This window comes from Nocardia sp. NPDC052001, from assembly GCF_040680615.1.
Classification (GTDB): Bacteria; Actinomycetota; Actinomycetes; order Mycobacteriales; family Mycobacteriaceae; genus Nocardia.
Genome location: NZ_JBFAXC010000002.1, coordinates 689,199 through 746,403, shown reverse-complemented (window position 1 = coordinate 746,403; position 57,205 = coordinate 689,199). Strand labels below are relative to the sequence as shown.

54 protein-coding genes (2 of these 54 only partly in view) are annotated in these 57,205 nt (G+C 67.1%); 23 read left to right on the top strand and 31 right to left on the bottom strand.

Translation table 11 applies throughout. The features are described 5' to 3' along the window. From AB0L82_RS11710 to AB0L82_RS11700, 3 genes are all read left to right on the top strand, one after another. A protein-coding gene (locus tag AB0L82_RS11710; RefSeq protein WP_364634063.1) for an enoyl-CoA hydratase/isomerase family protein crosses the window boundary here: on the top strand, window positions 1–455 show its 3' portion. It extends 265 nt beyond the left edge of the window; 455 of the gene's 720 nt are visible here — the last part of the coding sequence; its start codon lies beyond the left edge, outside the window; it ends in the stop codon at window positions 453–455. Between the two features lie 257 nt (window positions 456–712). Continuing rightward, window positions 713–943, top strand: coding sequence for a hypothetical protein (locus AB0L82_RS11705; RefSeq protein WP_364634061.1), 231 nt, complete (start codon window positions 713–715; stop codon window positions 941–943). A 96-nt stretch (window positions 944–1,039) separates the two neighbouring features. After that, on the top strand, window positions 1,040–1,423 hold the full coding sequence (locus tag AB0L82_RS11700; protein ID WP_364634060.1) for a PPOX class F420-dependent oxidoreductase: 384 nt from the start codon (window positions 1,040–1,042) through the stop codon (window positions 1,421–1,423). 92 nt (window positions 1,424–1,515) lie between these two features. Here the strand turns inward: AB0L82_RS11700 and AB0L82_RS11695 are convergent, their stop codons facing one another. Continuing rightward, window positions 1,516–2,055 (bottom strand): hypothetical protein, encoded by a 540-nt coding sequence (locus AB0L82_RS11695; RefSeq protein WP_364634058.1) that lies wholly within the window; start codon window positions 2,053–2,055, stop codon window positions 1,516–1,518. 260 nt (window positions 2,056–2,315) lie between these two features. Then, a complete protein-coding gene (gene cobN, locus AB0L82_RS11690; protein WP_364634057.1) occupies window positions 2,316–5,978 on the bottom strand; it encodes a cobaltochelatase subunit CobN in 3,663 nt (1,220 codons plus the stop codon). 300 nt (window positions 5,979–6,278) lie between these two features. On the opposite strand from cobN, the gene AB0L82_RS11685 reads away from it, so the two are divergent. The 3 genes from AB0L82_RS11685 (at window position 6,279) to AB0L82_RS11675 (ending at window position 8,600) form a co-directional block, all read left to right on the top strand. Beyond that, window positions 6,279–6,509, top strand: coding sequence for a hypothetical protein (locus AB0L82_RS11685; protein ID WP_364634055.1), 231 nt, complete (start codon window positions 6,279–6,281; stop codon window positions 6,507–6,509). 156 nt (window positions 6,510–6,665) lie between these two features. Further along, window positions 6,666–7,865, top strand: a complete 1,200-nt coding sequence (cobG, locus tag AB0L82_RS11680) for a precorrin-3B synthase (RefSeq protein ID WP_364634053.1) — start codon at window positions 6,666–6,668, stop codon at window positions 7,863–7,865. Between the two features lie 186 nt (window positions 7,866–8,051). Further along, window positions 8,052–8,600, top strand: coding sequence for a hypothetical protein (locus tag AB0L82_RS11675; RefSeq protein WP_364634051.1), 549 nt, complete (start codon window positions 8,052–8,054; stop codon window positions 8,598–8,600). Here the strand turns inward: AB0L82_RS11675 and ddaH are convergent. Beyond that, a complete protein-coding gene (ddaH, locus tag AB0L82_RS11670; protein ID WP_364634049.1) occupies window positions 8,569–9,444 on the bottom strand; it encodes a dimethylargininase in 876 nt (291 codons plus the stop codon). The genes AB0L82_RS11675 and ddaH overlap by 32 nt on opposite strands. A gap of 137 nt (window positions 9,445–9,581) precedes the next feature. Between ddaH and AB0L82_RS11665 the strand changes: the two genes are divergently transcribed. Genes AB0L82_RS11665 through AB0L82_RS11650 form a run of 4 tightly spaced genes read left to right on the top strand, consistent with a single transcriptional unit; the run spans window position 9,582 to window position 12,950 of the window. Continuing rightward, window positions 9,582–10,019, top strand: coding sequence for an Lrp/AsnC family transcriptional regulator (locus tag AB0L82_RS11665; RefSeq protein ID WP_364634048.1), 438 nt, complete (start codon window positions 9,582–9,584; stop codon window positions 10,017–10,019). A gap of 50 nt (window positions 10,020–10,069) precedes the next feature. After that, a complete protein-coding gene (locus AB0L82_RS11660; RefSeq protein ID WP_364634046.1) occupies window positions 10,070–10,705 on the top strand; it encodes a precorrin-8X methylmutase in 636 nt (211 codons plus the stop codon). Beyond that, on the top strand, window positions 10,702–12,369 hold the full coding sequence (gene cobJ, locus AB0L82_RS11655; RefSeq protein WP_364634044.1) for a precorrin-3B C(17)-methyltransferase: 1,668 nt from the start codon (window positions 10,702–10,704) through the stop codon (window positions 12,367–12,369). Before AB0L82_RS11660 ends, cobJ begins: the two co-directional genes overlap by 4 nt. Window positions 12,370–12,404: 35 nt before the next feature. Beyond that, window positions 12,405–12,950 (top strand): PadR family transcriptional regulator, encoded by a 546-nt coding sequence (locus tag AB0L82_RS11650; RefSeq protein ID WP_364634043.1) that lies wholly within the window; start codon window positions 12,405–12,407, stop codon window positions 12,948–12,950. Here AB0L82_RS11650 and AB0L82_RS11645 read toward each other — a convergent pair. After that, on the bottom strand, window positions 12,921–13,682 hold the full coding sequence (locus AB0L82_RS11645; protein WP_364636003.1) for a cobalt-precorrin-6A reductase: 762 nt from the start codon (window positions 13,680–13,682) through the stop codon (window positions 12,921–12,923). The two genes, AB0L82_RS11650 and AB0L82_RS11645, sit on opposite strands and share 30 nt — an antisense overlap. Continuing rightward, complete coding sequence (locus tag AB0L82_RS11640) at window positions 13,679–14,263, bottom strand: hypothetical protein (protein ID WP_364634041.1); 585 nt, start codon at window positions 14,261–14,263, stop codon at window positions 13,679–13,681. The genes AB0L82_RS11645 and AB0L82_RS11640 overlap by 4 nt, the downstream gene beginning before the upstream one ends. 252 nt (window positions 14,264–14,515) lie before the next feature. On the opposite strand from AB0L82_RS11640, the gene AB0L82_RS11635 reads away from it, so the two are divergent. Beyond that, window positions 14,516–15,157: a helix-turn-helix domain-containing protein gene (locus tag AB0L82_RS11635; RefSeq protein WP_364634039.1), complete on the top strand. Its 642-nt coding sequence runs from the start codon at window positions 14,516–14,518 to the stop codon at window positions 15,155–15,157. Window positions 15,158–15,460: 303 nt separating this feature from the next. On the opposite strand, the gene cbiE is transcribed toward AB0L82_RS11635, so the two are convergent. Together cbiE and AB0L82_RS11625 are read right to left on the bottom strand one after the other, a co-directional pair. Further along, complete coding sequence (cbiE, locus tag AB0L82_RS11630; protein ID WP_364634037.1) at window positions 15,461–16,699, bottom strand: precorrin-6y C5,15-methyltransferase (decarboxylating) subunit CbiE; 1,239 nt, start codon at window positions 16,697–16,699, stop codon at window positions 15,461–15,463. Further along, on the bottom strand, window positions 16,696–17,457 hold the full coding sequence (locus tag AB0L82_RS11625; protein WP_364634035.1) for an SDR family NAD(P)-dependent oxidoreductase: 762 nt from the start codon (window positions 17,455–17,457) through the stop codon (window positions 16,696–16,698). Before AB0L82_RS11625 ends, cbiE begins: the two co-directional genes overlap by 4 nt. Window positions 17,458–17,600: 143 nt before the next feature. Between AB0L82_RS11625 and AB0L82_RS11620 the strand changes: the two genes are divergently transcribed. Beyond that, a complete protein-coding gene (locus AB0L82_RS11620; protein ID WP_364634033.1) occupies window positions 17,601–18,023 on the top strand; it encodes a PPOX class F420-dependent oxidoreductase in 423 nt (140 codons plus the stop codon). Between the two features lie 88 nt (window positions 18,024–18,111). On the opposite strand, the gene AB0L82_RS11615 is transcribed toward AB0L82_RS11620, so the two are convergent. Beyond that, window positions 18,112–19,239, bottom strand: a complete 1,128-nt coding sequence (locus AB0L82_RS11615; RefSeq protein ID WP_364634031.1) for a Xaa-Pro peptidase family protein — start codon at window positions 19,237–19,239, stop codon at window positions 18,112–18,114. Between the two features lie 363 nt (window positions 19,240–19,602). Between AB0L82_RS11615 and AB0L82_RS11610 the strand changes: the two genes are divergently transcribed. After that, entirely contained in the window at window positions 19,603–19,980 is a 378-nt protein-coding gene (locus AB0L82_RS11610; protein ID WP_364634029.1) for a hypothetical protein, read from the top strand. A gap of 97 nt (window positions 19,981–20,077) precedes the next feature. After that, the gene (locus tag AB0L82_RS11605) at window positions 20,078–21,046 is read left to right on the top strand and encodes a 5'-3' exonuclease (protein WP_364634027.1); all 969 of its coding nucleotides are present in this window, start codon (window positions 20,078–20,080) and stop codon (window positions 21,044–21,046) included. Window positions 21,047–21,079: 33 nt separating this feature from the next. Here AB0L82_RS11605 and AB0L82_RS11600 read toward each other — a convergent pair whose 3' ends face one another. From AB0L82_RS11600 to dop, 13 genes are all read right to left on the bottom strand, one after another. Further along, the gene (locus AB0L82_RS11600; RefSeq protein ID WP_364634025.1) at window positions 21,080–21,481 is read right to left on the bottom strand and encodes a hypothetical protein; all 402 of its coding nucleotides are present in this window, start codon (window positions 21,479–21,481) and stop codon (window positions 21,080–21,082) included. A gap of 175 nt (window positions 21,482–21,656) precedes the next feature. Next, window positions 21,657–22,385: a DUF4333 domain-containing protein gene (locus AB0L82_RS11595; RefSeq protein ID WP_364634023.1), complete on the bottom strand. Its 729-nt coding sequence runs from the start codon at window positions 22,383–22,385 to the stop codon at window positions 21,657–21,659. Between the two features lie 115 nt (window positions 22,386–22,500). Further along, on the bottom strand, window positions 22,501–25,197 hold the full coding sequence (locus AB0L82_RS11590; RefSeq protein WP_364634022.1) for a DEAD/DEAH box helicase: 2,697 nt from the start codon (window positions 25,195–25,197) through the stop codon (window positions 22,501–22,503). Between the two features lie 2 nt (window positions 25,198–25,199). After that, on the bottom strand, window positions 25,200–26,174 hold the full coding sequence (gene tatC, locus AB0L82_RS11585; protein WP_364634020.1) for a twin-arginine translocase subunit TatC: 975 nt from the start codon (window positions 26,172–26,174) through the stop codon (window positions 25,200–25,202). 95 nt (window positions 26,175–26,269) lie between these two features. Continuing rightward, window positions 26,270–26,536: a Sec-independent protein translocase subunit TatA gene (gene tatA / locus AB0L82_RS11580; RefSeq protein ID WP_364634018.1), complete on the bottom strand. Its 267-nt coding sequence runs from the start codon at window positions 26,534–26,536 to the stop codon at window positions 26,270–26,272. A gap of 66 nt (window positions 26,537–26,602) precedes the next feature. Continuing rightward, window positions 26,603–27,643 (bottom strand): 2-dehydropantoate 2-reductase, encoded by a 1,041-nt coding sequence (locus AB0L82_RS11575; RefSeq protein ID WP_364636000.1) that lies wholly within the window; start codon window positions 27,641–27,643, stop codon window positions 26,603–26,605. A gap of 11 nt (window positions 27,644–27,654) precedes the next feature. Continuing rightward, on the bottom strand, window positions 27,655–28,755 hold the full coding sequence (locus AB0L82_RS11570) for a YafY family protein (RefSeq protein ID WP_364634016.1): 1,101 nt from the start codon (window positions 28,753–28,755) through the stop codon (window positions 27,655–27,657). Continuing rightward, a complete protein-coding gene (locus AB0L82_RS11565) occupies window positions 28,752–29,744 on the bottom strand; it encodes a YafY family protein (protein ID WP_364634014.1) in 993 nt (330 codons plus the stop codon). Before AB0L82_RS11565 ends, AB0L82_RS11570 begins: the two co-directional genes overlap by 4 nt. 193 nt (window positions 29,745–29,937) lie before the next feature. Continuing rightward, window positions 29,938–31,296 (bottom strand): Pup--protein ligase, encoded by a 1,359-nt coding sequence (pafA, locus tag AB0L82_RS11560; RefSeq protein ID WP_364634012.1) that lies wholly within the window; start codon window positions 31,294–31,296, stop codon window positions 29,938–29,940. Window positions 31,297–31,607: 311 nt separating this feature from the next. Then, the gene (gene prcA / locus AB0L82_RS11555; RefSeq protein ID WP_364634010.1) at window positions 31,608–32,384 is read right to left on the bottom strand and encodes a proteasome subunit alpha; all 777 of its coding nucleotides are present in this window, start codon (window positions 32,382–32,384) and stop codon (window positions 31,608–31,610) included. Beyond that, the gene (prcB, locus tag AB0L82_RS11550) at window positions 32,381–33,205 is read right to left on the bottom strand and encodes a proteasome subunit beta (RefSeq protein WP_364634008.1); all 825 of its coding nucleotides are present in this window, start codon (window positions 33,203–33,205) and stop codon (window positions 32,381–32,383) included. The genes prcA and prcB overlap by 4 nt, the downstream gene beginning before the upstream one ends. A gap of 26 nt (window positions 33,206–33,231) precedes the next feature. After that, window positions 33,232–33,426, bottom strand: a complete 195-nt coding sequence (locus AB0L82_RS11545) for a ubiquitin-like protein Pup (RefSeq protein WP_067536347.1) — start codon at window positions 33,424–33,426, stop codon at window positions 33,232–33,234. A 158-nt stretch (window positions 33,427–33,584) separates the two neighbouring features. Further along, complete coding sequence (gene dop, locus AB0L82_RS11540; protein WP_364634007.1) at window positions 33,585–35,084, bottom strand: depupylase/deamidase Dop; 1,500 nt, start codon at window positions 35,082–35,084, stop codon at window positions 33,585–33,587. A gap of 143 nt (window positions 35,085–35,227) precedes the next feature. On the opposite strand from dop, the gene AB0L82_RS11535 reads away from it, so the two are divergent. Continuing rightward, window positions 35,228–36,496 carry a DUF418 domain-containing protein gene (locus AB0L82_RS11535; protein WP_364634005.1) on the top strand — a complete coding sequence of 423 codons (1,269 nt, stop codon included), beginning with the start codon at window positions 35,228–35,230 and terminating at the stop codon, window positions 36,494–36,496. Window positions 36,497–36,602: 106 nt separating this feature from the next. Here AB0L82_RS11535 and AB0L82_RS11530 read toward each other — a convergent pair whose 3' ends face one another. The 3 genes from AB0L82_RS11530 to AB0L82_RS11520 form a co-directional block, all read right to left on the bottom strand. After that, window positions 36,603–38,162 carry an FAD-dependent monooxygenase gene (locus tag AB0L82_RS11530; RefSeq protein WP_364634004.1) on the bottom strand — a complete coding sequence of 520 codons (1,560 nt, stop codon included), beginning with the start codon at window positions 38,160–38,162 and terminating at the stop codon, window positions 36,603–36,605. Window positions 38,163–38,187: 25 nt separating this feature from the next. After that, the gene (locus AB0L82_RS11525) at window positions 38,188–38,802 is read right to left on the bottom strand and encodes a TetR family transcriptional regulator (RefSeq protein ID WP_364634002.1); all 615 of its coding nucleotides are present in this window, start codon (window positions 38,800–38,802) and stop codon (window positions 38,188–38,190) included. Window positions 38,803–38,899: 97 nt separating this feature from the next. Further along, entirely contained in the window at window positions 38,900–39,604 is a 705-nt protein-coding gene (locus AB0L82_RS11520) for a TetR/AcrR family transcriptional regulator (protein ID WP_364634001.1), read from the bottom strand. 97 nt (window positions 39,605–39,701) lie between these two features. Between AB0L82_RS11520 and AB0L82_RS11515 the strand changes: the two genes are divergently transcribed. After that, window positions 39,702–40,619, top strand: a complete 918-nt coding sequence (locus AB0L82_RS11515; protein ID WP_364633999.1) for a diiron oxygenase — start codon at window positions 39,702–39,704, stop codon at window positions 40,617–40,619. Continuing rightward, complete coding sequence (locus AB0L82_RS11510; protein ID WP_364633997.1) at window positions 40,616–40,972, top strand: DUF4873 domain-containing protein; 357 nt, start codon at window positions 40,616–40,618, stop codon at window positions 40,970–40,972. The genes AB0L82_RS11515 and AB0L82_RS11510 overlap by 4 nt, the downstream gene beginning before the upstream one ends. Here the strand turns inward: AB0L82_RS11510 and AB0L82_RS11505 are convergent. After that, on the bottom strand, window positions 40,969–41,658 hold the full coding sequence (locus AB0L82_RS11505; protein WP_364633995.1) for a TetR/AcrR family transcriptional regulator: 690 nt from the start codon (window positions 41,656–41,658) through the stop codon (window positions 40,969–40,971). The two genes, AB0L82_RS11510 and AB0L82_RS11505, sit on opposite strands and share 4 nt — an antisense overlap. A gap of 129 nt (window positions 41,659–41,787) precedes the next feature. On the opposite strand from AB0L82_RS11505, the gene AB0L82_RS11500 reads away from it, so the two are divergent. After that, on the top strand, window positions 41,788–42,234 hold the full coding sequence (locus tag AB0L82_RS11500; RefSeq protein WP_364633993.1) for a nitroreductase family deazaflavin-dependent oxidoreductase: 447 nt from the start codon (window positions 41,788–41,790) through the stop codon (window positions 42,232–42,234). Window positions 42,235–42,250: 16 nt separating this feature from the next. On the opposite strand, the gene AB0L82_RS11495 is transcribed toward AB0L82_RS11500, so the two are convergent. The 4 genes from AB0L82_RS11495 to glnA form a co-directional block, all read right to left on the bottom strand. Then, window positions 42,251–42,610: an arsenate reductase family protein gene (locus tag AB0L82_RS11495; protein ID WP_364633991.1), complete on the bottom strand. Its 360-nt coding sequence runs from the start codon at window positions 42,608–42,610 to the stop codon at window positions 42,251–42,253. 24 nt (window positions 42,611–42,634) lie between these two features. Continuing rightward, window positions 42,635–44,260, bottom strand: a complete 1,626-nt coding sequence (locus AB0L82_RS11490; RefSeq protein WP_364633989.1) for a hypothetical protein — start codon at window positions 44,258–44,260, stop codon at window positions 42,635–42,637. Between the two features lie 286 nt (window positions 44,261–44,546). Beyond that, window positions 44,547–44,906, bottom strand: coding sequence for a nuclear transport factor 2 family protein (locus AB0L82_RS11485; RefSeq protein WP_364633987.1), 360 nt, complete (start codon window positions 44,904–44,906; stop codon window positions 44,547–44,549). Between the two features lie 143 nt (window positions 44,907–45,049). Next, window positions 45,050–46,486, bottom strand: coding sequence for a type I glutamate--ammonia ligase (glnA, locus tag AB0L82_RS11480; RefSeq protein ID WP_364633985.1), 1,437 nt, complete (start codon window positions 46,484–46,486; stop codon window positions 45,050–45,052). Window positions 46,487–46,721: 235 nt separating this feature from the next. Between glnA and AB0L82_RS11475 the strand changes: the two genes are divergently transcribed. The 4 genes from AB0L82_RS11475 (at window position 46,722) to AB0L82_RS11460 (ending at window position 53,956) form a co-directional block, all read left to right on the top strand. Continuing rightward, window positions 46,722–48,524 carry an AMP-dependent synthetase/ligase gene (locus AB0L82_RS11475; protein ID WP_364633983.1) on the top strand — a complete coding sequence of 601 codons (1,803 nt, stop codon included), beginning with the start codon at window positions 46,722–46,724 and terminating at the stop codon, window positions 48,522–48,524. 10 nt (window positions 48,525–48,534) lie between these two features. Further along, complete coding sequence (locus AB0L82_RS11470) at window positions 48,535–49,806, top strand: helix-turn-helix domain-containing protein (RefSeq protein ID WP_364633981.1); 1,272 nt, start codon at window positions 48,535–48,537, stop codon at window positions 49,804–49,806. Window positions 49,807–49,970: 164 nt separating this feature from the next. Beyond that, window positions 49,971–52,031 carry a CocE/NonD family hydrolase gene (locus AB0L82_RS11465; RefSeq protein ID WP_364633979.1) on the top strand — a complete coding sequence of 687 codons (2,061 nt, stop codon included), beginning with the start codon at window positions 49,971–49,973 and terminating at the stop codon, window positions 52,029–52,031. Between the two features lie 164 nt (window positions 52,032–52,195). Continuing rightward, on the top strand, window positions 52,196–53,956 hold the full coding sequence (locus tag AB0L82_RS11460; RefSeq protein ID WP_364633977.1) for an SDR family oxidoreductase: 1,761 nt from the start codon (window positions 52,196–52,198) through the stop codon (window positions 53,954–53,956). On the opposite strand, the gene AB0L82_RS11455 is transcribed toward AB0L82_RS11460, so the two are convergent. Then, window positions 53,887–54,573, bottom strand: a complete 687-nt coding sequence (locus AB0L82_RS11455; protein ID WP_364633975.1) for an iron-sulfur cluster-binding domain-containing protein — start codon at window positions 54,571–54,573, stop codon at window positions 53,887–53,889. The genes AB0L82_RS11460 and AB0L82_RS11455 overlap by 70 nt on opposite strands. Before the next feature lie 268 nt (window positions 54,574–54,841). Here AB0L82_RS11455 and AB0L82_RS11450 point away from each other — a divergent pair, with 268 nt between their 5' ends. Beyond that, complete coding sequence (locus AB0L82_RS11450) at window positions 54,842–56,305, top strand: AarF/ABC1/UbiB kinase family protein (RefSeq protein ID WP_364633974.1); 1,464 nt, start codon at window positions 54,842–54,844, stop codon at window positions 56,303–56,305. On the opposite strand, the gene AB0L82_RS11445 is transcribed toward AB0L82_RS11450, so the two are convergent. Then, window positions 56,259–57,205: the 3' portion of a glycosyltransferase family 39 protein gene (locus tag AB0L82_RS11445; protein WP_364635997.1), read on the bottom strand. Its footprint extends 598 nt past the window's final position; the window shows 947 of its 1,545 coding nt (coding positions 599–1,545); its start codon lies off the right edge, out of view; its stop codon occupies window positions 56,259–56,261. The two genes, AB0L82_RS11450 and AB0L82_RS11445, sit on opposite strands and share 47 nt — an antisense overlap.

The following is a 57,205-nucleotide window of genomic DNA, read 5'->3' as shown; positions in this document are numbered from 1 at the left end:
CCGTCGACGGTGCGGCCGTCGGGGCGGGGATGGCACTCGCGCTGGCCTGCGATATCCGGGTCGCCTCACCCGGGGCGATACTGCTGCCGTCGTTCATTCGCATGGGTCTGCTGCCCGATACCGGGGCGAGTTGGCTCCTGCCGCGCCTCATCGGCGCGGGCCCGGCCTTGCAGATGTTGCTCGCGGGCCGACCGGTCGGTGCTGAGCACGCCCAAAAGATGGGGCTGGTCGCGCAGGTGACGGCGGATCCCTTACAGACGGCGCTGGAACTCGCGGCGCTGCTGACCCGGCAGCCCGCTGCCGCCGCGGCGACCAAACGGCTACTGCGCGCGGCCGCCGAAACCGATCTGGCGACCGCCATCGACCTCGAGGCGGTGGAGCAGGCCGCGGCCTTCCATCGCGGCGAGTTCGCGGCCACCTTCGACGCCTGGCGTACCACCCGCGTCGCCGACTGACCGATCACCCTGTCGAACACGCCAGTTCAACCGATGAAGGACGAAAGACCATGCCCGCGATTCGATGTGGACAGACCACCCGCGACTACGACGATCTACGACTGCGCGCCGCACAGCTGGCGAACTGCGTCCGTGGCCCCAATCCCCCACGCGGGCACCACAGTCGATGATCTACACCTCCGGCACGACCGGACGGCCCAAGGGCATCGTGCGCGCCCAACTTCACCTACCACGGCAATCCGGCCAAGCGCGCCGCCATGGAACGCGACGGCTACCTCGATATCGGCGATATCGGCTATCTCGACACCGACGGCTACCTGTACCTCGATGACCGCAGCACCGACATGATCATCTCCGGTGGCGTCAATATCTATCCCGCCGAGATCGAAGCCTGTCTGCTCGAACTCCCCGGTGTCCGCGACGCCGCCGTCTTCGGCATCCCCGATGCCGACCTGGGCGAATCCATAGCCGCGCAGCCGACCCCGTAGGTCGGTGACGATCCGGAGTTCGCCGGACACGATCGCCCGGCCCGCCTCGGACAGCTCCACTCGGCCTATCCGCGCGGCACCGGATAGGCTGCGGGCGTGGATAACCCGTTCGGCCCGGTAGGGACCGCCAAGTATGTCCTGTTGACCACCTTCAAGAAGGACGGCACCCCGGTCGGGACGCCGCTGTGGGCGGCCCTCGATAACGGCCGCCTCTATGTCTGGACGGTCACCGACAGCTGGAAGGTCAAGCGCATTCGCCGAAATCCGCAGGTCACCGTGCAGGCGTGCGATGTGCGCGGTAAGCCGAACGGTGACATCGTCAGCGGTAAGGCGACCATCCTCGATGACGCGGGCAGCGATCGCGTGCGCGGTCTGGTCAAGCGTCGCTACGGTCTGCAGGGTCATCTCGTGGTCACCGGCAGCACGCTGCGCCGGGGTAAGACCGGCACCGTCGGCATCGAAATCATCGCCGAGGGCTGATAAACCACGGTCGGACCGCCGGGCCGGTGATCCGGTCCGGCGGTCCGCCATGCGCACGGCTCGGTGCTGCCCCGCGCACAGCCGTGCTCACCTCATGGTTGCTGGCCGGCGATGATCGCCCCGAGCAGGCCGCCGACACCGCAGCCCACGATCGCGCCGACGAGGAAGAACCACACGCCGATCACCGCGCCGACCACACAGCCGATCAGCGCCCCGGCCACGATGGATCCGACATTGGAGATATTCTGTAGCGCGACCGGATCGGCTGCGGGCGTGGCGATATCGGCCGCGTTCTCCGGACGCATGGTCAATGTCGTTCCGGCGGCGTCGATTTCGGGGATAACGTTGAGCGCCCGGTCGGCGGCCTGATAGGTCAGCGGTAGCGAGGCGATGGTCTCACCGCCGGGCCCGAGCACATTGACTGTGCCACCGGCCATTTCGAACCTGCCACCGGTGAGCGTGGTGGTGACCGCGGAGTGATCGGGCGCCAGGGCAGTGGTGTACTCGACCCCTCGATCGACACCACTGACACCGGGTTGCGCGACCGCGGGTTCACCGTGCGCGGTGACCGTGGCTATACAGACCGCGGCGATGGAGAAGAGGGTTGTTGCGGCGAATTTGGCTATTCTCATGATGATTACCCGTATTCGAAGAGCCGATTCACCGCATTACCTAGAAAGCGTATTCCGGGGGGCACACGGCGAATCGGGGAATCCACATCCAATTATTCATCCCAATAGCGTGATTGGAGTTCCCGGCGCCTCCCCGAGACTGACGCCGGGACGATTCTTATCGTCCCCTCAGACTTGCCACGAGGATAGGGCAGGTGCCGGGGTTGTCCGCCGATGTCCTATGCGTCCTACCCCGACTCGCCGCGAAATGCGGAATTCCCTTATTCCAGTTCGCCTTCGGTTTCCAGATAGACCTCGCGCAGTCGCTCCAGGGTATCGGCTTCCGGCTGCTCCCAGAGCTTTCGCTCGGCGGCTTCCAGCAACCGCTCCGCAATGCCGTGCAGCGCCCACGGATTCGACTGCTCCATGAACTTGCGATTCACATCGTCGAATACATAGGATTCCGCGAGCTTTTCGTACATCCAGTCCGCGACCACATTCGTGGTGGCGTCATAGCCGAAGAGATAGTCGACGGTCGCCGCCATTTCGAACGCACCCTTGTAACCGTGCCGGCGCATCGCCTCGAGCCAGCGCGGATTCACCACGCGCGCCCGGAATACCCGCGCGGTCTCCTCGGAGAGCGTGCGGGTGCGCACCGCATCGGGACGGGTGCTGTCGCCGATATAGGCTTCCGGGTTCTTACCGGTGAGCGCGCGCACTGCGGCGACCATACCGCCGTGATACTGGAAGTAGTCGTCGGAGTCGGCGATATCGTGTTCGCGGGTGTCGGTGTTCTTGGCCGCCACCGCGATTCGGCGATACGCGATGCGCATATCGTCGGCCGCCGGAACGCCGTCCAGCTCGCGGCCGTACGCGAAACCGCCCCAGGCCGTGTACACCTGGGCCAGATCGTCATCGGTGCGCCAGCTCTTGGAATCGATGAGCTGCAACAGACCCGCACCGTAGGTGCCCGGCTTGGAACCGAAGAGGCGGGTGGTGGCGCGGCGCTCATCGCCATGTTCGGCCAGATCCGACTGGGCATGCGCGCGAACGTAATTCGACTCCGCGGGCTCATCCAGCCCGGCCGCCAGGCGCACCGCGTCGTCGAGCAGGGCGAGCACATGCGGGAACGCGTCGCGGAAGAAGCCGCTGATGCGCACGGTCACATCGATGCGCGGACGGCCCAGTTCCTCCAGCCCGATGGCCTCCAGCTTGGTGACCCGGCGGCTGGCCTCATCCCAGACCGGCCGCACACCCAGCAGTGCGAACACCTCGGCGATATCGTCGCCGGAGGTGCGCATGGCCGAGGTGCCCCAGACCGAAAGGCCAACGGAGCGTGGGTATTCGCCGTGATCGGCCAGGTAGCGGGCCAGCAGCGATTCCGCCATGGCCTGCCCGGTCTCCCAGGCCAGCCGGGACGGCACGGCCTTGGGATCGACGGAGTAGAAGTTGCGCCCGGTGGGCAGCACATTGATGAGCCCGCGCAGCGGCGAACCACTCGGCCCGGCCGGAATGAAGCCGCCGTTCAGCGCGTGCAGAATGCGCGCGATCTCGACGCCGGTCTGCCGCAGACGCGGAACCACCTCTGTCGCAGCGAATCCCAGCACCCGGCGCACCGCGTCACGTGGCGATTCCACGGTCGCATCCGAACCGCCCCGCGGCGCAGCGGATACCGCCACCGCGGACTCGCTCGCCTCGGGGATCAGCTCCTCGGTGACGGCGTCGATCGCCTGCACGTCCCAGTCGACCTCCTGCATGGCCGAGACCAGTTCGCGCGCAAGGGTTTCGAACTTGTCGACGCGCTCGCGAGATTCATCGCCCGCCTCGCTCAGGCCCAGCGCCTCGCGCAGGCCCGGCACATTGGTCTCGCCGCCCCAGAGCTGGCGGGCGCGCAGCATGGCCAGCACCAGATCGACCTCGGCCTCACCGGCCGGTGCCTGGCCGAGAATGTGCAGGCCGTCGCGGATCTGCACATCCTTGATCTCGCACAGCCAGCCGTCGACGTGCAGCAGCATGTCATCGAAGACATCCTCGTCCGGCCGTTCGGCCAGTCCGAGGTCGTGGTCCATCTTGGCCGCGCGCATGAGCGTCCAGATCTGCTGCCGGATGGCGGGGAGCTTGGCCGGATCCAGGGTGGAGATATTGGCGTGCTCGTCGAGCAGCTGTTCCAAACGCGAGATATCGCCGTAGGTTTCGGCGCGTGCCATCGGCGGGATCAGATGGTCGACCAGGGTGGCGTGGGCGCGGCGCTTGGCCTGGGTGCCCTCGCCCGGATCGTTCACCAGGAACGGGTAGATCAGCGGCAGATCGCCGAGCGCGGCATCGGTACCGCAGGAGGCGGACATGCCCAGGGTCTTACCGGGCAGCCATTCCAGGTTGCCGTGCTTGCCCAGATGCACCATGGCGTCGGCGGCGAAACCGTCCGGGGCGGCCAGCCAGCGGTAGGCGGCCAGATAGTGGTGCGAGGGCGGCAGATCCGGATCGTGGTAGATGGCGACCGGGTTCTCACCGAAACCGCGCGGCGGCTGCACGATGATCACCACATTGCCGAATCGCATTGCGGCGATGACGATCTCGCCCTTGGGATCGGCGGAGCGGTCCACGTACAACTCGCCGGGAGCCGCGCCCCACGCCTCTTCCACGCCCTCGCGCAGATCCGCGGGCAGCTCGGCGAACCACGCACCGTAGGTGTCGGCCCCGATGCGAATCGGGTTGCCCTCCAGCTGTTCCGCGGTCAGCCAGTCCGGATCCTGGCCGCCGGCGGCGATGAGCGCGTGGATCAGCGCGTCGCCGTTGCCTTCCTCCAGGCCCGGGATCTCGCCCGGTTCACCGAGGTAGTAACCGGCGGAACGCAATTCGTTCAGCAGGCGCAACGCACTGGCCGGGGTGTCCAGGCCGACCGCGTTGCCGATGCGGGCGTGCTTGGTCGGGTACGCCGACAGCACGATCGCAATATGCTTGTCGGAGTTGGGAATATGGCGCAGTCGCGCGTACCGCACCGCGATGCCCGCCACCCGCGCGGCCCGCTCCGGATCCGGTACATAGGTGGAGAGCCCGTCGGCGTCGAACTCCTTGAACGAGAACGGCACCGTGATGATGCGCCCGTCGAATTCCGGCACCGCCACCTGGGTGGCGACATCCAGCGGGGAGAGCCCGTCGTCATTGGCCTCCCACTGCGCGCGCCCGCTGGTGAGGCAGAGCCCCTGCAGGATCGGCACATCCAGATCGGCGAGCGCGCCCACATCCCAGGCTTCGTCATCGCCACCGGCGGACGCGGTGGCGGGCTTGGTGCCACCGGCGGCGAGCACGGTCACCACCAAGGCGTCGGCCGTGCGCAGGGCGGCGAGCAGATCCGGCTCGGCCGTGCGCAGTGAGGCGCAGTACACCGGCAGCGCGCGAGCGCCCTTGTCCTCGATGGCCGAGCACAGTGCGTCGATATAGCCGGTGTTCCCGGCCAGATGCTGTGCCCGGTAGTACACGACGGCGACCGTCGGCGCACCCTCGGCAACCGGTCGCGAATCCCGTTCCAGCTCACCCCAGCTGGGCAGTTCCACCGGCGGTTCGAAGCCGTGCCCGGTGAGCAGGACGGTGTCGGACAGGAAGTTGTGCAGCTGCAGCAGGTTCGCGGGCCCACCGGCGGCGAGATAGTTGTGCGCGTCGGCGGCGACACCGCCGGGCACGGTCGAGCACTCCATCAGCTCGGCGTCGGGGGCGATCTCACCACCGAGGGCGACCAGCGGAATCCCGCTGGCGCGCACCGTGTCCAGACCCTCCTCCCAGGCCCGCTTACCGCCGAGAATGCGCACGATCACCAGATCCGCGCCGTCGAGCAGGCCGGGCAGATCCTCGGGCAGGATGCGCGCCGGATTGGCGAGCCGATACGCGGCGCCGCTGGCGCGCGCGCTCAGCAGATCGGTATCGGACGTGGACAGCAGCAGAATCACAGTGTTTTCAGCCTTCCTCGGGTGACGCGCCCAGCACGGTGTGGCGCTCGACGGGAAGGTCTGACTGTCACAGTGGCGCGACCGCACCGGAATTGCACCGGTTTCTTCTCATCCGACGAGCTCGCCGATGCTATCGCGCCCGGATCACAGTGCGGCAAAGCCCGGTCCGCCATACTGTTCCGCTATCACCGCCACGCGTACGCTGCCGGTATGCCAATCACACCGGGATGGGTCAGGCGGAACCGCTTTGCTGCCTGGTCAGGATACTTTTGCACACTGGTTGCGTTCGCAACGCTGGCAATGGCTTTGACCGCCGCCGGCAGTGGCCACACGCAGTACGCGATGCTCGCGGGCATCATCTGCGCGGGCACCATCCTGTTCGGGATCACGTTGATCACCACCACGGTGCGACGCGATCACCAGGACCACCACAATGTCCCCAATCTCCTCCAGGACACCTGGGAACTCTCCCCCGCGTTCGCGACTCGCCGGGGCGCACCGAAATCCATCGAACCCCACCAGGCGGGCTGACCGCCCGTCCCGACACCCGCTCACCGCGGCTGGCGACGAATCGGCCTCGCTGACAACGTGCCCGATCTCGCCGCCGCGGTGAGCGTGTCATGTCCGCACCTGGGCACGGCGGGTGTCGTCGGCCGCCTGTTCCGCTCGTCGTAGGCTGGTGGGGTCATGAGCCGAACAGATCCCGACTCCTGCCCGGGAGTGTTGCGCCTGCACGATGCCGCCGACGGGCCACTCGCGCGGATTCGCGTACCCGGCGGACAGCTCACGCCGGAACAGATGCAGACCCTGGCCGAGGCCGCGCGCGAATTGGCCGACGGCAATATCGAACTCACCTCGCGCGGCAATGTGCAATTGCGGCAGGTCCGCGATGCGGCCGCGCTGGAGGAACGGCTCAGCGCGGCGGGGCTGCTGCCCAGCGCCTCGCATGAGCGGGTTCGCAATATCATCGCCTCGCCGTTGGCCGGACGCGTCGGCGGCTGGGCGGATGTGCATCCGCTGGTACCGGTGCTCGATGCCGGATTGCGAGCCGATGCGCGCTTGGCGGAACTGCCGGGGCGCGTGTTGTTCACCCTCGATGACGGTCGCGGCGATGTGAGCGGGCTCGGCGGGGATATCGGCGTGCACGCGGTCGACGAGGACAGCTTCGCGCTGCTGCTCGCGGGGGCGGACAGCGGGATTCGGGTGACCGCCGGCGATGCGGTCGAGCTGATGCTCGCCGCCGCGCACGGATTCCTCGAACTGCGTGACGGTCAGTGGCGAGTGCACGAGATCCCCGACGGTGTCACCCGGTTGACCGAACACCTGCACAGCAACCGGCCCGGCTTGGAAACCGGCACCCCGGGCGTGGAAGTGACCGGCCACCATGACATTCCGATCGGCTGGCTGACCCAGGCCGATAATCGCGTCGCCCTCGGTGCGGGCGTGCGACTGGGCTCACTGCCCGCGCGCACCGCCGAATTCATCGCCGCGATCGAACACCCGATCCTGGTCACGCCGTGGCGCAGTCTGATCATCGCCGACCTCGACGAATGGACCGCCGAACAGGTGGTGCGGGTGCTCGCCCCGATGGGCCTGATCTTCGACGCCAGCTCCCCCTGGCTGCTGGCCAGTGCCTGCGCGGGCGCGCCCGGCTGCGCGAAATCGCTCACCGATGTGCGCGCCGACGTCGCCGAGGCCGTCGAGTCCGGGCGCGTAGTCCCCTCCGGCGCACCGCAATTCGCGCGGGAGGGTCTCGACGCCGAGGAGGTCGTCGCCTCCGGGCGCCAGCACTGGTCCGGCTGTGATCGTCGCTGCGGCCGACCGCGCGGCGCGGTCACCGATGTCATCGCCACCCCCGACGGCTACCGCATCGACCCCGCTGACTGAGATCCGCTCGCACGTCCCGCCTTCGCTCCGGCCGCGTCGGTATCCAGGGCCGGTCCGATATCGGCGACCAGGGCGGCGGCGGTCCCGGCAAGCAGCCGGTGGCATCCCGGCCGATTCGGCCGACAATGGATTGTTCGGGAACTTCGGATTGTTGATCGCCGCATAGGGAGCGCGCAGGAGGTCGGCATGACTGTTTCGAAGATGAGCGATGACGAGATCGCCGCCATGTCCGATCATGAGCGGCGCGAGCTCATCGCACGATTACAACCCGCCGGGCGCGGACTGCCACGGCCCGAGGTGGTGCGGATTCACCGCCGCATCCGCCTCACGCTCATGGTCGGCGGCTCACTGATCCTGATCCCCTGGATCGTGTATCTCGCCATGACCCTGCCCGCCGACTATCACGCCCGCAATTGGTCGCTGACCTGGATCGGCTTCGACGTACTGCTGGTGATCATGATGAGCGCCACCGCCTACCTGGGCTGGAAACGCCGGGTCTTCCTCGTGCTGCCCGCCTTCGCCACCGGCATGCTGCTGCTGGTGGATGCCTGGTTCGATATCGTGACCGCCGCGCCCGGCGACATCTGGGTGTCGGTGGGCACGGCGCTCATCGGCGAGATTCCACTGGCGATCCTGCAGATCACGGGTGCGCTCATGCTGTTGCGGTTCCTGGTGATCGCGCACCCGCTGAACAATCCGGCGGTCAGTCCGTGGAAGGCCGGACTGCCGTTCTGACCGAATGCTGTTCCAGGGTGCAGCATTTCACGCTGCCACCCGCCTTGAGCAGTTCGGACAGCTCGATGCCGACGGGTTCATAACCGCGCGCCCGCAGCTGTTCCGACAGTGCGACGGCCTTCTCGCTCAGGAACACGTGGTAGCCGTCGCAGACTCCGTTGAGGCCAAGGACATTCGCGTCCTCCTCGGTGGCGATGATGGCATCGGGATACATTCCGGCGAGCAGGCGCGCGCTCTCACCGCTGAAGGCGGCCGGATAGTAGGCGATGGTGTCATCGAGGACCATGAGCGCGGTATCAAGGTGATAGAACCGCGGATCGATCAATTCCAATGAGATGACCGGCAATTCGAAGAATTCCTGCACCTCTTCGTGCGCGGCGCGGGAGCTGCGAAAACCGGTGCCCGCCAAGATCTTATCGTGGGCGATGGCGAAATCGCCCTCCCCCTCATTGGTTTCGCGCGCGGCGCTGACCCGCGCGAACCGCTGTGCGGAGAGCCAATCGTGATAGGCCGGGCCCTCGGCCGCGCGTTCGGGATTGGCGAAGCGGGCCGACAGCGCCCGATCCCCGATCACCAGACCGCCATTGGCGGCGAACACCATATCCGGCAGTGCGGGCACGCCGTCGATCACATCCACCGTGTGACCGTGCCGTTCGAAAGTGGCGCGCAGGTTCTCCCATTGCGCGAGCGCCAGGGCCCGGTCGACCGGGGCCGTGGTGTCCATCCAGGGATTGATCGCGTAGTAGACGTCGAAATGATCGGGTCGGCACATCAGATACCGGCGCGGGGTGGGGCGGCGGGCGCCCATGGGTTCCGGCGCGCGGAGCGTGGCTGCGGAGGTCAACGAAGCTCCTTCATGACTTGCGCGTACAAGCAGTGATCACGAAGTTAAATGGCGTACCGTTGCGTCAGAAATAGCGAATCGTTGCGCAAATTCCATGGATTGCGGCGATTCGTTGCGTCGGAGCGAAAGGCGGACCGATGGACGAGATCGATCGGCGCATTCTGGCCCACCTGCTCAAACAGGCCCGCGCCTCGTTCCAGGAGATCGGCGCGATCGTCGGACTCTCCGCACCCGCGGTCAAACGCCGGGTGGACAAGATGGTCGCGGCCGGGCAGATCACCGGCTTCACCGCACTGGTCAATCCGGCCGCGCTGGGCTGGCGCACCGAGGCGTACGTCGAGGTCTACTACCGCGACAACATCTCCCCGGCCGAACTCCGCCGCAGCCTCGAACCCATCCCGCAGGTCATCGGCATCTGGACCATCGCCGGGGAAGCCGATGCGCTGGTGCACGTCATGGCCACCGATATGGCCGAAATCGAAGTCACCGTGGAACGTATCCGCGAGAACGCCCGCGTCGGCCGCACCCGCAGCAGCATCGTCATGTCCCGGCTACTGGAACGCCCGCGCACCTGAGTCGAACACCGGCGCAAGGACGCGGGCGGGCACGCCTTAGGGTGAACCCCATGTCCGACGTGCGTACCAGCTACCTCACCGACGGGGCCGAGATCTATCGGCGCTCGTTCGCCACGATTCGCGCCGAAGCGGATCTGGCGCGCTTCCCGGCGGATATTTCGCAGGTCGTGGTGCGGATGATTCACGCCTGCGGGCAGGTGGATCTGGCGGCGGACGTGGACTTCAGCAATGACGTGGTGAACCGGGCGCGGACCGCCATGCGGGCGGGTGCGCCCATCCTGTGCGATGCGAATATGGTCGCGTCCGGGGTGACACGTAAGCGGCTGCCCGCCGATAACGAGGTGCTGTGCCTGCTCGGCGATCCGCGCGTGCCGGGACTCGCGGCGGAGCTGGGCAACACCAGATCGGTTGCGGCGCTGGAACTCCTGCGCGATCGCATGGACGGGGCCGTAATCGCCATCGGCAACGCGCCGACCGCGCTGTTCCATCTGCTGGACATGCTCGACTCCGGTGCGCCGAAACCCGCGGCCGTGATCGGCATTCCGGTCGGGTTCATCGGCGCGGCCGAATCCAAGCAGGCCCTGGCCGAATACGGGGATATCGAATTCCTCACCGTGCGGGGCCGGCGCGGCGGCAGCGCCATGACCGCCGCGGCCCTCAATGCGATTGCGAGCGAACAAGAATGAGCGGCAAGCTCTGGGGTGTCGGGCTCGGCCCCGGCGATCCGGAATTGGTGACGGTCAAGGCGGCGCGGATCATCGGCGCGGCCGATGTCATCGCCTTCCACAGCGCCAGGCACGGGCGCAGCATCTCGCGCGCCACCGCCGCACCATATATGCGGGCGGGACAGCTCGAGGAACATCTGGTCTACCCGGTCACCACCGAGACCACCGATCATCCCGGCGGCTATCAGGGCGCGATCGACGAGTTCTACGAGAGCGCCGCCGCGCGGCTGGCCGAACACCTGGCCGCCGGGCGCACGGTCGCGCTGCTGGCCGCGGGAGATCCGTTCTTCTACAGCTCTTTCCAGCATATGCACCGCCGCCTGGCGGACCGCTTCGAATCCGAGATCATCCCCGGCGTCACCTCGGTCAGCGCCGCCTCCGCCGCCCTGGGCACACCCCTGGTCGAAGGCGAACAGGTGCTGTCGGTCCTGCCCGGCACCATGCCGGTCGACGAGCTCACCGAACGCCTGCGCACCGCCGACGCGGCCGCCATCATGAAGCTCGGCCGCACCTATCCGAATGTGCGCCAAGCCCTTTCGGATTCCGGTCGCCTCGACGACGCCTACTACGTGGAACGCGCCAGCTCCACCCGCCAGCGCGTGCTGCGCGCCGCCGATGTGGATGAGGCGAGCGTCCCGTATTTCGCCATCACCATCGTCCCCGGCCCCACGCCGCAGACCCGAATCACGCTGACAGATACGGATTCCGGCCTTACTCGGAGCGATCTCGCAGCGAGCGGCATTGCCGCCACCGCCCGATTACATGAGACACCGCGAAGCATTCCGGAAGAGACCGATGCGCTCGGCCCCGGCGCGACTACCGCCGACGACGTCGTTTCGGCGGCGACAGGCTCCGAACCCACTGTCGCGCAGGGCAAACCGCGCGGCGAGGTGGTCGTGGTCGGGCTCGGGCCCGGCGCGGCGGACTGGACCACGCCGGAGGTGACGCGGGCGCTGGCCGAGGCCACCGATATCGTCGGGTACGCGACGTATGTGAATCGGGTGCCCGAGCGGGCGGGGCAGCGGCGGCACTCCAGCGATAACAAGGTCGAATCCGAGCGCGCGGCAATGGCTTTGGATCTGGCCAAGGCCGGGCATAAGGTCGTCGTGGTTTCGGGCGGCGATCCCGGGGTATTCGCCATGGCGGCGGCGGTGGTCGAGGAATCGGCCGATCCGCAGTGGCGTGATGTGCCGGTGCGGGTACTGCCCGGGGTGACCGCGGCCAGTGCGGTGGCGAGCCGGATGGGCGCGCCGCTGGGCCACGATTTCGCCATGCTCTCACTCTCGGATCGGCTCAAGCCGTGGGAGGTGGTGGCCGGGCGGATCGCCGCGGTGGCCGCCGCGGATATGGCGTTCGCCGTCTACAACCCGGCGTCCTCGCAGCGCACCTGGCAGGTGGGCGCCATGCGGGATCTGGTGCTCGAGCATCGCAAGCCCGAGACGCCGGTGGTGATCGGGCGCGATGTGGGCGGTCCGACCGAAACCGTCCGCGTGGTCACCCTGGGCGAATTGGATCCCGCCGAGGTGGATATGCGCACCTTATTGATCATCGGTGCGTCCACCACCACCGTGTTCGACGCGCCCGGAGGACCCCGGGTGTACACGTCCCGACGATACGGGGACTAACATTCCATAGTGGAATGCAGGCTGGAAGGAGTGCAGTGGCAGAGGAAAAGACCCGGCGCCCGCTCAATTCGACGGCCGCATCGCTATTGGGCTTCCTACACCAGGGCGATATGTCCGGTTGGGATCTGGTCGCGCAGGCGCAGGACCGCATCGGCGATTTCTGGACCATCACCCAGAGCCAGGTCTACCGCGAACTGGCGACCATGCATCAGCACGGCCTGGTCGAAAAGGGTGAGGCCGGTGCGCGCGATCGCACCCCGTACCGCATCACCGAGGACGGCCGCGACGCCTTCGCCGAATGGATCGCCCGCGATCCGGGCGCCGAAACCATCCGGGTGCCGCTGCTGCTCACGCTGTCCTTCGGCGAATTCGTCGATCCGGTCCGGCTGGAGCGCATTATCGCGGCCAACCGGCCACTGCACGAACAGCGGCTCTCGGGCTACCTGTCCGGGCATGACGAACAGCAGATGTCGCCCTTCGAACGCGCGACGCTGGATTTCGGCATCCGCTACGAACGCGCGGTGCTGGACTGGTTCGACCGACTCCCGGAACTACTCGACCCGGCCAGCCGACTGTCCTGACCCGGCCTGCCGCAGCCATTCCCAGGCCGCGGCAACGGTTTCCACCCGCCGCGCACCCGCTGGCAGCGGCGGGCGATCGATCATCAGCACCGGCACACCCAGGGCGCGAGCGGCGGTGAGCTTGGCCTCGGTCAACGCTCCCCCGCTGTCCTTGGTCACCATGACCTCGATACGCCGGTCCGCGAGCAGTGCCGTCTCGTCCTCGACGCTGAAAGGCCCACGCGCCAGCAGCAATTCATACCGAACCGGCATCGCACCGTCCGGCGGGTCGATCGCGCGGATCAGAAACCATTGCGCCGATTCGGCGAAGGCGGCCACGCCTTGGCGGCCGATGGTGAGAAAGACCCGATCACCCAGTCCGGCAACGGCTTCGGCCGCGGCACTCACATCCGGGACGCGAATCCACCTGTCCCCCGCCTCTTCCCGCCAGCCCGGACGGCGCACATGCAGCACCGGCAGTCCGGCGTCCGCGGCGGCCTGCGCGGCATTGGCGGTCATCCCCCCGGCGAACGGATGCGTGGCGTCGACAATGGCGTCGATCCCATTGTCCGCCAGCCACTCCCGCAGCCCGTCGGCTCCCCCGAATCCCCCCACGCGGACCGCGCCGACCGGCAGCATCGGTTCGCGCACGCGCCCGGCGAGCGAGGATACGATGTCGAATCCCCGCTCCCCGGAAGCGATAGCGGCGAGTTCCCGGGCTTCCCGAGTCCCGCCCAGAATCAAGATTTTCAGGGTTGTCCCCTCAGGGCTGCGGATCCCGAATCGATCAGCGGCTGCCCACCGACCACCAGCAGGCCGATGATCGCGCCCGGGATCGCGCCGATACCGATGAAGATCAGACCGATGAGCCCACCGATCAATCCGCCGATCGCCGCACGCTGCAATTCGGAGATGAACCAATCCACGCCGCTGATTTCCTTCGCGGACATGACCGGGGTGGCATCCGAGGTGAGCGTCAACTGCCGCCCGTCCTGATCGATCGCGGCCACCAGATCGATCTGCTTACCGGCCACCACACTGGACAAATTCACCCGAGTGAGGACCGCGCCATCCTTGTTCTGCAGCGCCACCGACTTCCCATCGGCGCTCATGCTGAACTGTCCGCCGGTCACCTGGGTAATGATGCCATTTCCGGCCTGCGCCAGATTCACCACATAGTCGACACCCTGCTGGCTGCCCTTCATCTGCGGCAAATCCTGCTGATCCTGTACGGCCGGAGCCGGAGCCGCCGGCGCCGCATATCCGGTGCCCGCCGCGACCGTTGTCGCCGCCGCCGCAATGAACGCCGTCGCCACATACTTCGTGTACTTCATGAATCTCCCAATAGAGCTCTAACAGTCGGATCCGGCAAGAGCCGGATCACCGCTGGCCACCCTACCGCCGACTCGCACACGTTTCATTCTGAATGCTTCGTTGTCCCGGTGAATTCCGGCGTGTACGCACCGCGCCGCCCGGACCCTTTGTTGCGCAGGCGGATACCGCCATCTACTATCGCCGTACGTACGTAGTAGTTAGGTTGCACGCTCCTCATCGGCACGCCCTCCTCCCCGATTCGGAAGACAGGAATGCGACCACCGAACTCCACGCGGACCTACGGTCAGTACTGCGGGCTGGCCCGCGCGCTCGACATCATCGGCGAACGCTGGAATCTGCTGATCGTGCGCGAATTGCTCATCCGCCCAGCGCGATACAGCGATCTACACGCGGCGCTGCCCGGTATCGCGACGAACCTGCTCGCGGAGCGCTTGCGCGGGCTGGAGAGCGCGGGCGTGATCCGGCGCAGCCTCGAACCCGGTGTCAGAGGCGTCAGCTATCGCCTCACCTCTTGGGGTGAAGAACTTCGCGGCACCGTCGATTCGCTGGTGACCTGGAGCGCGCCGCTGATGGCGTCGGGTCCGCAGCACGAGGAGACCTTTCGCACGCATTGGCTGGTGGTGGCCCTGCGCGCCCTGATGCACGACAAACGAACCGAGACGCCGGCCGTCGTGGGCGTGGAGGTCGACGGCACCCTCGTCGCGGTCCGCGTCGATGCGACCGGCACGCACGCGATGCTCGATCCCGAGGAATATCCGGCGACGGTATTCCACGGCGAGCCCGCGACCGTGCTGGGACTCGCTTCGGGGCAGCTCACCGTCCAGCAGGCCGCCGAAATCGGTGAACTGCGCGGGGACACACTCGAACTCGCCGCGGTGTTCAGCAGAGGCTGAACACCGCGCGCGGTCGTCCCACGTGGTGCGAAATCGACTGTGACGCGGGATCCAGCCGCCCGTCGCCGATGCGTGGCGGCGACGGATGTGGGTAAGCGCGAAGTATGCAGCTTTTCGCCATTGTCGCCATCGCGTCACTGCCCCTGGTGGCGGTCCTACTTCTGATGATAAAACCGTCGGACTCGCTCCCACCGGATTCGTCCGATGCCCAGCCGCCCGTACAATCCGCAGCACCGGAATATCCGCGCGGCTGGTATCTCGACGAACTCTCCGGCAAGCCCCGGCTCAAATAACCGCAGCGACCTACAGCGGTTTGACGACCGACCACTGGGTGACCGGAAGCTGCGGACGCCACGCGGTGAATCCGCCGAGTGGTTCGGCACGATAGACCTGGAATTTGCGAAGCGCGCCACCGTATTCGGCGGCCAGCGCGGTCAATAACGCATCGGATTCGACTGTCACGGAATTGGCGACCAGTCGGCCGCCGCGCGATAGCCGATTCCAGCAGGCTTCGAACATTCCCTGCTGGGTCAGTCCGCCGCCCAGGAATATCGCGTCCGGATCAGGCAGCTCCGCAAAGGAATCGGGGGCGGCGCCGTGTACTTCGACGGTGGGAACGCCGAGGGCGGCCGCATTCTCGGCGATCTGCTTGCGACGGCTCTCGACCCGTTCGAAAGTGAGTGCGCGGCAGGCAGGATGGGTGCGGCACCATTCGATGGCGATCGTGCCCGAACCGCCGCCGATATCCCAGAGCAGCTCGCCGGGGGCGGGGGCGAGAGCGGTCAGGGTCAGCGCGCGGATCTCGGACTTGGTGAGCTGGCCATCCCCGGCGTAGACCGCATCCGGGAGACCCGGCAGCCGGGTCAGACGGGTCGCCGCCCGGTCGGAAACACAGTCGATGGCGACGATATTGAGCGGGTCTCCGGCCGCCCGTTGCCAATTCGCGGCGTTCGCGGCGGCCAGCAGTTCCTCCGGGCCGCCGAGCTGCTCCAGCACCGTGAGGCGAGAATCACCGAAACCGTTGCGGGACAGCATCTCCGCCAACCGCGCCGGGGTGTGCTCGTCCTCGCTCAGCACGAGAATCCGGCGGCCGTCGGATAATTCGGGGAGTACGGTCTCCAGGCGGCGGCCGACGACGCTCACCACCGGGGTCTGCGCCAGATTCCAGCCGAGCCGGGCACAGGCCAGCGAGGCCGAGGAGGGCTGCGGCAACACCCGCAGCGCCGCGGCGCCGACCAGCCGCTCCAGGGTCACCCCGATGCCGTAGAACATGGGATCACTACTCGCCAGTACGCAAACCCGCAGGCCCGCATGCTGATTCAGCAGGACGGGCAGGGCGGGAACCAGTGGGGACGGCCAGGCCACGCGCTCGGCCGGGCATTCGGACGCGGGTATCAGGGCCAGTTGACGGGGCGAGCCGAACAGCACCTGGGCGTCGGCGACGGCGCGGCGCGCGGGGCCGCCGAGACCGTCCCAGCCGTCCGCGCCGATACCCGCGACCACGATCGGCCGCTCCGCGGGCCAGGACACCGGGCGGGTCATCGCGGCATCCGCCGCCAGATCGACTGGGGCACAAAGTGCATGGCCATGAACATGAGCTTGATGGTGCGCGGCACGCTCACCACGCGCGAGCGCCGGTACAGCGCGGAGACCACCGCGTCCGCGACCTGATCGGGGGTGCTGGACAGCGGAGCCGGATCCATGCCCGCGGTCATGCGGCCGATGACGAAGCCCGAACGCACCAGCAGCAGGTGAACTCCGGTGCCGTACAACGCATCCTGGAGACCGGTGACGAAACCGTCCAGACCCGCCTTGGCCGAACCGTAGACGTAGTTGGCGCGCCGCGTCCGCACGCCCGCGATCGAGCTGAACGCCACGATCTGCCCATTTCCCTGCGCGCGCAACAGATTCGCCAGACTGGTGAGCACACTCACCTGCGCCACATAGTCGGTCTGCACCACCGCGACCGCATGCGCCGGATCATGTTCCGCGCGCGCCTGATCACCCAGCACACCGAACGCCAGCACCGTCACCCCGAGCGGTCCGTGCTCGGCCGTGACCTTCTCCAACAGCGATTGATGACTCGCGAAATCATCGGCGTCGAACTCCACGCAATGCACCTCGGCCGCCCCCGACCTGCCCATTTCGGCCCGCTGCGGTCCCAGGTCGTCGGCCCGGCGCGCCGCCAGCACCACCACCCGCCCCGGAGCCAGCCGCCGCGCCACTTCGAGCCCGATCTCACTGCGCCCACCCAGCAACAACACGACGCCCGCATCGGCATCCCGCGAACCCATTCCCATGGCGAACAGTCTGCCATTCGCCCCGCCCGCACCGGCGCGCCGAGGTGGCCGACCCGCAACGACCAACACCAGGTCCGGACCCCGTAGGGCGCATCGCGCACGCCGCGCACGGGCATCGGGCGGGGGTTGCTAGCGTTCTGCGCATGCCGACCACGTCAACCAGCCCCGAACTCTCGCCCGCCGCCATCGAATTCGTGACCGAGCGACACCTCGCCACCCTCACCACATTGCGCGCCGACGGGACTCCGCACGTGGTCGCGGTCGGATTCACCTGGGATCCGGAGGCCGGGATCGCGCGCATCATCACCGATGGCGGGTCGATGAAGGTGCGCAATGTGCGGCGCGGCGGCTACGCGGCGGTGAGCCAGGTGGACGGTGCGCGCTGGCTGACCCTGGAGGGTCCGGCGACGGTGCTCGACGCACCCGCCGATGTCGCGGCGGCGGAAGTGCGGTACGCCGGTCGCTACCGCCAGCCGCGCGAGAACCCGACGCGCGTGGTCATCGCCATCGCCGTGCGGCGCGTACTGTCCAGCAGCGGCTTCAAGCCCGGAGCGGCTCAGCGCTGAGACCGGCTTCGACGGGAATCGCCTCGGAAACAACCGAGCTCCGCGAACAGGTCGCGGAGCTCGGTGAAACCTCTTGCGGTACGGCGCTTTACAGGCGGGTGAGGCCGTGCGGGCGCTTGTTCACCGATTCGCAGCCGTCGGCGGTCACGACCACGATGTCCTCGATGCGGGCTCCCCATTCACCGGCGAAGTAGATGCCCGGTTCGATGCTGAAGGCCATACCCTCTTCGAGCACGAGATCATTGCCCGCGACGATGTACGGCTCCTCGTGCACGGACAGGCCGATACCGTGGCCGGTGCGATGCACGAAGTATTCGGCCAGTTCGGCGGCGGCCAGCAGATCGCGGGCGGCGGCATCGACCGATTCGGCGGTGACACCCGGCCGCACCGCGGCGACGGCGGCGGCCTGCGCGCGCTCGAGCACCGCGAACTGTTCGGCGATCTCCTCGGACGGCTCGCCCAGCACATAGGTGCGGGTCGAGTCGGAGAAGTAGCCGGGTTCGACGGGACCGCCGATATCGATGACCACCACGTCACCGTCCTCGATCACGCGATCGGAGACCTCGTGATGCGGGTCCGCGCCATGCGGGCCGCTACCGACGATCACGAACGCGGCGCGGGTATGGCCCTCGGCGATGATGGCGGCGGTGATATCCGCGGCGACCTCGGCCTCGGTGCGCCCGGCGCGCAGGAACTCACCCATCCGGGCGTGCACGCGATCGATGGCCGCGCCCGCGCGACGCAGCGCGTCGATCTCACTGGGGTCCTTGAGCATTCGCAATTCGCGCAGCACCGGCGTGGCCGAGACCGGCAGCGTGCCGAGCCGATCGGTGATCGGCAGCAAATGCAGCGCGGGCATATTGTCATCGACGGCGGTGCGGGCACCGGCATTGAGAATGGACTTCACCAGCCCGTGCGAATCGACGCCGTCCACCCAGTCCACGATCCGCAGACCCAGCTCGGCGACCGCGGACGGCCCCAGCGCCGCCAACTCCAGTTTGGGGATCACCACGGACGGTGTCTCACCCGAGGCGGGCACCACCAGGCAGGTCAACCGCTCGTGCGACTGCGCCCGGGACCCGATCAGATATTGCAGATCCGGCCCGGGGGTGATGAGCAGTGCGTCCAGATGGGCGGCCCGCGTCAGCTCCGCCGCCCGCTCCAGCCGCGCCCCGTAGACGTCCGCTCCGAATCGTGTCTCGTCATGAGAGCTCATAGCCCCCGACGTTACCCGGTACCCCCGACAGCCCGGGCAAGGTCATCGCGGTGGATCCGCGAACACACCGCGTTCGCCTCGAATCATCCACCGCCGCCATCGATTCCGATCACCGTCAATCCTTCGCGCGACTCGGGGCCAGCCATCGCGCAGCTCGACGCAAGCCATCGCACGACCCGAGGCCGGCCATCACTCGGTTCGAAATCAGTCGTCGCACGGTTCATGGTGAGCCGTCACACGGCAGCGTTCCGTGCGCGATGACGGCCACATTCTTCGTCGCGCGACCTGCGTAATCGCCGAGAATCACGACCAATCGGGCAACCCCTGCGCAGACCGCCGTGATCGTCAGCGCATGCTTGGCAAATGAGCCTTTCCGTCTACGCCTATGTTCTCGACGAGAACCGCGCCTGGCAACTGCTCGACCCACCGACACCGGGCGGCGAACTTGCCGGGTTCGAACGCTGGCGTACGACCGTCTGGGGCTCCACCGCCGTGCTGGCCTTGGGCGCGTACTACTTTCCCGTCCTGGCACGCGGCGACCTCACCGTCCTCCCGCACGCGGTCCCGGAATTCCTCGACGAATGCGCGCTGCTCCGTAAGCATCTGGACGCGATCGCGGCACAGGCCGACGACTCACATCCCCGCGAAGTGCACACCGAACGCATCGCCGCGCGCCTGACCCATATCGAAGCCGCCGCGGCACGCGCTCTGGAAGTCGGCGGCGGCGTCCTGATCTGGTAACGGCTTCCGACCACAACGCCGGCCGAGAGCATTCGCCCCAACGGCCATGTCGTGCCGTGCCGCGCGGTGTCGGGGGTGCGCGGTAGCGTTTGGCGTTATGAGCGCTCCCGCCAAAGGTCCCCTGCTGCTGCTCGACGGCGCCAGTCTCTGGTTCCGCGCCTTCTACGCGATTCCGGAGAAGATCACCGCGCCGGACGGGCAACCGGTCAACGCGGTGCGCGGGTTCACCGATATGGTCGCGGCGCTGGTCAAACAGCATGCGCCGAGTCGGCTGGTGGTATGCCTGGATCTGGATTGGCGGCCCAAATTCCGGGTCGATCTGATTCCGTCGTACAAGGCGCACCGGGTCGCGGAGGAACAGCCCGCGGACGCCATCGACGCTGTGGCGGAAGAGGTTCCGGACACCTTGACCCCGCAGGTGGACATGATCATGGCCGTGCTGGAAGCCGCCGGAATCGCGACCGCGGGCGCGGAGGGGCTGGAGGCCGACGATGTGATCGGCACGCTGGCCACGGTGGAGCGCGATAGCGAGGTGATCGTGGTGAGCGGCGATCGCGATCTGCTGCAACTGGTTCGCGATACCCCGGCTCCCCCGGTGCGGGTGTTCTATGTCGGGCGCGGTCTGTCCAAAGCCGAACTCTGGGGCCCCGCCGAGGTTTCGGCGAAATACGGTGTGCCGGAAGAGAACGCGGGCCCGCTGTACGCCGATATGGCGACGCTGCGCGGTGACGCCTCGGACGGTCTGCCCGGTGTCGCGGGCATCGGCGATAAATCCGCCGCCCAGCTCATCTCCAAATTCGGTTCGATCGAATCGCTGCGCGCCGCGGCCGCCGATCCGGACTCCGATATGGCCAAGGGCGTGCGCGCCAAACTCGTTGCCGCGGAAGACTATTTGAAGGCGGCCGCACCCGTCGTGCGGGTGGTCCAGGACGCCACGGTCGAGTTCTCCCGCCCGGACCTACTCCCCCGTGAACCCGCGAATGCCGAAGAGCTGCAAGCCCTCGCGGTCGCGTACAACGCCGAGAGCCCGGTCAAACGCCTCATCACGGCCATGGCCAAGCGCTGAGGCATGCTGCCCGGCCGATGGCCGGGTTACGGCTCACATCGGCCAGGTCTCCGGCTTACCGTTCAGATCGGTGATCACGGCCTGCCGAAAACGATTGCCCTGCACATCGGTCAGCGTGATGTGCGTGGGCCCGGTGGCGACACCACCCTGCGCGCAATTGGGTACGCAGGTCCGCCGGGACTGGGTGCCGTCGCCCTCGGCGGTATTCGGTCCCCAACTGGACCAGTTGATGTCCTTGACCCACAGCCCGCCGTCACCGCAGGCGAGCAGGACGTTCGAGGGCCGCTGCACCGCTTGATCGGCGGTGCGGGTGCAGTCGTAGACCACCGGATCGGGTCCCGCGGCATTGACCACGGCGGCGGGGGCGAAGGCGGCGGCCAGCGCCGCGATCGACGTCACGGTCCAACCGGCTTTGCGCGCAGCGTTTTTCATCATCACGCCCCCCACACTCCTATCGGCTAACACGATCTTGTGGCCACTGTACTCCCGATATCCATCCCATTCACCCCGGACAGCCCCTTCCAGCGCATTCACCGCAACCGCCCCCGGAAACGACGAAACCCGGGGCGAAACGATCTCGCCCCGGGTTGTCAACGCCTATCGCAGCAGATCAGCTGGGACGACCCACCTCATAGGTGCCGTCATCCTTGGTGACCTTGATGGTGACCTTCTTGGCCTCACCGCCCACCTTGAGCGAGCAGTCGAAGGTCTTGTCGACCTCGACCTTCTGGCCGGACGGGCAGCTCACATCCTGGACATCCTCGATGCCGTAGGAATCCTTGAGCACCTTCTGCACACCGGTGGCCACGGCCTTGTTGTCGAGCTGATCCTTGGCGGTCAGCACCACCACGCCGGCGACGATGGCGCCGAGCACCACCAGGACCGCCAGCGCGATACCGATGATCAGACCGGTCTTCTTCTTTGTCGCGGGCTGCGGCTGCGGCCACTGCTGACCACCGGGCTGGGACTGATCCCAGCCGGGCTGCCCGGGCTGACCCTGTTGCGGCCACTGCGGCTGGCTCCCCGCCCACTGCTGACCGGGCTGCGGCTGCTGACCCCACTCCTGACCGCCGGTGGCGGGCTGCTGCGGCTGACCCTGCTGCGGCCACTGCGGCTGACTCTGCCCCCACTGCTGACCGGGCTGCGGCTGCTGCGGCTGGCTCTGCGCCCACGGCTGCTGCTGATCACCCCAATTCGTGGTCGGCTGCGCGGGCTGCCCACCCCAGTTCTGACCCGGAGCGCCGCCGGGCTGCGGCTGACCGCCGCCCCACTGCTGCGTCGGATCGTTGCGTCCCTCCCCAGTGCCTGGGGCGTCGTTCGGTCCGTACGGGCCGCTCATTTGCTTGCCTCCACTCGCAATCCGATGTACACACGCTAGCCCCCCGAGCGGGAACACGCTCGTGAACCCACCGCGGTCGGTACGTCTGTAAAGAATCAAAGCACAGTCACATTCGCTACGCGGCGTCCACCGCGACGACACCCCGCCGAATAGCCTTGACCGCCTTGGCCGCCGTGGCCGCGACCTCCACATCGTCGGCGGTGTTGTGGATCTGATCCAGCATGTCGATGACCTGCCGGCACCAGCGCACGAAATCGCCCGCCGAGAGCGGATTTCCGCGATCGCCACTGGCCAGCAGGGCGTCGGCGAGGTCATCGCCGCGCGCCCAGGAATGCATACCCGTGACGAAACCCAGATCGGGTTCGCGGGTGGGCGAGAGCCGATGTTTGGCCTCATCCGCACGCAGCTGCGACCACACCCCGATGGTGGCGTCCACGGCCCGCCGGATCGGGGCGGTCGGCCCCGAAGCGCCGAGATAGCCGCCCTCCTGGCGGGATTCGAACACCAGGATCGATACCACCGCCGCCAATTCGGCCGGGCCGAGGCCGCGCCACAGCCCCTGCCGCAGACTTTCGGCAACAACGAGATCGGCCTCGGCGTAGATACGCGCGAGCCGCCTGCCGTCGGCGGTCACCTCACCGTCTTCCACGTATCCGCGTTCGGCGAGCAATGCCAGAATCCGATCGAAGGTGCGCGCCAGCGAATTGGTCGTCGACGCCACCTGCTGACGCAGCGATTCGGTCTCACGCGCGAGCCGGTTATAGCGTTCGCCGATGCGCGCCAACTGTTCTCGATCCGGCCGTGCGTGCGCCGGATGGTTGCGCAGGGCCCGCCGCAGCGACTGCAATTCGTGATCGTCCGCGGCCTTGGACTTCTTGCCCGTGCGACCGCGCCCCGGCACCACGATGCCGGTACTGCGCAGTGCCGACGCCAGATCGCGCCGCACCCGCGCGGTGCGATGGTCCACATGCCGCGGCAACCGCAGATGACCCAGCGATTGCGCGGGTGTCGGGAAGTCCGCGGCCGAGACCCGGCCCGCCCACTTGTCCTCGGTGAGCACCAGCGGACGCGGATCACCCGGTGTCGCATCGGCTTCCAGAATCACCGCGAGCCCCTGGCGCCGACCCGCGGGAATGGCCACCACATCACCGCGCCGCAGCGCCGCCAGCGCGTTCACCGCCGCCGACCGCCGATCGGTGCGGCCCTGATTCTCGATCTGGCGTTCCCGGCCCCGAATGCGTTCGCGCAGTTGGATGTATTCGAGGAAATCGTCATCGCCGAGTTGCGAGCGCAGCTTGCGCATGGCCGATTCGTTCTTGTCGATACCGCGCACCAGCCCCACCACCGAACGGTCGGCCTGGAACTGCGCGAACGAGCGCTCCAGCAGCGCCCGCGAGTTCTCCGCCCCCATCCGATCCACCAGATTGATGGACATGTTGTACCCGGGCCGGAACGAGCTCTTGAGCGGATACGTTCGGGTGGAAGCCAATCCGGCCACCGCGCTGGTGTCCACATCCGGATTCCACATGACCACAGCGTGGCCCTCGACATCGATACCGCGCCGCCCGGCGCGACCGGTGAGCTGGGTGTACTCACCCGGGGTCAACTCCGCGTGCGTCTCACCGTTGAACTTCATCAGGCGTTCGAGCACCACCGTGCGCGCGGGCATATTGATGCCCAGAGCCAGTGTCTCGGTGGCGAATACGGCCCGCACCAGACCGTGCACGAACAGATCCTCGACGGTATGCCGGAAGGCGGGCAGCATGCCCGCGTGATGCGCCGCGAATCCCCGGTGCAGTCCCTCGCGCCATTCCCAGTAGCCGAGCACCTCGAGATCACCGCGCGGTAGATCGCCGGTGTGCTTCTCGATGATCGCGTCGACCTCCTCGCGATCCTCATCGCGCGAGAGGTCCAGCCGCGAGCGCACGCATTGGGCAAGCGCCCCATCGCATCCCGCGCGGCTGAAGATGAACGTGATGGCCGGGAGCAGCCCCTCGTCATCGAGTTTGGCGATCACCTCGGGCCGGGGCACCGGCCGGAAGAACCGGCGCGGTCCACCGCGCCCGCGCCCGCCGGGCATACCGAAGTTGTCCATCCGGTCCGCAGCTTCGCGCTGTTTGATGAAGCGCACCAGATCCTCGTCGACCAGGACCTTCTGATCGCTGGATCGGGAGTCGAAGAGATCGAACATGCGCCGCCCGACCATGACGTGCTGGGACAGCGGCACCGGCCGGGTCTCGTCCACGATGACCGCGGTATCCCCGCGCACGGTTTCCATCCACGCGCCGAACTCCTCGGCATTGCTGACCGTGGCGGACAGGCACGCCAGGCGCACCTCGGGCGACAGGTGCAGGATGACCTCCTCCCACACCGCGCCGCGGAACCGGTCCGCCAGATAGTGCACCTCGTCCATCACCACGTACGAGAGCCCTTGCAGCGCATCCGAACTCGCGTACAGCATGTTCCGCAGCACCTCGGTGGTCATCACCACGACCGAGGCGTGCGGATTGATGGACTGGTCACCGGTGAGCAGACCCACCGATTCGCGCCCGTAGCGGGCGGTCAGATCGGCGAATTTCTGGTTCGACAGCGCCTTGATCGGCGTGGTGTAGAAACACTTCCCGCCCGAGGCCAGCGCCAGATGCACCGCGAATTCACCGACCACGGTCTTACCCGCACCGGTGGGCGCGCAGACGAGCACACTGTGCCCGCCCGCGAGCGCCTCACAGGACTGCCGCTGGAACGGATCCAGCTCGAATTTCAGCTCGGCGGCGAATGCCGCCAATTCGCCAGTAAGCGACCTTGATGTCACCGTCAGAGGGTATCGGAGTAATCCGACACGCTTCGCGTTGTTTTCTCCGGCGTGGCCGCGGCGACCGGTTCGGGAGTCTCCACGGGGGTTGCCGCATCGATGCCGCCGCCGCTGTCCCCGAGCGGTGATGCCTCGTCATCGGACAGGTTGTTCCAGTTCTCGGCATTGCGCGCCTTGCGCTTATCGTTGATGCGCGCGATCTGCACCGCGATCTCGAACAGCACGGTCAGCGCCAGCGCGAGCGCCAGCATGGAGAAAGGGTCCTGCGGTGTCACGATGGCCGCGAACACGAACAGGCCGAAGATCAAGCCGCGCCGCCACTTGGTGAGGCGCTCATAGGTGAGCACGCCCAGGAAGTTCAGGCCCACGATCAACAGCGGCGTCTCGAAGCTCACGCCGAAGATGATCAGCAGCTTGATGATGAACCCGAAATACAGCGAACCGCTCAGCGCGGTGATCTGGGTGTTGTTGCCGATGGTGAGCAGAAAGCTCAAGGCGTGCGCCACAATCCAGTACGCCAGCACCGCGCCCGCGACGAACAGCGTCGCACCCGCGGTGACGAACGAGATCGCGTACTTGCGCTCCTTGGCGTACAGCCCGGGCGTCACGAACGCCCACAGCTGATACAGCCAGAACGGGCTGGCCATGACCACACCCGCGGTCGCGCCCACCTGCAATCGCAGCATGAACTGTTCGAACGGCGCGGTCGCCAGCAGGCGGCACGCCCCATCGGGGCTGATATTGGCGCGGGAGGACGCGGGCAGTTCACAGTACGGCCCGGTCAGCACATCACCGAGGCTCTCGATCCCGAGGAACGAGTGCGAGTACCAGAAGAATCCCAGCAGTGTGGTGACCGAGATGGCCGCCAGTGCGACGAGCAATCGATAACGGAGCTCGGCCAGATGCTCCACGAGGGACATGGTGCCCTCGGGATTGGTCCGGCGTTTGCTGCGGCGCGGATCGAACGGAATGCGCATGTGTGTGTGACTGCCTCGCGGTGAGTGAACGCCCCGGACCTGGACAACGCTCGACCCGGGGTGAGCTGATCACTCAACCCCGGGGACGGATGATGTCAGACCTGGGGCTTCTCGACGTTCACGGGCTGCGCGACGGCAGCGGGCTGAACCGGCTGCGCGGCGGGAAGCTGCTGCGGGGCGGCCGCCTCGGGGGCGGTCTCGGCCGGCTTATTGGCCTCGGTCTGCATCTGGCTGACTTCGCTCTTGAAGATCCGCATGGATCGGCCGAGGCTGCGCGCGGCGTCGGGCATCCGCTTCGAGCCGAAGAACAGCAGGAAGACCAGTGCGACGATCAGCAAGTGCCACGGGCTGATGCTGCCCATAATTCCAACCTCCAAAGACTGTGGTGTTTCAGATGCTACCGGACATGCATATGCCCGGGTTTTTCGTCAAGAGTCCGAATGGGTCACTGCGCTCAACTCCGCCAGCAACTCCGGCCCGGACCAGGTGCGTCGGTCACCGTTCTCGGCGGCCGCTATCAATTCGATGAGCCGCGCGTTGACCGGTGTCGGCAAACCGACCATGGTTCCGAGGGTCACGATTTCACCACAGAGCCAAGCGATTTCGGTTTTGCGACCCGCCGCTAGGTCATCGGCCATGGATGAGCGGGCCATCGGATCGATGGCGAGCACCCGCCCGGCAACCCGGCGGAAGACCCCGTCGGGGGCGGTCAGCAGGCGCGCCATGAGCTCGGGCGGCAGCGGGGTGAGCCGGGCCGGGCGAATCCGCGCGCGCGACATCACCGCGAGCGCCTCCTGCTGGGTCAGGGCCAGGCAGCGACGGTAATCGCGAGTGCCCAGTTCCTCCCGCAGCGGGCGGCCGGACAGCGCGTTGATGGGATTGTTCAGATTCAGCAGCAGTTTGGCCCACTGCACGGACAGCAGGTCCGGATACCGCTTCACGCCGAGCCCGGATTCGTGCAGCACGGGCGCGAAACGGTTCAGCACGGCGTCATCGGCGATGGCGACCCCGCCCGCGGTACCGCGATGGAAGCGGCCGTTCTCGCGGTGCACGACATTGAACATGACCATGCCCGCCAGCACCACGCACGCGGGCAGCACCTCCCGGATGACCGCGTCATTGCCGATGCCGTTCTGCAGGCTGATCACCACGGTGCCGGGCTTGACCAGGCCGGACAGCTCGCGCGCGGCCTTCTCGGTATCGGCGGACTTGACGGTGATGAGCACCAGATCGGCGTCGGCCGCCGCGGCCGGATCGGTCGCGGTCCGGAACGCGGACGCCTCGACGCGCTGGTCCAGTCCGTCCAGATCGGTGAGCCGCAGCCCGGACGCGCTGATCTCGTCGAGCAGGCGAGGCCGTCCGATGAACGTGACATCCGCGCCCGCACCGGCGAGCTTGCCGCCGACGAAAATGCCGATACTGCCCGCGCCCAGCACCATCACGCGCGGCGCGGAGCCCGGCGGTGTCATGTTCGGGACGGTCACGCCGGACCGACCTCCTCTAACCCGGTCAATTGCAGTTCGGTCGAATTGTCCTGGACCAGAGCCGAATACGCGGCCAGCGCGGTGCCGGAGCGTTCGCGCACCGCGGTCACCAGTTCGGGCGGGCCCAGCACGGTGACCCCGGAGCCGAAGCCGAGCAGCAGCCGGGCCATCCAGTCCAGGGTGGCGAAGCGCATGGTGGCCTCGACATTGCCGTCCGGATGTACCGCGACCCGATGCATCGGATACTGATCCAGGACCCACGAGTAGTCGGCGTGAATCAGCAGGCGCGCCAGCGGAACCGCCGGATCGTCGACGAAGAGGTCCAGTGCCGAGGTTTCGTCGGCGGCGGCCTCGGCGGGCGGGCGCGCCGGTTCGTCGAGTTCGGCGGCCTCCTCGATGCGATCGAGGCGGAACAGGCGGACGCCCTCGGCTTCGCGGCACCAGGCCTGCAGATAGCTGTTGTTGTCCACCAGGACAATACGAATCGGGTCCACGGTTCGTTCAGACACGACATCGCGACTGGCCGAGTAATAGACCATCCGCACCGCGTGACTGTTGGCGAGCGCGGACCGCACCGTCGCCACCGATGGGGCCTCGGCCGGGGTGGTCGGGGCCTCGAATTCGATACCGGAGATGGCGGATTCGATCTTCGCGATGGCCGAATGCGCCGCGCTGGGATCTACCATGCCGGGCAGATCCGCGATCGAGCGCAGTGCCACCAGCAGTGCGGTCGCCTCCAGCGAGGTCAGCCGCAGCGGGCGATCGATACCGGCGGAGAAGGTGACCTCGATGCTCTCCTCGGAGAACGACAGATCGATCAGATCACCCGGGCCGTACCCCGGAAGTCCGCACATCCACAGCTGATTCAGATCACTCATCAGCTGTTTGGTGGTGACGCCGAGTTCGGCGGCGGCCTCCGCGGCGCTGATGCCCGGATTGGCCTGGAAGTACGGGACCATATTCAGCAGCCGGGACAGCCGCACCGAAAGCCTGCTCGCGGCAACGGCATTGGCACGGCGATCGCGGGCCCCGGTGGAGACGCGCGCGCCGTCCGTGGCACCCGATGCGGGTTTGCGCGGATTGCCACCGTCGCTCATGCCGAGACCTCCGTCCGTTCCAGCACCGACTCGAGCCGGGCGATCACATTGTGGCGCAGCTCTTCCGGCGCGAGCACCAGCGCGTCCGCGCCGAGACCGGTGATGAGCCGGGCCAGCCAATCGCGGGAACGGATGGGCACCTCCACGATCGAGCCCTTGCGGCCGCCGAGCTCACGCTCCTCCATGGTCGCGCCGAGCCTGCGGATCTCCTGACCGCGGCCGTCCGCGACCCAGACCGTGGCCGAACCGGTAATCGGGGCCTGCCCGGTGACCTCGGCGACCAGCGCGCGCAGATCCACATCCGCGGGCTTGTGCACGACGTCCTCGGGGCCGTACGCGGTGATCGCCTCACCGATACGAGAGATGCGGAACACTCGCGGTGCGTTGCGAGCATTGTCATAGCCCGCGAGGTACCACCGGCCGTGATGGGTGACCACACCCCAGGGCTGCACATCGCGTTCGATGGGTTCGCCGTGCGATTGCCGATGCAGGAATCGCACCGCACGGCCCGCGTCGATGGCGGCCAGCAGTTTGCCCAGTACGGGTTCGGAACCGCGGGTGCGCGCCGGGACCGCGGGCACCGACGCGACACCGGCGTCGGGCTCCAGGTGGATGCCCGCGGCGCGCAGCTTGAGCAGCCCGCCCTCGGCCGCCGCGGCCAGTTCCGGGGACTCCCACAGCTGCACCGCGACCGCGACCGCGGCGGATTCGGCGCTGGTCAGATCGATATCGGGTAGCTCATAGGCATCCCGATTGATGCGGTAGCCCTCGGCGCCGGAATACCGGCTGATGGGCCCGATTTCGAGGGGGATGCCCAGATCGCGCAGCTCGTTCTTGTCGCGCTCGAACATGCGGCTGAAGGCCTCGTCGCTCGCCGACTCCTCATAACCCGCGACAGAGTCCCGAATCCGCTCGGCGGTCAGGAACTGACGGGTGGACAGCAGCGCGATAACCAGATTCATCAACCGCTCGACCTTGGATATCGCCACCCGTTAGAGAGTAGTGTGCCCGCGCGACGCGCGTAGCACGGCTCTACCCTTTTTGCCCTCCGCTTCGCTCCGGGCTGGTCCGCGGCCCGGGAAGTCCCACTTCTTCCCTCCCTCCGCTCAGTCCAGAAGCGGGACGGCCGCGAACCCTGTTGGGTTCGCGGCCGTTTCGAATCGATCTTTACGCTGCGTGCATCTACATCGAGGCGATGAGCCGGTCGACGCGCTCATCCACCGAGCGGAACGGGTCCTTGCAGAGCACCGTGCGCTGGGCTTGATCATTGAGCTTGAGGTGCACCCAGTCGACCGTGAAATCCCGGCCGGCTTCCTGTGCGGCGGTGATGAAATCGCCACGCAGTTTGGCACGCGTGGTCTGCGGCGGGGTGTTGACCGCCGCGTCGACCGCCTCGTCCTCGGTGATGCGCTTGGCCAAACCCTTGCGCTGCAACAGGTCGAAGACGCCGCGGCCGCGCTTGATGTCGTGATAGGCCAGATCCAGCTGGGCGATCTTGGGATCGGACAGCTCCATGCTGTAGCGATCCTGATAGCGCTGGAACAGCTTGCGCTTGATGACCCAGTCGATCTCGGTGTCCACCTTGGCGAAATCCTGCGCCTCGACGGCGTCGAGGGTGCGGCCCCAGAGGTCCACCACCGCGTCCACCTGCGGATCGCGATCGCGATTGCGCAGATGTTCGACGGCGCGGGCGTAGTACTCGCGCTGGATCTCCAGGGCGCTGGCCTGCCGGCCGCCCGCCAAGCGCACGGGGCGCTTACCGGTGGGATCGTGCGACACCTCACGGATAGCCCGAATCGGGTTGTCCAGAGCGAAGTCTCGGAAGGCGACGCCCGCCTCGATCATCTCCAGGACCAGCGAGGCGGTGCCGACCTTGAGCATGGTGCTCGGCTCGGCCATATTCGAATCGCCGACGATCACGTGCAGGCGGCGGTACTTCTCGGCATCGGCGTGCGGCTCGTCACGGGTGTTGATGATGGGCCGCGACCGCGTGGTTGCCGAGGAGACGCCCTCCCAGATGTGCTCCGCGCGCTGTGAGAGGCAGAACGTGGCGGCCTTGGGCGTCTGCAGCACCTTGCCCGCACCGCAGATCAGCTGGCGGGTCACCAGGAACGGCAGCAGCACATCGGAGATGCGGGAGAACTCGCCCGCACGCACCACGAGGAAGTTCTCATGGCAGCCGTAGGAGTTGCCCGCGGAGTCGGTGTTGTTCTTGAACAGGTAGATGTCGCCGCCGATACCTTCTTCGGCGAGACGCTGTTCGGCGTCGATGAGCAGATCCTCCAGGACCCGTTCACCGGCGCGGTCATGAGTGACCAGCTGCACCAAGCTGTCGCACTCGGCCGTCGCGTACTCCGGATGGGAACCGACATCGAGGTAGAGCCGGGCGCCATTACGAAGGAACACGTTGGAACTACGGCCCCAGGAAACCACCCGGCGGAAGAGATACCGGGCCACCTCGTCAGGACTCAACCGACGGTGACCGTGAAAGGTGCACGTCACCCCGAATTCGGTTTCGATCCCCATGATTCGTCGCTGCACCCTATCGACATTACAGCGATGTAGTGCCCGATAAGGGCGGTGTGGCAGACCCGATGCAAACGTATTCACAACGATTTAGCACGGGATGCAACGCCGCACCCCCTGTAGGCAGCGAAAAGGCAAGTCCCCTTTGCACTCTGCTGTGCAGAGTGCAAACACTCGCAGGTCCCGAGTGCAACGTGGCGGGGGGGTGAAAATGCGAAACCGGGCCGCGAACAATAGGTTCGCGGCCCGGTTTCGGGGCGGGAGAATATCGCCCGGAATCGCCGGGCGCGCACTTGTCGTGTGCGGCCGGGGATTTCGGCGAAATTCTAGGCCTGGGACGGATCTCCGGACGAGGGCCTGTCGGCCTCGGCCGCCGCCGCGGCGCTCTGCGCCTTACCGGTGATCAGTTCCTGTAGTGCGGCCCCGGTGATGCGGCGGAAAGCCCGTCGCGGCCGGGACTGTTCGAGCGTGGCGACCTCCAGCGAGGCCGACGCGGCCGGCTTCTTGTCCTTGTCCGCGCCCTCGGGTGCGGACTTGGCCAGGGCCTGCATCGCCACCGTGACAGCGGAGTGCAGGTCCAGACCGGGCTGGTAGGACGCCTTGAGCGCGGTGACGATGGGCTCGGTATTGCCGCCCATGACCACGAATTCGCGCTCGTCGACGATGGATCCGTCGAAGTTGATGCGGTACAGCACCGAACTCGGCGTCGCATCCGGGTAGCCGACCTCGGCCACGCAGATCTCGACCTCGAACGGTTTGAGCTGATCGGTGAAGATGGTGCCCAGGCTCTGCGCGTACAGGTTGGCCAGGAAGCGGCCGGTGACATCGCGCCGGTCGAACTGGTAACCACGCAGATCAGCCTGCAGAATGCCACCGCGGCGCAGGCTTTCGAACTCGTTGTACTTGCCGACGGCGGCGAAACCGACGCGGTCGTACAGCTCGCTCACCTTGTGCAGTGTGGCCGAGGGGTTCTCGGCCACGAACACCACACCCTTGTCGTACACCAGCACGATGACGCTTCGCCCGCGTGCGATGCCCTTGCGCGCGAGTTCGGTCTTATCGCGCATGATCTGTTCGGCGGACGCGTAATACGGCAGTGTCATGCTCGCGCACTCCCCTCTTCGTCCGCGCGTTCGGCCACGATCTCGCGGGTGATCTCGGCCAGCCGTCCCTCCGACACCTCAACGGAGCCTTCGGAATCGATGACGATCGCCGTCGGATAGATGCCCCGCAGGGTGTCGGGGCCGCCGGTGGCGGTGTCGTCGTCGGCGGCGTCGAACAGGGATTCCACGGCGATGCTCAATGCCGCGTCCTGATCGATGCCCCGGCGATAGGTCTTCTTCAGCGACGATTTGGCGAACAGCGAGCCGGAACCGACCGCGGTGTAACCGAATCGCTCCTCGCTGCGGCCGCCGACCACGTCGTAGGAGATGATGCGGCCGGACTTATCCGGATCGGACTGATCCGGGTCGAAGCCGACCAGCAGCGGCACCACCGCGAGACCCTGCAGGGCCGCGGGGAGGTTGTCGCGCACCATCTTCGAGAGTTTGTTGGCCTTGCCGTCGAAGGTGAGGGGGACGCCCTCGATCTTCTCGTAGTACTCGAGCTCCACCGCGAACAGCCGGATCATTTCGATGGCCATACCCGCGGTGCCCGCGATACCGGCCGCCGAGAAGGTGTCGGTGATGTACACCTTCTCGATGTCCCGGCTGGCCAGCAGGTTGCCCTGGGTGGCCCGGCGGTCGCCCGCGATCAGCACACCGCCGCGGTAGCTGACCGCGACGATGGTGGTGCCGTGCGGTGCGATATCGGAGGGCGCACCCGTATTCGAGAGCGCTCCGTCACCCCGGAAGCTGTTGCCGGGCAACAGTTCCGGAGCGTGCATCCGCAAGTATTCGGAGAAGGAGGAGAGGGCGTTCCCCATCTGGAGACGCAGTGGGTCGCCTTGGGTCACTGGCCGCCCTTCTGAACGTATGCGCGCACGAAGTCCTCGGCATTCTCCTCGAGGACGTCGTCGATCTCATCGAGCAGGTCGTCGGTCTCCTCAGCCAGTTTCTCCCGGCGCTCCTGCCCCGCAGCACCGTCCCCGACGGGGCCCTCATCCTCGTCGCCACCACCGGCGCGCTTGGTCTGCTCTTGTGCCATAGCAGCCGACCTCCTCTGTGATCATCGGCGAGCACCGGAGAAAATCCGATGCCCGTAGCGTCAACACTACCCAGCGGCGGCGACAACGTGCCGGATTAACCGCATTGACGTCGCTTCGCGATCTTCCGGAAGCCTGCCGCCGCCTCTTGTTTTCACCCTCAGTGGGTGAGCTGTTGCACCAACTCGGCCGCGGTCTCGACACCGTCCAGCAACTTGCCCACATGGGCTTTGGTACCGCGGCGGGGTTCCAGGGTCGGGATGCGGACCAGGGAATCGCCGCCGAGGTCGAAGATGACCGAGTCCCAGCTGGCGGCGGCGATATCGGCGCCGAAGCGGCGCAGGCATTCGCCGCGGAAGTAGGCGCGGGTGTCGGTAGGCGGATTGGTCATGGCGTCGAGGATCTGCTGTTCGGACACCAAGCGCTGCATGGAACCTCGGGCCACCAGGCGGTTGTAGAGACCCTTGTCCAGGCGCACGTCCGAGTACTGCAGGTCGACCAGGTGCAGTTTGGGGGCCGCCCAGGTCAGGCCCTCGCGCTTGCGCATGCCTTCCAGCAGACGGAGTTTGGCGGTCCAGTCGAGCAGGTCCGCGGTTTCCATGGGGTCGCGCTCGAGCAGGTCGAGCACATGCGCCCATTTGGTGAGCAGATCCTGCACGCGGGCGTCGTCGATGCCCTGGCGGTAGACGAACTTCTCCACGCGGTCGAGGTAAATGCGTTGCAGCGCAAGCCCGGTCAGCTCGCGGCCGTCGGCGAGCGCGACCGTGGCGCGCAGCGTCGGATCATGGCTGATGGTGTGCACGGCGGTGACCGGACGGGCCAGCTGGAGGTCCGAGAGGTCCTCGCCCGCCTCGATCATGTCGAGCACCAGCGCCGAGGTGCCGACCTTGAGGTAGGTGGCCCATTCGGACAGGTTCGCGTCACCGATGATGACGTGCAGGCGACGGTACTTGTCCGCATCGGCGTGCGGTTCGTCACGGGTGTTGATGATGCCGCGCTTGAGCGTGGTCTCCAGGCCGACCTCGACCTCGATGTAGTCCGCGCGCTGGGACAGCTGGAATCCGGCGGTATCACCGTTCTGGCCGATGCCCACGCGGCCGGAACCGCAGATCACCTGGCGGGATACGAAGAACGGGGTGAGGCCCACGATGATCTGGTTGAACGGGGTCTCACGGCTCATGAGGTAGTTCTCATGGGTGCCGTAGGAGGCGCCCTTACCGTCGGTGTTGTTCTTGTACAGCTGCATGCGGGGCGCGCCCGGCACGCTGGAGGCGAAGCGGGCGGCGGCCTCCATGACCCGCTCACCGGCCTTGTCCCAGATCACCGCGTCCAGCGGGTCGGTGACCTCGGGGGCGGAGTATTCGGGGTGCGCGTGGTCGACGTAGAGCCGTGCGCCATTGGTGAGGATCATATTCGCCGCGCCGACCTCGTCGGCGTCGATGACGGGTGCGGGGCCGTTGAGCCGGCCGAGGTCGAATCCGCGTGCGTCGCGCAGCGGTGATTCCACCTCGTAATCCCAGCGGGTGCGTTTGGCGCGCGGCACGCCTTCGGCTGCGGCATAGGCGAGAACCGCCTGGGTCGACGTGAGAATCGGGTTGGCCGACGGCTCCGAAGGCGTCGAAATGCCGTACTCGACCTCGATTCCGATGATGCGCTGCATGTGGTCGAGCCTAGGCGACGCGGGCGCGGATGGGGCGCGACCGGGTCGGGCTCGGGTCTCGGGGTTGGTCATTCGTGCGGCGTATCCGGCATCGTCCTCCCGGGTGATCCGCCGCTACCGGCGCGGACGACACAATGTCAGACATGGTCGAACCGGTCACCTCCCCGCGATCGGAACGCCCGATCACCGCCGCGAGCGAGTCGAATCCCGTTCCGGCGGAACGTGATACCACGGCGACGGCACCGTCCCCGCGGCGATCCGCGCGACTGCCCGCCCTGGATGTGCTGCGCGGCATCGCGATTCTGGGCACCCTCGGCACCAATATCTGGATCTTCTCCAATGGTTCGGGGCTGCTTGGTTATGTCGCGCACCTGGACGAGCCGGACGGTATCTGGCTGTGGGCCGAGCGGTTCCTCCAGCAATTGGCGCAGGGCAAGTTCCTGGGTCTGCTCACCATCATGTTCGGTATCGGGCTCGCGATTCAGCAGGGTTCCGCGGTGCGCGGCGGGCGCGCGTGGCCGGGCAAGTATCCGTGGCGGGCGGCCCTGCTGTGCCTGGACGGTCTGCTGAACTTCCTGCTGGTCGCCGAATTCGATGTGCTCATGGGCTATGCCGTGACCGGCCTGGTGGTGGCGTTCGTGCTGGCCACCGGCCCGCGTGCCCAGCGCCGCTGGCTGATCATCGCGGCGGGCATTCACACCCTCATGCTCACCGTCATCGTGGCGGGCATCGTGCTGGCCGCCGGTCAGCAGGAGTCGTCCACGCCCGAACCGCTGGACCCCAATCCCTACGCGGACGGCTCCTTCTGGGATCTGGTGCTGTTCCGTATCGACCACGCGCTGATCTTCCGGCTGGAACCGCTCTTCATCTTCCCCATGTCGATCGCCCTGTTCCTGCTGGGCGCGCGCCTGTTCCGAGCCGGGGTATTCGAACCGGAGGGTGCCCGAATCCGCAAGCGCCTCATGATCATCGGAGCGGTCGCGACCCCGCTGGATTTCGTGATCGGCATGGTCGGCGGCGATCTGATCCTGCTGACCCGCTACGGCCTGGCGCCCTTCGTATCGATGGGCATCCTCGGCCTGGTCGCCCACGTCTACGCCCGCCGCACCGCCCCCGCCTTCGTCGGCCGCCGCTTCGCCGAGGTGGGACGAATGGCCTTGAGCTGCTACATCTTACAAAACCTGCTCGCCGGATTCCTCTGCTACGGCTGGGGTTTGGGCCTGGCCACCCTGGTCTCCCCCGCCGCCCGCGTGCCCTTCACCCTCGGCATCTACCTGCTGGTCTCGGCCTGCATGCTGGTCTTCGCCCACACCTGGCTGCGCCGCTTCGACCGCGGCCCGGTCGAGTGGCTATGGAACGCCAGCTACCGCGCCCTGGCGGAGCGCGGTAGCGGCACCACTCGCACCGCCTAGGCGCCGGTGATGTTCCGGCCGGTCCCGGGCACGAGATCTAACACGACGCTTCGGGATTCCCGGGTGAAGGATCACCATTTGCCCGAGACGTATCTCAGCACGCGAATCAAGCCGCAGTCACCGGCACGGCGTCGAACCAGCGGGCCAGCGCGGACCGCAATCCGCCGAGGTCGGCGGTATCGAGGTTCGGAGCGTCGGTCGCCCACGCCACATAGGTATCCGGACGCAGCAGAAGTGCGGCGGCGGGCGGATCCTCGGTGCGGCCGTGCACGATCTCGATCCGATCGGCGTATGGCCTCAGCGCCTCGGCGAATGAGCCGGTTACGGTGAGGTCGAGCAGCAATGGCTGTGCGGCCCTGCTCAATTCGGCTACGCGAGACCGGCCCGCGGCGGTGTCCAGGTCGAGGTCGGGGGCGGGCGCGCCGACCAGCGGATGCGGGTCCGGTACGCCCATGTCGTAGCGAACGTCCGACCCCGAGATCAGGTCGGCGATCCGCTGCACGGTGGCCGCATCGGTGAGCAGTTCGGCGAAAACCGCGCGCATGGCGGTGATATCCGCGCCCGGCGCGAGCAGCGCGGCCTGCGTCTGCGACTGCGCCACCGCACGGTCGGCGGCAATGCGCCGCTCGGTGTCGTAGGTGTCCAGGAGACCTTGCGGCGCTTGGCCTTTGATCTCGGCGGCGAGTTTCCAGCCGAGGTTCATGGCGTCTTGCAGACCCAGATTGAGGCCGGGACCGCCGCCGAATACCAGCACATGCGCGGCATCACCGGCGAGGACAACGCGGCGGTCCCGGAATTGTGCGGCGACCCTGGTGTTTCCGCCGAGCTGGCGGCGCAGGGCGTGCGGTCCGGGTCCGGTCGCGGGACCGAGTTCGATCTCCGCGCCCAGCACGTACGCGATGCTGGCCTGCATCTCCGCCAGGGTCATCGGCCCCTCCTGTGCCGGGCGATCCCATTCGGTGGTGCTGAACAGCGGTGTCCGGCCGGGGAACGGCGCGTAGGCCAGTCCGCCACGTTCGGTGCGAATCGGCAGGAAGGGGCGAATCTCGCCGTAGCCGGGGACGCGCAGCGCCCCGGTGGCGGGATCCACCAGGTCCGGGGAGATGGTGGCGTGCGCGGTGCGGGTGGTGGCGCGGTCGTAACTGACTCCGGGAAAGTCGATTCCGGACCGCTTGCGAACCACGCTGTGCCCGCCGTCCGCGCCGACCAGGTATCGGGCGCGCAGCCGGACCGTCTCCCCCGCCGTCGAAACATCCACGGTGACAGCGTCTTCGTCCTGCGAGATGCCGGTGATCTCAGCACCCCAGCGGATTTCCGCGCCGAGTTCGAGCGCCCGATCTCGCAGTACCGCCGCGAGTTCGGGCTGGGGTACCGCCATGTTGTAGACGGGACTGCGCTCGAGCAGGCTCAAATCCAAAGGGAGAGCGGCGAACATGAAGTAGGCGGAATTGGGTTGCGGCCGTCCGGGCGGTCCGCCGAGACGCTCGTACAGGCCGCGCCTATCCATCATCGGCACCACCTGTCCGACCAGACCGTTGGCTTTGGCTTCGGAACTGGGTTCGGTGAGCCGTTCGAGCACCAGCGGGCGGATACCAGCCAGGGCGAGTTCGCTCGCCAGCATCAGGCCGACTGGGCCCGCTCCGGCGATGATGACGTCGTGGGTCATGACTTCTCCTGCGAGACAGCGTTTCTCAGTTAGGCACCGGCAGGCCCGCGGCCAGCCGGTCGAGCGCTTCGCGCAGCAGATCCATGAGCGGTTGCGGCGGATCGGCGCGCTGACTGTGATCGATGGCGGCGCTGATGGCGGCCGAGACCGCCGCGGCGACCAGACTCGGATACAGGTCCCGGGCGGGATCGGTGCCGGTGCGGGCGGCCACCGCGGCCGTAAGCGTCTGCTGCGCGGTCGCATTGGCTTCGAGAATGGCCACCTGCACGGCGGGTGTGCCGAGCATGATGCGAATGCCGTCCACCCAGTGCCGGTCGGTGGTGGTCGCGGCGGTGACGGTCTCGCCGAGTCCGAAGCGGTCCAGGACGGCGGCTGTCATTGCCTCCCACAGGGTTTCACCGTCCGGGCGGGCGGCGAATTCCTCGGCGACCTGTTCCATGCGTTCCAGATGCCGGGACGCCACGGCCTCGGCCTTACTGGAGAAGTAGTTGCGGAAGGTGCGCACCGAGACATTGGCCGCGGCGGCGATGTCCTCCACCGTCACGTTGTCCCAGCCGCGTTCCACGCCCAGGCGAATGGTGGCCAGGCTCAGGGCGAGCCGGGTTTCCCGCTTCTTGCGCTCACGCAATCCATCGCTCACCTGTCCCAGCGTACAGATATTTGCCGTCGCGGCAATATTTCCAAATCGGCAAAATTATTCGAGGCAGCCACGACCCCTGACAGCCGAGCGATGAATATCAGCCGAGCTGGGCGGCTTCCCGGCGCGCCACCAATTCGGCGACGACGGTGTCCCGGGTCATCGGCACCTCGAGGCTGCGCGCATTGCCCTCGAGCAGCGCGAGGACCGATTCGGTGAGGATGCCCTCGACCTGCTCGGAGGTGAGCACACCGTCCGCGCGCCAGCTGTTGACCACGCCGTCCACGAAGCCGACCATGCCGAAAGCGGTGGGGCGGGCGCGGTTCGGATCGAGTCCGAAGCCGCCGAGGATATCGGCGAACAGGTCCGCCAATTGCGCGCCGATGCGATCACGCGCTCCGGCCAGCGCCCCCGAGGACTGCCCGTGCGGATCACCGGCGGCCAGGAAGCGGTGCAGATTCGGATGCCGCACAACCCAACCGACGTAGGTGCCGACCGCGCCGCGCACCGCATCGCGCACGGTGCCGTCGGGTCGCAGGCGCGGAAGCAGTTCGGCCAGTAGCGAATCCAGAATGTGCCGGCGAATCGCCTCGTCGAGATCGGCGCGGCCGTCGAAGTGCCGGTAGACGACCGGGCGCGGCACCTTGAGGCGATCGGCGATCTGCTGCACCGAGATCTCCACGCCGTTGTCCTCGATGACACCGAGGGCGGCGTCGAGCATATCGGCGCGGCGGCGGGCCTTGTGTCCGCTCCAGCGGGTGCTGCGGCCGTCGCTCGACGGGGTATGAGTGCTGGTTCCGGTCACTCGGCCCACGATACCCACCTGCTTATTGACCGATACACCGTGTACCACTAATCTGAGTGTAACAGCGTGTATCAGTAATTTCAGTCAGGATGCTGCCATGAGCAACGACGCCATCGCTTCCCCCGACAAGACACTGCTCCCTCGCGATTCCTTCGCTCAGCGACTGCTCACGGGGCATGTGAAGAAGTTCTACGATCCGGTCGTCGATATCGACTGGGACGCACCCCTGGACCCGGACAAACTCTTCCTGCCGCCCGGGGTGGTCTCGCTCTTCGGCACGCCGCTGTGGGATGCGATGGATCATGAACAGCGCCGCGAACTCTCGCGCCAGGAACTGGCCAATGTGCTCTCCGTCGGCATCTGGTTCGAGAACCTGCTCAATCGACTGCTGTTGCGCGAGCTCATGTCCGGCGATCCGCGGTCCCGGCATTCGCACTACACGCTCACCGAGATGGGCGATGAATGCCGGCACATGATGATGTTCGGCAAGCTCATCGACCGGGTGGAGGCGAAGCCGTACTGGCCCAATCGCTATGAGCGCCTGACCATCAGCGCACTGCAGATCTTCCTGCGCGGTTCCATGGTGTGGGTGGGCGCGCTGGTCGGCGAGGAGATCTTCGACGCCATTCAGCGCCAGACCCTGGACGATCCGGAATTGCAGCCGGTCGTGGCGCGCGCCATGCGGATTCACGTCACCGAGGAGGCGCGCCACATCGGTTTCGCCCGGGATGCTTTGGCGCGCATGGTCCCCGAGATGTCGCGGGCCGAACTGGCGTACACCAGACTGTGCGTCGCGATCGCCGCACCGCTGTTCGTGCACCTGATGACGAACTGGCATATGTACGTCCGCGCCGGAATCGAGGACGGTCGCGGCGCACGGCGGATGGCCCGCGCCAATCCGCATGCCAAGCGCGCCCTGGGCGTCGGAGCCGCGAATCTCGGTGCGTTCCTGGACAAGCAGGGCCTGATCGGCCCGATCGGCAAGCGCATCTGGCAGCGCCAGGGGCTGCTGTGAGGCGGGCACGGCGGGCGGTGGCACCGGATATCGACTATCCGGATCCCGCTCCCGCACCGGAGTATTCGGGTCCGGCGCTCTTGGACGCGCCGGGCGCGGAGGTCGCCGTCACGGTCAGCCTGAACGGCCACCTCGATCCGATCGACGGCAATTTCCATTGGTACGGAAGGGTTTCCGCGCCCGAGGGCGTCGAACTACCCGATCCCGGACGCGGTCAGGTCTTCCTCACACTGCCGGGTGGGACACCCGCGCGCGGTGTGCTCCAGGAGCGTGACCCGTGGGGCAATCTGCGCATCGTCGGACTCGGTGAGCCGCCATTCCCATTGGAGCAGGCCGAGATTCACCGCCGCTAGCCGGACAGGCCGATGAGATCGGCCATCAGTTCCACGGCGTAGTCGAAGAAGGGCCCGGCGGGATCCATACTGCCGACCAGTTGCCCGGTGAGTTCGAAGCCGACCGCGCCGTAGAGCTGCGTCCACGCCACCACCGTGCGCGCCACGCCCTCGGGCGGCAATCCCGGTGCGATCTGCGCGGCGATCTCGGAGCATTGCGCGGTGAGCTCGGCGGACATCTCGCCCTCGCCGTCCGCCAAAGTGCCTGCCCGCCAGGCGTTCACGACGATTCCCAGCGCCGCGACCGGCACCCGGGACGCGGGTCCGATGGTGTCCTGCGGCGCTTGATACCCCGGCACCGGCGACCCGTACAGCAGCGCGTATTCGTGCGGATGCCCGATGGCCCAGTGCCGCACCGCCGCCGCCGCGGCCCGCCACTGCGCGCGCGGGGTGTCCCCGGTCGCGACCGCGTTCTCCACCGCCTCGCCGACGGCGTTGTACGCCTCGATGATCAGCGCGGTGAGCAGTTCGTCCCGACTCGGGAAGTACCGGTACAGCGCCGAGGACACCATGCCGAGTTCGCGGGCGATGGCACGCAGCGACAGCGCGGCCGCGCCGGAGTCGGCGAGCTGACGGCGCGCCGCATCGGTGATCTCGCGAGTGATCTCGGCTCGTGCCCGTTCACGGGCGGTACGTGGGGCGCTCATACGAATAGTGTGCCACGTTTCGGAGCAGATGAATGAAATGAGAGCACTGCTCTTGACAGCGCGGCGACCGGCGGCGCACACTGATCACATCAGAGAGCGCCGCTCTCGAATATCAGAAGGAAGTCAGCCATGAGCGACCTCGCAACCCGGTACCTGTCCCCCACCGGCCTGGACCCGATCATGAACCGCATCGCCAACACCCTGCCCAAACTGGGCATCAGCGTGGCGGGTTCACGACTGCTCGCGGTGCGCGGGCGCAAGAGCGGCGAATGGCGCACCACGATGGTCAATCTGCTGGTCGTCGACGGACAGCGCTATCTGGTCGCACCGCGCGGCCACACCCAGTGGGTCCGGAATCTGCGCGTCTCCGGTAATGGCGAACTGCGGCTGGGCCGCAAGACCGAGACCTTCACCGCACGGGAGCTCCCCGATGCCGAGAAGCTCCCCGTCCTGCACGCCTACCTGGATCGCTGGGGCTGGGAAGTGGGCCGGTTCTTCGAGGGCGTGACCAAGAACTCCTCCGATGCCGAATTGGCCGCCATCGCACCGGGATTCCCGGTTTTCGCGCTCTCGTGACGAATCGTCGCGCCGCTCAGCGCAATTCGTCGAGCGCTTCGGCGCTGCGGGCGAGAATGGCGCGACCGTCGGCGGTCAGTACGATCGGCCGCTGGATGAGTCGCGGATGGGTGGCGAGGGCTTCGATCCAGCGGTCCCGCTCGGCGGGCGTGCGATCCCAGGAGGCCACCCCGAGTTCCCTGGCCTCGGGTTCGGCGGTGCGGGTGATATCCCACGGTTCGAGCCCGAGTTTGCCCAGTACGGAATCGATTTCGGCGACGCTCGGCGGATCGTCGAGGTAGCGGCGCTCGACGTACTCGACGCCGGTGTCATCGAGCGTCGCCTTGGCCGTGCGGCTCTTCGAGCATTTGGGGTTGTGCCAGATCTCGGTTGCCATACCGGGCAGCCTAATTCGGGCCGATCACAGCCAGTCCACGACCCACGGGTACGGGCGCATCCAGTACAGCGCCGATTCGGGCAGCGGTCCGCCCCAGCGCTGTTCGGCTTGGCCGAGTTCCCACAGGTATTCGGGGGCGGGCTCACCCTCGTGAATCTCGAACAGGTGCCGCCGCCAGGTATTGAGCATGGCGGGCACGACCTGCGGATCGGTGCCGAAGGCCCAGTTCACGCAGCGGCCCATGAGGGTGTCGACGGCGTGATTGGCGGCATTCGGATCGCCGGTGCTGAGCGAGTGCAGGAAGGCCGCGACCAGGTTGTAGGCCATGGCGTCGTGCACCGAGGTCTGACCGTTCTCCAGCGCCCAGACGCCGAGGTAGGTCGGCCCCTGCTCATCGATCCATACCGCGTGCGCCTCACCGACCCGATTGTCGAAGATGAGCGCCATCAGCAGACCGAGCACGGCCTTACCGGCGATCAGCGGATCGGGTGTGCCGGTGGCGATGGCATCGTCGATGAGCGCGCGATACGCGGTGGCGGCGATACCCGGCCGCTGCGCCTCGAGCAACGCGTCGGCGGCCTCACCGCCCGCGAGCTGATCCGCCGGAGGCTGTTTCGGCCCGGTGACCGATTCCATCCCATCCCCGGAGATGTTCAGCAGTTCGGTCTGCGCCACCTCACCCAGCGGCGGCCCGAGCGGCACCGACAGATCGATGGGCGGGGGCGCGTCGAACGGCTCCGCGCCGAAGGGCGGCGGGGCGAGGAAATCCGGATCGACCGGAGCCGGGCCGAACGGCCCCGGAACCGGCGACTCCGGGCCGAGCGGCGGCTGCGCGAAAGGAGCCGAGCCGAGCGGAGGCTGACCGAGCGGATCCGAGCCCAACGGGGACTGCCCGAGCGGATCCGAGCCGAATGACGGCTGTCCGAGCGGGTCCGGTCCGGGCGGCGGCGCGAATGGATCCTGGCCGAGGGGCACGTCCGGCCGCTGCGGGGCCGGAGCGGCATTCTCCACCGCGGCGGAGCTGTTCAGGTATCCCAGTGCCTCGCGGGCGAATTCGTTGTCGTGCGCGAGCAGCCAGTCGCGGCCGGCGCGCAGGGTGTCGATGAGGTGGCCGCCGACCTCGTGTTCGATGGCGGCGCAGATGGCGTAGTAGCCGTAGGCCCGGTATTCGTCGTAACCGTCGCCCTCGGCGACCAGGAGCTGGGCGTACCGGCTTGCCAGATCATGTCTTTCGATATCGCCGAGCAGGGTGCACGCGGTCATGGCGGCCATCAGGACCTCGCCGTGATCGCCGTGGCTGCGGCGCAGATCGATGCAGCGGTCGGCCATGAGCACCGCGCTGTCGGCGCGGCCGAGCTGGGTGGCGGCCTCCACGCCCATGGAGTACATGGTCGCCAGGGTCGCGGGCGGTATATCGGCCGGGAACCGCGCCGGGCCGTTCTCGGCGATGCGCAGTGCCTGGTCGTATTCGCCCGCGGCGAACGCGGACCGGAAGGTGTACGACACCACCCAGCCGTAATCCTTGGGGTCCGGCGGTGACAGCAGCGCATTGTCGAACGCCGTCAGCCGGGCGAGCGCTTCGGGCGCGCGGCCGGACTCCAGCATGCCGCTCGCCTCGTTCATCACCTCGACGAACGCATTTCGATCCATGGCCTCTTCGCCTTCCCGCCTTCTTCAGGTCCGGATCGTATGGGGCGCCACCGGACTCGCGCGGGCAGTGAGGGAAACGTCATAGTTTGAGGGACGCGGGCATGAAAGGCTACCCGGCGACCCGCTCCGGTCGCCGGGAATGCTCCTCCCCCGGCACTCAACTACGTTCCCCCACAACATTTTCCGCCGCGCTTACGCCGACGGCACCACCCCCTGATCGGGCTCACAACCGAATATCCGGTGGTGCGGGGATGATTCGCCGCCGCACCACCGAATACTTCAGCACTCAGCCCGGCACCTTGTCCAGGAATCCGTGCACCCGTTCGATCTTCCCGCCGGAGATGGTGATCACATCGAATCCGATGACGATCGGCTCCTGCGCTCCGGGCGCGTTCAGGGTCCAGGTGAAGCGGGCGATATCGTGGTGGCCGTCCACGGCGCCGAGTCCGAATTCCAGCCCGGCGAACTGTTCCTGGGCTCCGGCCACCATCTCCGCGACGGCCGCGGTGCCGACCAGGGACACCAGCGGATCGGTGAAAATCACGCCGGGGGTGTACAACTCGTCGATGAGCGCCAGGCGCTTATCGGCATCCTTCTCGTTCCAGCTGTCGATGTACCGCTGTGCGATGTTCTCGTATTCGCTCATGTACCGAGCTTGTTCGCTGAGCTGCGCGGAAGCGATTACGCGTCAGGTAAAACCTGCCGGCGCGCGGCGGTGCCGATCAGGATCTGCCCTCGAAGTGGGCGTAGCCGACCCTCACCGAATCCGGCGTGGCCCGCCTGTCCACCTCATACGTCGAAGTAGAGGTCGAATTCGTAGGGGTGCGGGCGGACGTTGATTTCGGCGATCTCACTATCGCGTTTGATGCGGATCCAGGTTTCGATGAGGTCCTCGGTGAAAACGCCGCCGTGGGTGAGGTATTCGTGATCGGCTTCGAGGCGGTCGATGACGGCGTCGAGGCTGGCGGGGGTTTGGGTTACCTCGGCGGATTCCTCGGGGGTGAGTTCGTAGAGGTCTTTGTCGACGGGGAGGGCGGGTTCGGTTTTATTTGCTATGCCGTCTAGTCCGGCCATCATCATGGCGGCGAAGGCGAGGTATGGATTGCCGGAGGAGTCGGGGCAGCGGAATTCGAGGCGTTTGGCGGCGGCACTGGTTCCGGTGACCGGGATGCGCACGGCGGCCGAGCGATTGCGCTGGCTGTACACCAGATTCACCGGGGCCTCGTAGCCGGGGACCAGGCGCTTATAGGAATTCACCGTGGGGTTGGTCCAGGCCAGCAATGACGGGGCGTGATGCAGCAGGCCGCCGATGTAATGCCGGGCCAGATCCGAGAGGCCCGCATAGCCCGCCTCATCGTAGAACAGCGGTGCGCCGTCCTTCCAGAGGGATTGGTGCACATGCATTCCCGAACCATTGTCACCGAACAGCGGTTTCGGCATGAAGGTGACGGTTTTGCCGTGCTCCCACGCGGTGTTCTTGATGATGTACTTGTAGAGCTGGAGGTCATCGGCGGCGGCCAGCAAGGTATTGAAGCGGTAATTGATCTCCGCCTGCCCGCCGGTGCCGACCTCGTGATGCCCCTTCTCCAGATCGAATCCGGCGCGCATCAGTTTGGTGCACATCTGATCTCGCAGGTCGACGTCGGCGTCATAGGGCGCGACGGGGAAGTATCCGCCCTTGGGGCGCACCTTGTAGCCGCGGTTGAGGGATCCGTCCGGATTGTGTTTCGCGCCGCTGTTCCAGCCGCCCGAGACCGAATCCACCTCGTAGAAGGCGCCATTCATCTTGGTCTGGTAGCGCACCGAATCGAAGATGTAGAACTCGGCTTCGGGCCCGAAGTACGCGGTATCGGCGATTCCGGTGCTGCGCAGGTAATCCTCGGCCTTGCGCGCCACATTGCGCGGATCGCGACTGTACGCCTGCCGGGTGTGCGGATCGTGCACGAAGCAGTTGATATTGAGAGTTTTCGCGCCGCGGAACGAATCCAGTTGTGCGGTGCCGAGATCCGGCAGCAACAGCATGTCCGATTCATGGATGGCCTGGAAGCCGCGCACCGACGAACCGTCGAACGCGATGCCCTCCTGCACCAGATCGGGCCCGAACATCGTTGCGGGAATGGAGAAATGCTGTTGTACGCCGGGCACATCGCAGAAGCGGATATCGACGTATTCGACGGCTTCGGCGCGGATGAATTCCTGTACGCCGGGTGCGGTGGGGGTGATCACTGCGGGCTCCTAGTACAGCCGCACCGCTACCCGATCGGACGGCCCGGTCTGGGTCCGGCGGTCCTACGGCTGTAAAAACCATACGTCGCATGCCGACCGGCCATCCCATTCCGGCTCCCCCGGCAGACAATTTGTTCACGTGCACAAACCGCGCGCCGCTTGTCTTCGTGATTGCCACTGGTATCGCACCGCCTTTGTGCGGTGTGCTGGATGGCAATCCGAGAGAGGTAGGTTCGTGAGTTCATCAAAGGTGACGACGGTGCGGCCGCGCACGCTGTGTGAGGCGTTCCAGGCCAATGTCGCGGCCAATCCGGACGCGATCGCGCTGCGCACGCTCGGCGGGGCCGTGACCATCACCTGGCGCGAGTACGGCGAGCGGGTGCGGAGCATTGCCGCGGGCCTGACGGGATTGGGTATCGGCCCCGGTGACACGGTCGCGATCATGCTGACCAATCGCCCGGAGTTCCATCTCTGCGATACCGCGGTCCTGCACACCGGTGCGACGCCGTTCTCGGTGTACAACACCAATCCGGTGGATCTGCTGGCCTATCAGTTCGGCAACGCGGGCAATCGCGCCGTCATCTGCGAGCGCCAGTTCGCACCGCAGATCCTGGCCGCGGTGGAGAAGGCCGCCGCACAGGGCAATACGGTCGAGCATGTGATCTGCGTGGACGAAGCGCCGGACGGCACCCTGGCGCTGGCCGCGGTCGAAGCCGCCCCGGCCGCCGATTTCGATTTCGAGAAGGCTTGGCGCGCGGTCGATCCCGAGAATCTGCTGACCATCGTCTACACCTCGGGCACCACCGGCCCGCCCAAGGGCGTGGAGCTCACGCATACCAACTTCCTCGAAAACGCGCGCGTGGTCGACGAATTCGGTGGTGGCGGACCCGAGGACAAAGTGGTCTCGTATCTGCCGGACGCGCACGCCGCCAATCGCTGGTTCGCGCACTATCTGGCCATGATCAGCGGCAGCGAGATCACCACCTGCCCCGATCTCAAGCAGGTCGCCGAGGCCCTGGCCGAGGTGCATCCGTCGGTCTTCCTGGGAGTGCCCCGGGTGTGGGTGAAAGTCAAAGCGGCACTGGAGGATCGCTTCGCCGCCGAACCCAGCGCGGTGCGCCGGGCACTGGTGGACTGGGCGATTCGCACCGGCCGGGCCCGCGCTCGCGCGATCTCGGACGGTCGCCCGCTGAGCCCGCTGGCGACGCTGCGATACCGCCTCGCCGATCGGTTGGTGCTGGCCACCATTCGAGAACGCCTGGGGCTGGACAAGGTTCGGGTCGCCGTCACCGGCTCCGCGCCGATTCCCCCCGATACCCACGAGTTCTTCCTGGGCCTGGGTCTGCCGTTGTGCGAGGGGTACGGCATGACCGAGTGCACGGCGGGAGCGACCGTGGGCCGCCCGGAGCGCATCAAGATCGGCACGGTCGGCACCGCGCTGCCCGGCGCCGAGGTCAAGATCGCCGAGGACGGTGAGGTGCTGGTGCGCGGTCGCATGGTCATGCGCGGCTACCGCAACGCCCCCGATAAGACCGCCGAGACCATCGACGCCGACGGCTGGCTGCACACCGGCGATATCGGTGAACTCGACAGCGAGGGTTTCCTCAAGATCGTCGATCGCAAGAAGGAACTCATCATCAACGCGGCGGGCAAGAATATGTCGCCGACCAATATCGAGAACACCATCACCGAGAACACCCCGCTCGCGGGTGCGGTCGCGGTGATCGGTGAGGCGCGCTCCTACAACACCGCGCTGATCTGCCTCGATCCGGATCTGGCCGCCGCCTTCGCCGAGCGGCACCAGCTAACCGACCGTAGTATCGCGGCCATGGCACAGGACCCGATCGTTCGCAAAGCCCTCCAGGAGGGTGTCGATGCGGCGAATGCCAAGCTCTCCCGGGTGGAGCAGATCAAGAAGTTCGCGGTGCTGCCGGATGTGTGGCTCCCGGGCAGCGACTGCCTCACGGCCACCGGAAAACTGAGGCGCAAACCGATAGCTACCGCCTATGCGGCTACTATCGACTCGCTGTACGCGTAGTAGGAGAGTCATGCAAGCGCGAATCCGGGACCGTGCGCTGGAAGAGCTGTATCGGCGCGCGGTCGCGGCGCGGGAGGTATTCCCCGCCGCGCTGCCGCCGTACCGCACCCTGCCGCAACCCTTGGTGGCCAGCGGTTTCGAACGCGGCACCAAGCTCAATGTGGATCTGTTCTTCGATTTCCTGCGCACCGGGATCACCCCCGGCGAGGAGGACACCCGCGAAGTCGTGGAGATCGCGCTGGGCCGGGTCCGCGACGGCGAACCCCTCGAGGAAGTGCTCGGCCGCTATCGGATCGGCGCGGAATTCATCTGGTCGCATATGCTCGCCGCGGTCGAGGGACCCGAGCGGGAACTGCTCACCGAGGCCGCGCTGCCGCTGCTGCATTACATCACCACGCTCACCGCGCGCATCGCCACCGCCTGTGTGCATCGGGCGCACGATCCGCGCTGGGAACTGCTCGAGCGCCGGCGGGCCATCGCCGACGCACTGCTCACCGGACGCGATCCGATCGAATGGGCCGATGAACCGGCCATCGCGGTGCCGGACGCGTTCCTGATCGCGGTGTTCCGGCTCAGCTCGGCCCGGATCGCCGATACCAGCGATCTGCGCCATCGCATCGAGGCCATTCCCGGAGTGTTCCTGCGCCTGGACAGTGGCGGCTGGACCGCGCTGCTTCCCCTGCATCCGGGTGATGACGGTTCCGCGACCATCGCCGCGCTCAGTGCCCGGCTGCTCCCCACGCAGGAGCATCAGACCCAGCGCAGCGCGACCCGCCGCCCCGAGCAGTCCCCGCTCGCAGCGGCGAATCACCCCGCACCGCAACCCGATTCAGCCCATCAGGCCAATCACGCCGCACCCTTCTGGGTCGGCGTCACGGTGGCGTCCACCCGCGACGCCGTGCCGGAGCTGTTCGCCGAAGCCCGCATGCTCGCCGAACTGGGCCGCTGCCTGGAACGGCCGCAAACCCTATGCCGCCGTAGCGATCTCATGTTCGAGTACACGGTCGCCGCGGGCGGTTCCGCGCGGGTGGGCCTGGCGGCGGTGCTGCTCCCCCTCGATCCGCAGCCCCTGCTCGCGGAAACCCTGGAGGTCTTCGTCGACAGCGGTTTCAATCAGCTGGCCACCGCGCGCCTGCTGAATATCCACCGCAATACGGTCACCTATCGGCTGGCCCGCATTCACGAATTGACGGGTCTGGATCCGCACCGGCCCACCGATGCCATGACCCTGTCCGCGGCCCGGATCGCGCGCCGCCTCGAATCCGCCGCCTTCGCACCGTAATTCCCTCCCGATCTTGGTCCAGTGCACAATGGCGCCGGGCGGAGTCTTGGGGATTGGCGGTGTCCGAGGGTGGGGACTGTGCGGTGTGCTGAACTCCGACGACGAGGTCACCGGGCGGGATGGGCCGCCGCGACGGCCTCCTGACCATCCGCAGAGGTAGATCGTTGAGTAACAAGTCACGGTGGCCGCGTTGCCGCCGTCTGGTTCCCCTGGCCGTGGCGGGCTTCTCCGCGTTCGCCGTGACGGTGTCCAGCAGCACCTTCGCGGGGGCGGTGCCCAGCAGCGGGCCGGTGCCGAACGCGCCGGTGAATTTCGGCCTGCCCGCCGACTACGAGCCGACGCCCGCCGCATATGGCGTGAGTTATGAACTGGGACATGTGGTTCCGCTCTCGGACGGTACGCAGTTGCAGGCCGAGGTGCGCTATCCGACCGATCCGGCGACCGGTCAGCGCGCGGCCGGGGATTTCCCGGTGGTGGTCAACTTCACCACCTACGGCGCGGTCACCAGCGCGCTGACCGCGGCGCTCACCAGCGTCATCGACGAACTGCACATCGCGCTGCCGGACCAGATCAAAGACGTCCGGCGCGTGATCAATCAGGCCACCAGCGCACAGGACATGCTGGTGCGGCACGGTTATATCGAGGTGATCGCGGATGTGCGCGGCACCGGCGGGTCGACCGGCGCGTGGAATCCGGCGTCCCGGCAGGATGGCATCGACGGGGTGCAGCTGGTGGATTGGGCGGCCAAGCTGCCCGGGTCCAACGGCAAGGTCGGCATGTACGGGTATTCGTTCCCGGCGCTGAGCGCCCTGCGTACCGCCGAGGCGGTCGGCCCGGACTCACCGCTCAAAGCCATTGTGCCCATGGCGATGCCGAACAATATCTTCAACGAGGTGCTCGGCCACGACGGCATGATGAGCCCGATCCTGCTCACCGCCATCTCGCTCATGGTGCCGTATCTGAGTCTGATGGGACCGTTCCTGACCGCGGTGGTATCCCCGCAGACCTTCGTGAAATCGCTGGTGGATCACCTCCAGGCGCTGGTGTCCTCGGACAGCACCATCAAACTGCTGCTGGAGGCGTACGCGGGCGGGCCGCTCGCCTATGACACCTCGTGGTGGCAGGAGCGCCGGTTCGAGACCGATCTGCACAATCTGGTCGACAACGGCATCGCCATGTATCAGGTGGGCGGGCTCTGGGACCTCTACCAGGAGGGGCCGTTCCGCAATTACTCGCAGCTGCAGAATCTTTCGGCCGGACGCGATCAGTTCGCGCCCATGGCGGGAGACCAGCAGGCCGACGGCCGCTACCAATTGCTCATGGGCCCTTGGTATCACGTGGGGCTGGGCGTCGGCCCGGGCTCGCGCCTGAACACCGATATGATCACCCTGGCCTGGTTCGACCGCTGGCTCAAGGATATTCCGAACGGAGTCGAGAACACCGACAGGCCGCTGCACGTCATCGATCCGGGCAACAATGCCGCCGATACCGCGCACTACCCGTTCGATCAGGCCACCGTGGTACGGCGTTACTTCGACGCCGGTCGGCTGACCGAGCAGGCTCCCACCGGCACGGACGGCGCGGATCGAATCGACTACTCCGGTATCGACAATCTGTGCAATCGACAGAGTCTGGGCCAGTACACCGCGGGGCTGCTGGACTTCGTCTTCCGCGTCTTCACCGCATACAACCCGTGCACCGAGCAGGTTCTGGAACCCACCGCGGGCCTGAAGTACACGGCCGATCCGGTGTCCGAGCCGACCGTGCTGGCCGGGCCGTCGAGTGTGAGCCTGTACGCCTCCTCCACCGGCACCGATGCCGCCTTCCAGGTGTGGCTCGACGATGTGGCCCCGGACGGTTCGGCCGTGAACATCACCGGCGGTTCACAATTGGCGAGCCAGCGCATCCTGAACGAGGACAAGACCTGGCGCACGCCGGACGGCACCGTCTACGCGCCCGAACATGTGCTGCTGCGGGAGAATCAACGGCTGCTCACACCGGGCGAGGTGGTGCAGGTCGATATCAAGCTGCGCCCCACGTTCTATCGCCTGGAGCCGGGGCATGCGCTGCGCCTGCGGATTTCGACCGGTACATTCCCCTCGACGATGCCGATTCCGACGGATCTGCCGCGTCTGCTGGGAACGTCTCAGCAGGTGCAGCGGAATTCGGTGTGGCCGTCGAGTCTGGTGTTGCCGCTCGCGCCCGCGGGGTCGCTCACGCACTGAGTCCGCGGGGTCCGAATCCACCGGCCCGGGTGGCCGGGGGCGGGTGGTACGGCTGGTCGCCGCCGCCGTACCACCCTGCAACGCTCCGCGTCCGCGCATTGACAGCGCTGCCGACGCCCGCCAAGCTGGAGTCGAATCACCTGTCTGAGACAGAGGAGGCGGCAGTGGCGCTGCAAACCCGGACCGTGACCAATGGCGAGATCGATATCGCCGTGTACGAACAGGGTGTGCCCGATGGGCCGGCCATCGTGCTGGTGCACGGCTGGCCCGATTCACATCGACTGTGGGACAACGTCCTTCCGCATCTCATCGACCGATTCCGGGTGGTCACCTACGATTCGCGCGGGCACGGGCGCAGTACGAATCCCAAGGACCACCGGGCTTTCCGGATACCGGAACTCGCCACCGACTTCTTCGCGGTGATCGACGCGGTCAGCCCGGACGCGCCGGTACACGTCCTGGCTCACGACTGGGGTTCGGTGACCGTATGGGACGCGGTATGCGAACCCGGGGCCCAGGCCCGCATCGCCTCGTTCACCTCGGTGTCCGGGCCGAATCTCGATCACGCCGGTCACTGGGCGCGCGGCCGCTTCACCCGGCCGACCCCCGGAAATCTCGCCGCTCCCCTGGCCCAATTGGCCTCGATCGCCTATCAATTCGCGTTCATGGCACCGGTGACCCCCGCGCTGGTCCGGTTCGGTCTGCGGGACCGGGTATTCCGCGCGGGGCTGCGTCTGGCACAGGGCACCCCCGCCGAACAGGTCACCCTGGGTGACACCTTCACCGCGGACGCCGCCAATGGACTCCAGATCTATCGCGCCAATCTCGTTGTGGCGAAGCTGTTCTCGGCACGCGAGCGGCGAACCACGGTTCCGGTGCAGCTCATTGTCGCCCAGTACGATCCGGCGGTGCGCCCGGCGGTGTTCGACGATGAGGATCGGTGGACCGATCGGCTGTGGCGGCGGGATCTGAAAGCCGGTCACTGGGTGCCGTATTCACATCCGGGGGTGCTGGCGCGGGCCACCATCCAGCTCATCGACGCCGTATCCGGTGCCGAGCCCGCACGGGAATTGCGCCGCGCCGAGGTCGGTCGCGACCGCCGCCCGTTCGAGGATCAACTCGTCGTGGTCACCGGCGCGGGGTCGGGAATCGGCCGCGAGACCGCGCTCGCCTTCGCCCGCGCCGGGGCCGAGGTGGTGGTCTCGGATATCGACGCCGACGCCGCCAAGGAGACCGCCGCGCTGATCGCCGAATTCGACGGCGCGGCATACCCGTACGCCCTGGACGTCTCCGATGAGGCCGCTGTTCAGGCACACGCGGACGAGGTGGCGTCGGTGCACGGCGTCCCCGATGTGGTGGTGAACAATGCCGGGGTCGGCCAGGCCGCGCCGTTCCTGCGCACGCCCAGCGAGAGTTTCAAACGGGTGCTGGATATCAACCTGTTCGGCGTGGTGCACGGTTCGCGGGCCTTCGGACATCTGATGGCCGAACGCGGGCTCGGCGGTCATATCGTGAATGTCTCCAGCATGGCCGCGTACACCCCGCAGCAGGGCTTCAGCGCGTACTCGACCAGCAAGTCGGCCGTCTTCACCTTCTCGGACTGCCTGCGCGCCGAACTGGCCAAGGACGGTATCGGGGTCACCACCATCTGCCCGGGCATCGTGCACACCAATATCGTTCGCACCACCGAGTTCTCGGGTGTCTCGGCGGATCAGCAGGATGCCAGGCAGCGATTGTTCGACACCCTGTACCGGATGCGCAGTTATCCGCCCGCCAAGGTGGCGGCGGCGATTGTCCGTGCCGTCCAACGCAATAGCGCGGTCGTCCCCGTCACCCCGGAAGCGTGGGTCACCTACTACGGCACCCGCTTGACCCCGCCGAGCCTCATGCGCTTCGGCATGGCCCGCGCCAGCCTGACGCGATAGCGGCCCCGGTGCGGCGGCGGAACCGGCCCCGCCGCACCGGTATTCGCATCCAGCACCAGCAGCTCGCCCGGCCGTGCGCGCGACACGCAGATCAGCATGTCGCCCTGTGCCCGCTGCGCGTCATTGAGCACGGTATCGCAGTGCTCGACGGTTCCGGCGAGCACCCGCACCTTGCAGGTGGTGCAGAAGCCCTGACGGCACGAATATGGCACCGCCGGATCCGCCTCGGCCAGCACCGCGAGCACCGTGCGATCGGCGGGCACCTCGAAAACCCTGCCGCGCCTGCCCCATTGCACGCTGAACGCCCGCCCGTCGAAACTCGGCGGCGGCGCGAACCGCTCATGATGCAGCTCCACCCCGGGCGCACGCGCCACCCGCGCGGCCACCACCTCGAGCAGCGCGGGTGGACCGCACACGTACACGGCGAGCCCCGGCTCCACGGACGGCACCAGCACCTCCGCGGTCGGCAACCCTGCCTCATCATCCGTACGCACGGTGACCCTGCCGCCGTAACAGGCGATTTCATCGAGGAACGGCAACGCCACCCGATGCCGGCCGGTATACAGCAGCGACCACTCCGCACCGGCCCGATCGGCCGCGCGGATCATGCCCAGCATCGGCGTGATCCCGATGCCACCCGCTATGAACCGTATTCGGCGAGGTGACTCGGGCGGCGAACCATGGCCCGCCAGGGGCCCATTGCCGTCCGGGCAGACCGGTCTCCTAATTGTCCCAGACAATCACATGATTGACCCGTACCGCACCTGAAATCGTCACCCGGAATAACCCATTGCCACCCCAACCGGTCAAATCCGCCGCTGTCCGGCCTACCCCCGGAGATCGACCGCATGACACACTGAGACACCCGATCTTGGGAGGTCCTCGATGCTCGAACCGCGCCAGGGTGGTCTCCGGCGACTCCGTCGTCGCACCGAACCGGAGACGACCGGTCAGCCGCCGACCCGCGCCGCCGTCCGAAATACCAAGATCGTCACGCTGCCGGTGGCCTATGCGGCCCGGCGCGCGAGCGGACTCGGGCGACGCGCGCTCGGAGCGCCCAAACGCGAGGTCGAAATCGATATCCAGGCCCGCACCGCCCAGCACATGTTCGAGGTCCTCGGCGAGCTCAAGGGCTGCGCGGCGAAATTCGGCCAGGTGCTCGCCCTCTACGAGATGGCGCTGCCGCCGGAATTGGGCGCACCCTACGGCGAGGCGCTGAGCCGCCTGCAGGACTCGGCCCCGGCCATGCTGCCCGGTGCGGTGAATCAGGCCATGGCGGACAATATGGGTCCGAATTGGCGGGATCATTTCGCCGACTTCACCCTCCGCGCCTGTGCGGCCGCCTCCGTGGGGCAGGTGCATCGCGCTGTCTGGCACGATGGCCGCCCCGTCGCGGTCAAGCTCATGTATCCGGGTGCGCGCGAATCGGTGCAGTCCGATCTGCGGCAGATTCGCCAACTCGCGCCACTGGCAACGGTTTTCGTACCCGGGGCCGATACCAGGGCCTTGGCCGAGGCGTTCGCGGAATGCATCAGCGAAGAGCTGGACTACGCCAAAGAGGCTGACACCCAGCGGATTTTCGCCGAGGCGTACGCCGATGACCCGGATTTCGTGGTCCCGCGCGTGGTGCATCAGGAGAACGATGTGCTGGTCACCGAATGGCTGGACGGGATTCCGCTGCCGCGCATCATCGCCTCGGGCGCACAGCAGGAGAAGAACCGGATCGGCCTGCTGATGCTGCGCTTCGTCACCTCCTGTGTCGGGCGGACCGGGTTGATCTACTCCGATCCGCATCCGGGCAATTTCCGGGTGCTGCGCGACGGCCGCCTGGGCGTGGTGGATTTCGGCGCGTGCCCGCCGATTCCGTCCGGATTCCAGCATGTGGTCGCCGATATCGCCGATGCGGCGTTCAACGGGAAGAACGCGCATGTGGAGGCCGCACTGCGCACACACGGTTTCGTCGCCCCCGATCGCGAGCTCGATATCGTGGCGCTGCGCACCCTGGCCGAGCCGATCCGGGAGCTGTTCTTCCCGCATACCGTGCGCCTGACCACGAAATGGTTGCGCGGGCAGGTCCGCCGGACCATCGAGCCGAGCCTGTCGAATGTGGGCAGGCAGCTCACCGCACCGCCCGCGTACACCCCGATCGGGCGCACGATTCTGGCCACCGTCGGCGTACTGGCTCAGCTCGGGGCCGAGGGGCCGCTGCGCGATGAATTGTTCGCGGCGCTGCCCGGACTGCGGACCGCGATGGAACGGTTCAATCTCGGCGAGGGTATGGCGGGGCGGGCGGTGCGGCCGGTTACAGATGCATCCAATTCGGCCACACCTGTGTCCACGATTTCTTGAGGCCGGTGCACTTCCAGATCGTCACGTTCTGGGTATTGCCCGGGAAGCCGATGCGGGTGTCGACCTTGCCCACCGGATCGACGTGTTCGAACTGGTAGCGCAGCACCGCCTCGTAGCCGCCGACGGCGATCACCGCGCTGGCGTCATCGGGTGGGGTGCCGAAGTATCCGAAGCCGCGGCTGGGACTGTAGATGGGCGGTAGGTCGTGGCGGCCGAGCTCATCCAATGCGCTTGCCTGCCAATAGGTATCGGCGAGGATGATGGCTCTGACGCGCTCCTGCTGGGTCAGGCCCGCGTAGACCCGCTCGACCTCATCGGTGAGTTCATGCCAGCCGAATGATCCGTACACGCCGATATTGATGGCGGCCTCGGCGTCATCGGCGGGCGGATGCACATCGGCGGCGGGCCGCCACGGGGTGGAGTACAGCACGAATGCCGTTGCGCCCAGCGTCAATACGGTCACCACGGCGATGAGCGCGCGCCGCGTCTCGACCCGCATGCGCTCGGCGGTGGTGACCACGCCGACCGCGCCCGCGGCGATCAGCACCCCGTACATTCCGGCGGCGTAGTAGATCCGCCCGCCGGTGATCAGGAACGCCAGGTACAGCAGGATCAGGGTCGCGCCCAGAAATCGGTAGCGCCGCAACGACTCCCACACCAGCAGCACCCACACCCCGAATACCAGCAGCACCGCGCCGAGGAAGCCCGCCAGGCTCACCGACATGGGCAGGAACATGAGCCGTCCGCCCAGAATGTCCTGTTCATTGCCGATCACCCGGCCCATCTCCAATTGCGGCCAGTCGTGGTGCGCCTGCCACAGCAGTTCGGGAATCGTCGCGGCGACCACGATCGCGCCGCCCAGCCACAGCAGCGGGCGACGCACCAGATCGCGCGGCCCGA

Bases quoted from the DNA above. Each gene is read 5' to 3' on its own strand.
- cobJ (WP_364634044.1), top strand. From the start codon at position 10,702: ATGAGCGGCAAGCTCTGGGGTGTCGGGCTCGGCCCCGGCGATCCGGAA.
- AB0L82_RS11545 (WP_067536347.1), bottom strand. From the start codon at position 33,426: ATGGCACAAGAGCAGACCAAGCGCGCCGGTGGTGGCGACGAGGATGAG.
- AB0L82_RS11515 (WP_364633999.1), top strand. From the start codon at position 39,702: ATGAGCAACGACGCCATCGCTTCCCCCGACAAGACACTGCTCCCTCGC.
- AB0L82_RS11665 (WP_364634048.1), top strand. From the start codon at position 9,582: ATGGACGAGATCGATCGGCGCATTCTGGCCCACCTGCTCAAACAGGCC.
- AB0L82_RS11640 (WP_364634041.1), bottom strand. From the start codon at position 14,263: ATGAAGTACACGAAGTATGTGGCGACGGCGTTCATTGCGGCGGCGGCG.
- AB0L82_RS11695 (WP_364634058.1), bottom strand. From the start codon at position 2,055: ATGAGAATAGCCAAATTCGCCGCAACAACCCTCTTCTCCATCGCCGCG.
- cobG (WP_364634053.1), top strand. From the start codon at position 6,666: ATGAGCCGAACAGATCCCGACTCCTGCCCGGGAGTGTTGCGCCTGCAC.
- AB0L82_RS11605 (WP_364634027.1), top strand. From the start codon at position 20,078: ATGAGCGCTCCCGCCAAAGGTCCCCTGCTGCTGCTCGACGGCGCCAGT.
- AB0L82_RS11455 (WP_364633975.1), bottom strand. From the start codon at position 54,573: ATGCTGGGCATGATCCGCGCGGCCGATCGGGCCGGTGCGGAGTGGTCG.
- AB0L82_RS11675 (WP_364634051.1), top strand. From the start codon at position 8,052: ATGACTGTTTCGAAGATGAGCGATGACGAGATCGCCGCCATGTCCGAT.
- AB0L82_RS11485 (WP_364633987.1), bottom strand. From the start codon at position 44,906: ATGAGCGAATACGAGAACATCGCACAGCGGTACATCGACAGCTGGAAC.
- AB0L82_RS11610 (WP_364634029.1), top strand. From the start codon at position 19,603: ATGAGCCTTTCCGTCTACGCCTATGTTCTCGACGAGAACCGCGCCTGG.
- AB0L82_RS11500 (WP_364633993.1), top strand. From the start codon at position 41,788: ATGAGCGACCTCGCAACCCGGTACCTGTCCCCCACCGGCCTGGACCCG.
- AB0L82_RS11570 (WP_364634016.1), bottom strand. From the start codon at position 28,755: ATGAGCGACGGTGGCAATCCGCGCAAACCCGCATCGGGTGCCACGGAC.
- AB0L82_RS11530 (WP_364634004.1), bottom strand. From the start codon at position 38,162: ATGACCCACGACGTCATCATCGCCGGAGCGGGCCCAGTCGGCCTGATG.
- AB0L82_RS11620 (WP_364634033.1), top strand. From the start codon at position 17,601: ATGCCGACCACGTCAACCAGCCCCGAACTCTCGCCCGCCGCCATCGAA.
- AB0L82_RS11635 (WP_364634039.1), top strand. From the start codon at position 14,516: ATGCGACCACCGAACTCCACGCGGACCTACGGTCAGTACTGCGGGCTG.
- AB0L82_RS11450 (WP_364633974.1), top strand. From the start codon at position 54,842: ATGCTCGAACCGCGCCAGGGTGGTCTCCGGCGACTCCGTCGTCGCACC.
- AB0L82_RS11595 (WP_364634023.1), bottom strand. From the start codon at position 22,385: ATGAGCGGCCCGTACGGACCGAACGACGCCCCAGGCACTGGGGAGGGA.
- AB0L82_RS11685 (WP_364634055.1), top strand. From the start codon at position 6,279: ATGGCTTTGACCGCCGCCGGCAGTGGCCACACGCAGTACGCGATGCTC.
- dop (WP_364634007.1), bottom strand. From the start codon at position 35,084: ATGCAGCGCATCATCGGAATCGAGGTCGAGTACGGCATTTCGACGCCT.
- AB0L82_RS11535 (WP_364634005.1), top strand. From the start codon at position 35,228: ATGGTCGAACCGGTCACCTCCCCGCGATCGGAACGCCCGATCACCGCC.
- AB0L82_RS11490 (WP_364633989.1), bottom strand. From the start codon at position 44,260: ATGGATCGAAATGCGTTCGTCGAGGTGATGAACGAGGCGAGCGGCATG.
- AB0L82_RS11600 (WP_364634025.1), bottom strand. From the start codon at position 21,481: ATGATGAAAAACGCTGCGCGCAAAGCCGGTTGGACCGTGACGTCGATC.
- prcB (WP_364634008.1), bottom strand. From the start codon at position 33,205: ATGGGGAACGCCCTCTCCTCCTTCTCCGAATACTTGCGGATGCACGCT.
- AB0L82_RS11705 (WP_364634061.1), top strand. From the start codon at position 713: ATGGAACGCGACGGCTACCTCGATATCGGCGATATCGGCTATCTCGAC.
- cbiE (WP_364634037.1), bottom strand. From the start codon at position 16,699: ATGACCCGCCCGGTGTCCTGGCCCGCGGAGCGGCCGATCGTGGTCGCG.
- tatC (WP_364634020.1), bottom strand. From the start codon at position 26,174: ATGCGCATTCCGTTCGATCCGCGCCGCAGCAAACGCCGGACCAATCCC.
- AB0L82_RS11660 (WP_364634046.1), top strand. From the start codon at position 10,070: ATGTCCGACGTGCGTACCAGCTACCTCACCGACGGGGCCGAGATCTAT.
- AB0L82_RS11575 (WP_364636000.1), bottom strand. From the start codon at position 27,643: ATGACACCGCCGGGCTCCGCGCCGCGCGTGATGGTGCTGGGCGCGGGC.
- AB0L82_RS11625 (WP_364634035.1), bottom strand. From the start codon at position 17,457: ATGGGAATGGGTTCGCGGGATGCCGATGCGGGCGTCGTGTTGTTGCTG.
- tatA (WP_364634018.1), bottom strand. From the start codon at position 26,536: ATGGGCAGCATCAGCCCGTGGCACTTGCTGATCGTCGCACTGGTCTTC.
- AB0L82_RS11615 (WP_364634031.1), bottom strand. From the start codon at position 19,239: ATGAGCTCTCATGACGAGACACGATTCGGAGCGGACGTCTACGGGGCG.
- AB0L82_RS11470 (WP_364633981.1), top strand. From the start codon at position 48,535: ATGCAAGCGCGAATCCGGGACCGTGCGCTGGAAGAGCTGTATCGGCGC.
- AB0L82_RS11495 (WP_364633991.1), bottom strand. From the start codon at position 42,610: ATGGCAACCGAGATCTGGCACAACCCCAAATGCTCGAAGAGCCGCACG.
- prcA (WP_364634010.1), bottom strand. From the start codon at position 32,384: ATGACACTGCCGTATTACGCGTCCGCCGAACAGATCATGCGCGATAAG.
- AB0L82_RS11505 (WP_364633995.1), bottom strand. From the start codon at position 41,658: ATGAGCGCCCCACGTACCGCCCGTGAACGGGCACGAGCCGAGATCACT.